The following is a 44,485-nucleotide window of genomic DNA, read 5'->3' as shown; positions in this document are numbered from 1 at the left end:
CGCCAGCGTTCGTCCTGAGCCAGGATCAAACTCTCCAAGAAAGTTGATTAGCTCATTTTGTTACGTTGGCTTAGTTTCATAAGAAACTAATAATTTTTGTTTGTTGACGTTTTTGTTTGTTTAGTTTTCAAAGAACAAGGCTACTACATTTGACCGCTCGTAAGCGACTCAATAAATATATCATGTACAATATTTAAAGTCAACGTTTTTTTCTAATTTACTATTCGTAAATTAGAAACTCCATGTCGACTTAAAATACTATACCAGCAGGACTGTCTTGTATCAAGATAAAAATAAAAAAAAAGGCCGACTCAATGATCTTTGAGTCGGCCTTTTTTCTATTATTCTTCACTCTCAGAAGAATTCACATCTTGGTTTTCATCCACCACGTTACTTTCAACGTCATTACTGTTATCTTCTTGAGATTCTTCTTCTTTTTCAACCTTTGCTACTGTTGCAACGAATTCGTTATCGCTCTCTTTCATACTAATAAGTTTGACACCTTGCGTGCTTCGACCCATTTTAGAAATACTAGCTACATCCATTCGAATGAGGACACCGCCGGTTGTGATAAGCATAAGGTCTTCTTCACCTGTCACTGCTCTCATTGAGACAAGTTGACCATTTTTCTCCGTCACCTGGCAGGTTTTTATCCCTTTACCGCCTCTTCCCTGAATACGATATTCCGATGCAGGAGTACGTTTACCATAACCATTCTTGGTTACAATAAGAACATCATTGTTCTCTTCTAAAACTTCCATTCCGACAACTTCATCATCAGAATCTAGAGTAATCCCTTTTACTCCTGTTGCTGTACGTCCCATAGATCTAACATCCGTTTCAGGGAAGTGAATTAACATACCTTTTTTCGTTCCAATGATCATATGCTTGTTGCCATCAGTTAGACGAACAGATATTAGTTCATCCCCTTCACGTAGGCTCAAAGCAATGAGTCCGTTATTACGGATATTAGCAAAGGATGTTAACGGGGAACGTTTAGATACTCCCTCTTTTGTTGTAAAGAAAAGGTACCAATCATCGACAAATTCCTCGATAGGAATAATTGCATTTACCCATTCACCTTTTTCGATTCCAAGCAAATTAATGATTGGAATCCCTTTAGCTGTTCGGCTATATTCAGGAATTTCGTACCCTTTTGATCGATATACCTTCCCTTTGTTGGTAAAGAAAAGGATCGTATCATGCGTTGATGTGGTAATTAAATGTTCAACGAAATCATCTTCATTCGTTCCCATCCCTTGTATACCACGACCACCACGTCTTTGGGCTCGATATGTAGATACAGGGAGACGTTTGATATAACCATTGTGGGTTAATGAAATAACAATATTTTCACGAGGGATTAGATCCTCATCCTCAATATTTTCAATTCCACCGGTTACAATCTCCGTACGGCGCGTATCATTGAAGCGCTCTTTAATTTCGGTTAATTCCTCACGGATAATTTCTAGAATCTTTTCCTCATCAGCTAAAATAGCTTTTAATTCTGCAATTAGCTTCACTAAGTTTTGGTACTCTTCTTCAATCTTTTCTCTTTCTAATCCCGTTAAACGTTGTAGACGCATATCTAGGATTGCTTGTGCCTGCTTATCAGAAAGACTAAAGGTTGTCATTAATCCTTCACGTGCAATATCCGTGGTTTGTGAACTTCGAATTAAATTTATAACAGCGTCAAGATTGTCTAAAGCAATTCTTAAGCCATCTAAAATATGGGCCCGTGCTTCTGCTTTTCGCAATTCAAATTCAATTCTTCTGCGGATGACTACTCTTTGATGATCTAGGTAGTGAACCAAACATTGCTTTAGGCTCAGTACCTTCGGCTGTCCACCTACAAGTGCTAGTGTGTTAATTCCGAAGCTGGTTTGAAGTGCCGTTTGTTTATATAAATTATTTAAAAGGACATTTGCATTCGCATCTTTCCGAACTTCAATAACAATTCGCATTCCTCTACGGTCAGATTCATCTCGCAGATCGGTGATACCTTCAATTTTTTTATCACGAGCTAATTCAGCAATTTTTTCGATTAACTTCGCCTTATTTACCTGATATGGAAGCTCATTTACTATGATAACTTCCTTACCGTTAGACTTTTGTTCAATTTCTACTTTTGCTCGGATTGTTATAGAGCCTCTGCCAGTTTCGTAAGCCTTACGAATACCGCTTCTACCAAGAATCATACCGCCTGTTGGGAAATCAGGACCAGGAATAATCTCCATTAATTCTTGAGTAGTTATTTCAGGGTCATGACTGAGTGCTAACACTCCATCAATTACTTCCCCAAGCTGATGTGGTGGTATATTGGTAGCCATACCTACCGCAATACCAGTCGTTCCATTGACTAATAGGTTTGGAAACCTAGCTGGTAAAACAACCGGTTCTTTTTCCTCACCATCATAGTTATCTTGATAATCAATAGTATCTTTGTTTATATCTCTTAATAATTCCATTGATATCTTAGACATTCTTGATTCTGTGTAACGCATAGCTGCAGCAGCGTCACCATCCACAGAACCGAAGTTACCATGCCCATCAACAAGCATATAACGATAGTTGAAATCCTGTGCCATACGTACCATTGTTTCATAAACAGCAGAATCACCATGTGGGTGATACTTACCGATTACATCCCCAACAATACGAGCAGATTTTTTATATGGTTTGTCCGAATGCATTCCTAAATCATGCATAGCATAAAGAATACGGCGATGAACTGGTTTTAACCCATCACGGACATCCGGAAGGGCACGAGAAACAATAACACTCATCGCATAGTCAAGAAAGGAAGATTTCATCTCCTGACTTATATTAATCTCTTTTATTTGAGAACTTGGTGTTTCAGCCATAATTTGTACCTCCTATTGGATCACACTAAGGTCTAGGTAAAAGAAAAAGGAGGATAGTGGTCATCCCTCTACCCCTTAATCTATTTCTAGTTAAATATCTAGATTCTTTACATATTGTGCATTTGCTTCAATGAAGTTACGGCGAGGTTCTACCTTATCGCCCATTAACATTTCAAATGTCTCGTCTGCTTCTATCGCATCTTCAAGGCTTACTTGAAGCATAGTTCTAGTAGATGGATCCATCGTTGTTTCCCATAATTGGTCTGGATTCATCTCTCCCAAACCTTTATAACGTTGAATATTTGGCTTCGGTGTTGCTGGTAACTCCGCAAAAATCTTATCAAGTTCTTTATCATTATAGGCGTACTCTATGCGCTTACCTTGCTGCACCTTATAAAGAGGTGGTTGTGCAATGTAAATATAACCTGCTTCTAAGATTTTTCTCATATAACGATAAAAGAAGGTTAAGATAAGTGTCCGAATATGTGCACCATCTACGTCGGCATCTGTCATAATTACGACTTTATGATAACGGGCCTTTGAAATATCGAAATCTTCGCCAATTCCAGTTCCAATGGCTGTAATCATTGCTCTTACTTCGTTGTTAGAAAGAATCTTGTCGAGACGTGCTTTTTCGACATTAAGAATTTTACCTCTTAGGGGTAGAATTGCTTGGAAGTGCCGGTCCCGTCCTTGCTTCGCTGAACCTCCCGCAGAATCACCCTCAACGATGTATATTTCACTCTCAGAAGGATCTTTTGAAGAACAATCAGCTAGCTTACCTGGTAAACTTGAAACTTCTAACGCACTTTTCCGACGCGTTAACTCCCTGGCTTTCTTAGCTGCAAGTCTTGCTCGTGCCGCCATCAATCCTTTTTCAACGATTTTTTTCGCTACCGTTGGATTTTCTAAGAGGAATTTTTCAAAATGGCCGGCAAAGACCGTATCTGTGATAGCTCTAACCTCTGAATTACCGAGTTTCGTCTTTGTTTGTCCCTCAAATTGTGGATCAGGATGTTTGATGGAAACAATTGCTGTTAACCCTTCACGGACATCTTCCCCTGATAGGTTCGTATCATTCTCTTTGATTAGGCCGTTTTTCCTTGCATAATCATTGATGACTCTTGTTAAGGCTGTTTTAAATCCAGATTCATGTGTTCCACCTTCATAGGTGTGAATATTATTGGCAAAAGAATAAATGCTATCAGTGTAGCCCTCATTATACTGAAGGGCAACTTCCACACTAATACCATCGCGTTCCCCGCCAATATATATCGGTTCTTCATGAATGACTTCTTTTGAACGGTTTAAATGTTCAACATACGATTTAATTCCGCCTTCGTAGTAGTATTCATTCTGTTTATTTTCAACACGCTTATCTTCAATGGTGATTTTAATTCCTTTGTTTAAAAAGGCTAATTCACGAAGACGAGTAGCGAGAATGTCATACTCATATACTAATGTCTCAGTGAAAATGTCCCCATCAGGTTTAAAGTGTGTAGTAGTACCCGTTCGATCAGTTGTACCAATAACCTCTAATTCTTGAACAACTGCGCCTCGCTCAAATTTAATCGAGTGAATTTTCCCATCACGGTGGACATATACCTCAAGTTCAGTAGAGAGGGCGTTAACAACTGAAGCACCAACACCATGAAGTCCCCCAGAAACCTTATAACCCCCACCGCCAAATTTACCGCCGGCATGGAGCACTGTCATAATAACTTCAACTGCGGGTCTGCCCATCTTTTCTTGAATACCAACCGGAATTCCACGGCCATTATCCTTGACAGTAATACTGTTATCTTTTTCAATTAAGACATTAATCTCATCACAGTAACCAGCGAGTGCCTCATCAATACTGTTATCAACAATTTCCCATACTAGATGATGAAGACCCTTTCCACTAGTTGATCCAATATACATACCAGGTCTTTTTCTAACCGCTTCAAGGCCTTCAAGGACTTGGATTTGATCCGCACCGTATGTTTGTTCTTGAACCGCATTTTGTTCGATAGTCATACTAGTTCACCTGCACCTTCTGACAAAAATATATCTATATTTTCGTTGTTTAAAACAATAAAAGAATGTTTATATTAAAATTCATGTATATTCATTTGGTTTGAACGTTTCTTTAAAGTTCCAGAGGCAATCGGGGATAGGTATACTTTTTCATGGGTAATAATGACTGATTTATAAGGGTTTTTAGATAAATTGAGTACCTTTTCCTGATGGTGCTTTAGAAATTCCTCTACAAGTGACGATTGATTGGCACTCTCTTTATCTAAAATAGAAATAATATCCTTAGCCCTAATATTAAGATCTTCCCCGATATGAATATACATGGTTCACCTCAGTTTACTTTCCTTATCATACCAGCCTCAACAACAAAGGTTGAAGCTTCCTTTAATGTTTGGTGGTCAATCCCTTCGACACTTGTTGTTGTCACAAATGTTTGAACCTTCCCTTGGATGGTATTAAGTAAATGGGATTGCCTGTAATCATCTAATTCGGATAACACATCGTCAAGCAGTAAAATAGGGTACTCACCAATTTCAGAATAGATTAGCTCAATTTCTGCAAGCTTTACCGAAAGGGCCGTTGTTCGCTGTTGTCCCTGTGAACCAAAGGTTTGAACATCTCTTCCGTTCACAAAAAACAATAAATCATCACGATGAGGCCCAAAAAGGGTAGTGCCTCGTTCAATTTCTCTCGTTTTGACCTTCGCAAATTTTTCTTCAAAGCATGCTACCATCTTCGACAAATCTTGTTCTTCTAATACCTCTACCGAAGGCTTATAGGTAATTTCCAGGTTCTCTAACCCCCTTGAAATCCCTTGATGGATTGGTTTTGCCCATTTTTCAAGTAAACGGAGAAATTCAAACCGCTTTGTGACAATTTTCACTGCCATTTGGATGAATTGTTCCGTTAAAATTTCAAGCATGGTTTGATCCGTTTGTTTCTTAATTTGCATCATTTTCAAATAATGATTGCGTTGTTGGAGTATTTTTTGATATTGGCTCATATCATGTAAATAAATTGGCGAAACCTGCCCAATCTCCATATCAATAAACCGTCTTCGCACCTGTGGACTGCCTTTAACAATATTAAGGTCTTCTGGTGCAAACATAACCACATTCAAATTGCCCACATATTGACTTAACCTTTGCTGTTCAATATGGTTGCACTTTGCCTTTTTTCCCTTTTTGGAAATAATCAGCTGCATAGGCAAAGAACTGTGTTGTTTTTGAACCCGTCCTTCTATTTTAGCATATTCTTGGTCCCAGAGAATCAGTTCTTTGTCATTAGATGTCCGGTGTGATTTTGCCATAGCGAGGACATAGATGGATTCCATCACGTTTGTTTTCCCTTGGGCATTCTCACCTAAGATTACATTTACTTTATTTTCAAATTCTACAAATAACTCTTCATAGTTTCGATAATTAGTTAAAGCTAATTTTTCAATATACATGGCAACGCATCCTTTAGCTAGTCGGTAACCACAAACTCCCCAAACCCAGCAATTTGGACTTTGTCACCTACTCGAAGCTTTCTACCTCTTCTTTGATCTTGTTCACCATTTATAATTATTTCATGTTCGCTCAAAAACCATTTTGCCATTCCACCCGTCTGAATTACATCAGCTAATTTCAAAAATTGGCCTAATGTAATAAATTCTGTGTCCAGCTTTACTTTTTCAGGCATGTTGTCACCCTCATTTCTAAAATGGTCTCAATACTTTATTTTACTAAAAAAATCATCAGGATACAAAGAAAACCAAAAAAAGAAATCATTTTACTTTTTATAAGTAAAGAAAGCCGCCATTTAATTGGCGGCAATCTGTAGTTTTTTATTGTTTAGTATGTTCTTACAGGTAGGATCAACTGCAAGATACTTTCGTCATGTAGTGGACGAATTAAGAAGGGACGCATTGCTCCTGTGAAACTTACTTTGATATCAGTTCCTTCAAGTGCTTTTAATGCATCCATCATATATTTTGCGCTAAAGGAGATTTTTAGATCTTCTCCCTCAATTGATGAACTTTGAATTTCTTCTACAACTTTTCCTATTTCAGGAGTATTGGAAGAAATCTCAATGATTCCATCCTCAATGGTAGAGAACTTAACGACATTATTCCTTCCTTCTCGCGCTAATAGGGAAGCACGGTCAATCGCTTGAAGGAATTCCTTTGTATTCACTGTTACGTCAGTCTTACTCTCATTTGGAATTAATCTAGACGTATCAGGATAATTTCCTTCTAACAATCTTGAGAAAAATAGTAAGTGCTTTGCTTTAAATAATATTTGATTTTCTGTAATAACAATATCAATTAGTTCATTGGAATCATCAATAATTTTACTTAATTCATTTAAGCTTTTACCTGGAATAACAACATTATAGCTTTCGTTATTCTCAGTTTCGATTTTTGCTTTTCTTAATGCCAGACGATGACTATCTGTTGCAATACAGATTAGTTCCTCATTTTCGATCTTCCAGTTTACACCTGTCAAGATGGGGCGTGTTTCTGAGGTGGACACTGCAAAATGAGTTTGTCTAATCATTGCTTTTAGAAGGTCGGTAGCAATATGAAACTTATTATTTTCCTCAATTTGTGGAAGATGAGGGTATTCCTCTGCATCTAAACCGTTTAAGTTAAACTCAGATTTACCAGATCGAATAACGGTTTGAAGAGACCCCAGAACTTCAATTTCCACTGAGTCTGTAGGCAGCTTTTTAACAATTTCACTAAAAAATTTGGCTTGTAAGACAATCGATCCTGATTGTTTGATTTCAACAATCTCATCCCCAGCATCCTCTTTTGGAATAAATGATTCAATGGAAATATCAGAATCACTTCCTGTTAACGTTACTCCTTCAGCAGTCGCAGTAATCTTTATCCCGGTTAAGATTGGAATGGTTGTCCTTGATGTGACAGCCTTCATAACATCTTGAACACTTTGAACAAGGCGGTCTCGTTGGATTATAAATTTCATATCAAAATCCTCCGTTTAGGCATATTTTTTTTAGCTGTAACATATAATATTATTTTTTAAAAAAATAGTAGAAGTACTAGTAGGGCCTGTTAGTATGTGGATAACTGGTATTTTTCAACGGAAACACAGCCTATCCACATGTGGACAGACTGTGTACAACAGGTAAGAAGTTATTCACATTATTAAATAGAAAATGCAAAAAAAAAATAATTACACTTTCAATAAATCATTTAATTCCTTCATTTGCTTTTGAAGTTGTGCATCTGTCTGAAGGAGCTTCGAGATTTTTTCATGTGCATGAATAACAGTTGTGTGATCACGTCCACCAAACTCTTCTCCTATTTTAGGCAACGAGTAGTCTGTTAATTCGCGTGATAAATACATGGCAATCTGCCTAGGAAATGCAACAGACTTGGTCCGTTTCTTCGCTTTAAAGTCCTCTAGTTTAATACTATAGTGCTCACCGACGACCCGTTGAATTTCAAGAATCGTAATCACTTTAGGTTTAGAGCTTGGAATGATATCCTTTAACGCCTCTGCAGCTAAATCTGCATTTATATCCTTGTTAATTAAGGATGAATAGGCAACTACTCGAATCAATGCTCCCTCTAATTCACGAATGTTTGAATCAATTTGGTTGGCAATATAGAGCATGACCTCGTTGGGAATATCTAATCCTTCCGCCTTTGCTTTTTTACGAAGTATCGCAATCCTTGTTTCTAGATCAGGCGGAGTAATATCTGTAATTAAACCCCATTCAAAACGGGACCGTAAACGATCCTCTAATGTCGGAATCTCTCTTGGCGGCCGGTCACTAGAGATAATAATTTGCTTACTTTCCTCATGCAAAGCATTAAATGTATGGAAAAACTCTTCTTGGGTTGATTCTTTTCCGGCTAAAAACTGAATATCATCTATAAGTAAAATATCTACATTTCGATATTTATTGCGAAAGTTCTCTGCTTTATTGTCACGAATCGAGTTGATGAATTCATTTGTAAATTTTTCTGATGATAAATAAACGACCTTCGCCGAAGGGTTATGATCTAAAACATAATGGCCAATTGCGTGCATTAAATGAGTCTTTCCTAATCCTACGCCCCCATAAATAAATAGAGGATTATAGGCTTTTGCTGGCGCTTCAGCAACCGCAAGTGATGCTGCATGGGCAAAACGGTTACCAGAACCGATAACGAATGTATCAAATGTATATTTTTGATTTAGAATACCTTGAGGAAAATCACCGTGATCATCCTCTTTTTTCACCTTTTTTGGCGGTAATTGTACATCGGTGTCTGCTTCATTCTGGTTTTGCGGAATTATAAACTTTACTGATAGCTCTTCTCCGGTAATTTCATAGAGAATACCAGAGATTAACTGAGAATAACGCTCTTCCAGCCAATCACGCGCAAATTCATTGGGGGCTGTTATGATAAGCAAATAGCCTTGAAGGGAATGGGCTTTTGTTGACTTAAGCCAGGTATCAAAGCTAGGCTTGCTTATCTTTTTCTCAATATTGGCTAGGGCAGCATTCCAAAGATCCGCAATATTTTCCAACTAGTATCCCTCCTTAATCTCTTTTTTTCTTTATTGTCCATCTCCAGCGGCTCACCTTTAGTAAACGGCCGCTTATACTTGTGTAATCTACTTGACTAAAGTTCCGTTAAAAAATACAGGTTATACAAGCTGTACAACCTATTAATTTATAAATATACGAAACACTGGTTGTGGAAAACATATAATAAGGAATAAATGTGGAGTTTCGACAATATCCACCCCTTGTGGACAAGTTTTTACATAGTGCTTGGATAAACTATCCACATGTTATCCACAAATTGTGGATAATGTATTTTGGGGATAAAGTTATTCAGAGTGAAAACACAAATATAATATCAAATAATTGCCTATGGCGCAATGCCTTTTCGCAGTTTATCCACAACCGGTACATCGTGTGCATAAAAATTGTCCACAAGTAGATAATTTGTGCAAAACCTGTCAATATGTTGTGTGGATAATGAAAAAAATGTCGAAATAATATCCACAACTAAATTTGAGGGTTAGAACAATTCATTTTGTCTAGTGTGCGTTACTTGTCTTACTTTTAGTTTCTGGAAAATAGATAATTCATATTCGAAAAAAATTGGAAATGGGAAACAATAGTTGGAGAGTAGTTGACAATTTTGTGTAGACCTCTTTATAATAAGTTAGACTGTCGTTTAAAATTGTCAGCTATTCCTCAGGGAGGTGTCATATAATGAAAAGAACATATCAACCAAATAGTCGTAAACATAGTAAAGTTCACGGTTTCCGTAGTCGTATGAGCTCAGCTAATGGACGTAAGGTTCTAGCTCGCCGTCGTCAAAAAGGAAGAAAAGTATTATCAGCATAGACCACTGAAGAGTCAGTGGTCTTTTTTCTAATTAAGGGGGAAGAGATCTTCCTCCTTAATAGAAAATTCGCCGATTACAAAAAAAGTCCTTTTCGGCTTAGAAAATAGAGCATATTTGAATACTACGAATGGTTATAGTAGAAATTGAACTATCTTACCTGAGCCAATCAGAGACTGAAGGTGTTTATTGATGAAAAAAGAGTTTCGAGTGAAGAAAAATAAAGAGTTTCAAGCTGCATTTCAAAAAGGACATTCATTTGCCAATAGGCAATTTGTTGTCTACTCTCTACAAAAAGCAGATCAGGACTACTTCCGCATCGGGTTATCTGTCAGTAAAAAAATTGGAAATGCTGTTACTAGAAATAGAATTAAACGGTATGTAAGACAATCCATCTTTGAACTGAATGAGCAGCTCGCAACTGGAAATGATTATGTCATAATTGCGAGAAAGCCTACTGCTGATATGGACTTTTTTGAAGTGAAAAAAAGCTTAACCCATGTCCTTAAGGTGGGAAAAGTACTTAAAAAATGATAAAATACCCATAAAATATACATAAAAAAATTTATATATATGCAAGGAGGAAAATTTGGTTGAAAAAACGAATATTACTTTTGTTCGGTATGCTTTCTGTCTTTGTATTTTTAACCGGATGTAGTGAAATCAAAAAGCCGATTACTTCTGAAAGTACTGGTTTTTGGAATGAATACATTGTTTATCCACTATCCTGGTTAATTAAAGAAGGAGCTCATTTACTAGGAGGCAGCTATGGTCTTTCGCTAATTGTCGTAACCATTGTTATTCGACTAGCTATTCTACCATTAATGATCAAGCAGACGAAAAGCTCAAAAGCGATGCAGGCTCTCCAGCCAGAAATGAAGGCCCTTCGTGAGAAATATAGTTCGAAAGATCAAAAGACACAGCAAAAATTACAGCAAGAAACAATGGCGCTATTTTCAAAACACGGTGTCAATCCAATGGCGGGTTGTTTTCCATTAATTGTTCAAATGCCAATTTTAATTGGTTTTTATCATGCTATTTCAAGAACAAGAGAAATTGCTTCAGATAATTTCTTATGGTTTGATCTTGGAGAAAAGGATCCTTATTATATTTTGCCGATCATTGCAGGTATTACCACCTTTATTCAGCAAAAATTGATGATGGCTGGCCAAGAACACAATCCACAAATGGCGATGATGCTTTGGATGATGCCAATCATGATTGTTTTCTTTGCATTTAGTTTCCCAGCAGCACTTTCATTGTATTGGGTTGTTGGTAACATTTTTATGATTGTTCAAACCTATTTTATTAAAGGACCGGATTTAAGGGCAAACGCCACCGGTAATGTGGGAGGAGCAAAAAAGTGAAACAGGTAACTGCTACAGGACAAACTGTCGAAGAAGCAGTAGAATCAGCTTTAGCTCAATTAAATACCACCAAAGACCGCACAGATGTTGACATTATTGACCAAGGTAAAAAAGGGATTTTCGGTATTTTTGGTTCACGTCCAGCAATAGTGAAAGTAACGGTAATCATTGATCCAATCGAAGAAGCAACGAAATTTCTGTCTCAAGTGAGTGAACAAATGGGGGCACCTGCTAAAATAGAAATCAAACGTGAGGGAAAACAGGTTACTTTTGTGATGACTGGAGAAAAGATTGCATTATTAATTGGAAAAAGAGGTCAAACTTTAAATTCATTGCAATATTTGACTCAGCTTGTGATTAATCGCTTTTCCAACCAATACTTAAATGTAATCCTCGATGCTGAAGATTACCGAAATAGAAGAAGTGAAACACTGATTCAATTATCCCATCGTCTAGCACAAAAGGCAGTGAAAACAGGAAAAGAAGTTTCCTTAGAACCCATGCCTTCCTATGAGCGTAAAGTCATTCATACCGCTTTGTCGGAAAACAAACGTGTAAAAACCTCTTCTGATGGATCTGAGCCACATCGTTTTGTGGTGATTACGCCGGTTAGAAGGTAATTGTCGTTTGGTAAAGACATCCTATTATTAGGGTGTCTTTTTTTGTGCGACTTTTTAATTGTCCAGCTCCAGCGCCTAGCCAGTTTTCACCCTGAATAATCTCCCTTGAATAACTTGTAACAATCATGGCTTGATAAAGCGATGATTGTTACAGCTCGGGTCAAATAACCTTCTGCAAGAAAAGTCAAAGAGCGACTTTTCTTGCAGAAGAACATTTGCCTGTTGGGGCTGATCAAGGCGCTTGCAATTTTCTTAGTGTTGATAACTAACTTTGAGTTTTCGTTTTATTGTTATTCACATGTGGATAAGTTAAAATAATAAATAGACATTTTACGGTTGTGGATAATTTGATTGCTTTGTTAACGAGGATTCATGTGGTATTCTAATAATTTGAGAAAAAATTTCCGATTGTTATATAGATAAATTTTTTTATGTGAGGTGAAGATCATGGAGTTTGATACGATTGCGGCAATATCAACGCCAATGGGAGAGGGTGCCATTGCGATTGTCCGACTGAGCGGTGATGATGCCATTCAAATAGCAGATAAGCTGTTTAGCGGTATTGGTGGGAAAAGACTTGTTGAGATGCCATCCCATACTATTCACTATGGACATCTGCTTGACCCTAAAGACGGCCAAGTTGTAGAAGAGGTAATGGTCTCAGTGATGAAGGGACCGAAAACTTTTACTAAAGAGAATGTTGTTGAAATTAACTGTCATGGCGGAATTGTATCCGTCAATCGAGTACTGCAGCATGTGTTGAATCATGGGGCTAGATTAGCTGAACCAGGTGAATTTACAAAGAGAGCCTTTTTAAATGGACGGATTGATTTATCACAGGCAGAAGCCGTAATGGATTTAATTAGGGCGAAAACGGACCGGGCCATGAATGTAGCTCTTGGTCAAATGGAAGGGCGCCTTTCAAACCTTATTCGGAGACTACGGCAGGAAATTTTAGAAATTCTTGCTCATGTCGAAGTGAATATTGATTATCCTGAATATGATGATGTGGAGGAAATGACCCACCAAATGCTGTTAGAAAAGGCGGCCTTTGTGCGGGAGGAAATAAAAAAAATTCTACAAACATCACAGCAAGGGAAAATTTTACGAGAAGGTTTATCTACAGTTATTGTAGGACGACCTAACGTTGGGAAGTCCTCCTTACTTAATAGCCTAGTACACGAAAATAAAGCCATTGTTACAGATATTCCCGGAACCACTCGTGATGTGATTGAGGAATATGTGAATGTTCGAGGCGTACCGTTAAGACTGCTAGATACAGCAGGAATTAGGGAAACAGAGGATATCGTTGAACGAATTGGTGTGGAGCGGTCCCGTCAGGTTTTAAAAGAAGCTGATTTGATTTTGCTTGTCTTGAATTACTCTGACAAACTGAGCGTAGAGGATGAAAACCTTTTTGAGGTTGTAAAGGGAATGGATGTCATTGTTATTATTAATAAAACAGACCTTCCACAACAAATCGATATGGAAAGAGTAGCTCAGCTAGCGGAAGGTCATAAAATGGTGACGACCTCCTTACTTGAAGACCATGGTGTCGATGAATTGGAGGAAGCAATAGCTTCATTGTTCTTTGCAGGTTCCATTGAAGCAGGTGACATGACGTATGTTTCAAACAGCCGTCACATTGCACTATTAAACCAAAGTCTACATGCGATTGAAGAAGCAATTGAAGGAGTAGAAACAGGTACTCCGATTGATATCGTTCAAATTGATTTAACAAGATCATGGGAATTACTTGGAGAAATTACTGGTGAAAGTGTACATGAAAGTCTCATTGATCAATTATTTTCACAGTTCTGTTTAGGAAAATAGATACAGTTAGGTTCAAAGCAAGTTCCGTTTTTTACGGAAAAGGAGGAACAAGATGCAGTACGAAGCAGGAAAGTATGACGTCATTGTCGTAGGTGCGGGACATGCTGGCTGTGAAGCCGGACTTGCCTCTGCAAGACTTGGCGCAAAAACATTAATGATTACAATTAATTTAGATATGGTTGCCTTTATGCCATGTAATCCTTCTGTTGGAGGTCCGGCAAAGGGGATTGTTGTGCGTGAAATTGACGCCTTAGGCGGTGAAATGGCCAAGAATATTGATAAAACCTATATCCAAATGAGGATGTTAAACACGGGAAAAGGGCCAGCTGTTCGTGCACTAAGAGCGCAAGCTGATAAATTTGATTACCAGCATGAAATGAAAAAAACACTCGAAGAAGAACCGAACTTAACGTTACTACAAGGTATGGTTGAAAAATTAATTGTGGAAGATGGAATGGTTAAAGGGGTCATCACAAAAACAGGGGCCACTTATTCTGCGAAAACAGTTGTTATCACAACTGGAACTTATCTGCGCGGGGAAATTATTCTTGGTGAATTAAAGTATTCGAGCGGTCCGAATAATCAACAGCCATCCATTAAGCTTTCAGAGCATTTAGAAGAGCTTGGTTTTGAGCTTGTCCGTTTTAAGACAGGTACACCACCTCGTGTAGATGGTAATACGATTGATTACAGCAAAACAGAAATACAGCCAGGTGATGAAGTACCAAGAGCGTTTTCGTACGAGACGACAAAATTCATTACTGATCAGCTGCCATGCTGGTTGACCTATACAAATGACAGAACTCATCAATTAATTGATGATAACCTACACCGTTCACCCATGTTCTCTGGAATGATTAAAGGCACGGGTCCAAGATACTGTCCTTCCATTGAAGATAAGGTTGTTCGATTTAATGACAAGCCTCGTCATCAGATCTTCCTTGAACCAGAAGGAAGAAATACGAAGGAAGTCTATGTCCAAGGTTTATCGACCTCCCTTCCTGAAGATGTACAACATAGAATTCTTAAAACTATTCCAGGATTAGAAGAGTCTCAAATGATGAGGGCGGGTTATGCCATAGAGTATGATGCCATTGTTCCTACACAATTATGGCCGACATTAGAAACAAAAGTTGTTAAAAATTTATATACGGCTGGACAAATCAATGGAACATCCGGTTATGAAGAAGCGGCTGGCCAAGGGTTAATGGCCGGTATTAATGCGGGTCTTAAAGCATTAGAGCGAGAAGAATTGGTTTTGAGCCGATCAGATGCGTATATTGGTGTGTTAATTGACGATTTGATTACAAAGGGAACCAACGAGCCATATCGTTTATTAACTTCTAGAGCAGAATACCGCTTATTATTACGTCATGATAATGCGGATCTAAGATTGACTGAATTTGGTCATAAAATCGGTCTCATTCGTGATGAGCGCTTTGAAGCATTTTTAACGAAGAAAGCAGCAATCGAAGCGGAAAAGGAACGATTACAGTCCATCATTCTTAAACCATCTACAGAAGTACAGGCAGTCATTCGAAGTGTAGGTGGCAGTGAACTTAAAGATGGAATTCATGCTGCGGATCTGCTAAAAAGACCAGAAATGACGTATGAGTTAGTCGAACAGCTGACGAAGAGTGAGATTGAATTAGATAATGAAATCAAAGAGCAAGTAGAGATTCAAATTAAGTATGAAGGCTATATTGAAAAATCACTACAGCAGGTAGAACGCTTAAAGAAAATGGAAAACAAGAAAATTCCTGAAAATATTGATTATGATGCAATTAATAGTTTAGCAACAGAAGCCAAGCAAAAGCTTAAGCAAATCAAACCGTTATCGATTGCTCAGGCATCCCGTATTTCTGGTGTTAATCCAGCTGATATTTCGATCCTCCTTGTTTATTTGGAGCAAGGCCGGATTGCAAAAGTACATGAATAATTTAGAAAGGCTCCCAGCATATGATGCTGGAGCTGAACAGTTAGTGAGGAAGATGGTCTATGGATATTGAACAATTTAAGGCAAGCCTGGAGGAAAAGGGAATTACCCTTACAGATAAGCAGCTTGACCAGTTTCAGATCTATTTTGAAACCCTTGTCGAGTGGAATGAAAAAATGAATTTAACGGCAATAACGGAAAAACATGAAGTGTATCTCAAACACTTTTATGATTCCATTGCTGCATCCTTTTATTTTGATTTTACCAAGCCCTTTCATCTATGTGATGTTGGAGCAGGTGCAGGATTTCCAAGTATCCCGTTAAAAATTGTGTATCCTCATATTGAGGTGACCATCGTTGATTCCTTAAATAAACGAATTTCATTTTTAAATCATCTTGCTACCGTTCTAAAATTAGATAACGTTCACTTTGTTCATGATCGTGCGGAAACCTTCGGGGTAAATCCAAGTTATCGGGAAGCCTTTGATGTGGTTACAGCTAGAGCGGTTGCCAGAATGTCTGTTTTAAGTGAACTTTGCCTGCCGCTTGCAAAAGTCGGAGGAACATTTATTGCTATGAAGGCAGCCCATGCCCAGGATGAATTAGGAGTTGGCCAAAAGGCCATCACTATTCTTGGTGGAAAGGTGGAAAAGGTGTTTACCTTTACGCTTCCACTCGAAGAGAGTGAACGAAATATTTTAGTCATTAAAAAGGAAAAACAAACGCCAAAGAAATATCCTCGAAAGCCAGGAACACCAGGAAAATCGCCAATAGAATAGGTTGATTGAATGTTGAATGGAGCGAAATGCGCGAGGTAAAGTTATTTTGTTAAGCTAACAATTTTTCTATAAAAATGGTATCCTAGGCAGGAAGAAATTATTTGTATAGAGAATAAGTAATAGGGAGTTTCGTAAAGGTGGTGTTGGGGATGAAGCATTCGTTTACACGCTTTTTTGGCCTCGGCGATAAGGGAGAACAAGAGGTTGAGCTTGAGCAGGAAATAGATATCGAACGAAACGAGGAAATAAGGAAAATACCGATTGATCAGATCGTAGCAAATCGGTTCCAGCCTCGAACGGTGTTTGATGAAGACAAAATTGAAGAGCTATCAAGAACCATTCATATACATGGTATCATTCAACCTATTGTCGTCAGGGAGTTTGATGTCGATAAATTCGAAATTATTGCCGGGGAACGCCGTTGGCGTGCAATGAAAAAGCTTGGCTGGGCTGAAGCCCCTGCAATTGTAAAAAATCTATCGGATACGGAAACGGCTTCTGTTGCACTGATAGAGAATTTACAACGTGAAGAATTATCGCCTATTGAAGAAGCTATTGCATATGGAAAGCTGCTTGAGCTTCATAATTTGACACAAGAGGCATTAGCACAACGACTGGGTAAAGGACAATCAACAGTCGCTAATAAGCTGCGTCTTCTTAAATTGCCACAGCCTGTTCAAGAGGCGTTATTAAATAAAGTGATTACCGAACGGCATGCTCGTGCACTTATTCCATTAAAAGATCCGGAAAAACAAGTTATGCTATTAGCTGAAGTGATTGAAAAGAATTTTAATGTGAAGCAAACAGAAGAACGCGTTGTCAGAATGCTGGAACAAAAAAATGAAAAGCCGAAGCCGAAGCGCAAGGCTTTTAGTAAAGATATGAGAATAGCGGTCAATACGATTCGCCAATCGTTAACAATGGTAACAGATAGTGGAATCAACTTGGATGCAGAAGAAGAAGAATTTGACGAATTCTACCAATTCACCATCCGCATTCCAAAGAAAAAATAGTAGAAAAAGTATTAGAACCATACTGAAAAGTTTGGTTCTTTTTGTTGGGGAGTTATATTTGAATATTAAAAATCCAATGATAAAATGGCATCCTGTTGATTGGAGCGGAAGGCGCGAAGACTCCTGCTGGAGTATGGTTCAGAGGAGACCCCGCAGGCGCTAGCGCCGAGGAGGCTCGCCGAAACACCCACGAACCGCTCGCGCCTGGAGCGGAAATCAACAGACTAATATATATATCACTTTATATTTGTTTATCCTGATCATAGTTGTAAAAAATATCCATATTATACATTGGAATATTTTTTGAAAATAAATAACAACGAAATCATTTCATGATAAAATAAAGGAATGGAATTTTACATTCCTAAACATATGTTAGATAATTAATAATAATTAACTTTTGATAGAATGTGAGTTTAAAATTTTTTAAGAATTAAGGTAGGTGACAACGTGGGCAAAATCCTTGCAATCGCAAATCAAAAAGGCGGAGTCGGTAAAACGACAACAAGCGTCAACCTAGGAGCCTGCTTAGCATACATAGGGAAACGTGTCTTATTGGTAGACATAGACCCGCAAGGCAATGCAACAAGTGGGGTTGGAATTGAAAAGGCAGAAGTAGAACAGTGTATATATGATGTGTTAGTAGATGACGTAGAAGCAAAGGATGTTATTAAGCCAACATCCGTTGATAATTTATATGCTATACCAGCAACTATTCAACTAGCAGGGGCTGAAATTGAATTGGTTCCTACTATTTCAAGAGAAGTGCGCTTAAAACGTGCTCTTGGAGAAGTGAAAGATCAGTTCGATTATATTATTATTGATTGTCCTCCATCCTTAGGATTATTAACTCTTAATGCTTTAACAGCATCTGATGCGGTGATCATTCCTGTTCAATGTGAGTATTATGCGTTAGAAGGACTGAGTCAATTATTAAATACTGTTCGACTAGTGCAAAAGCATTTAAATCAGGATTTAAAAATTGAAGGTGTATTATTAACCATGCTTGACGCGAGAACGAATCTAGGGATTCAAGTCATTGAAGAAGTCAAAAAATACTTTCAAGATAAAGTTTATAAAACCATTATTCCGAGAAATGTGCGTCTAAGTGAAGCTCCAAGTCACGGGGAACCAATCATTACTTATGATTCAAAATCCCGTGGAGCGGAAGTGTATTTAGATTTAGCAAAGGAAGTGGTATCGAATGGCTAAAGGTTTAGGAAAAGGCCTGAATGCGTTTTTTGCGAATGTTGAACCTGGGAAGGAAGAGGCAGTCCAAGAAATTAAGCTGAAAGAACTGCGTCCCAACCCTTACCAGCCCCGAAAAACCTTCCACCAAGAAGCCATCGATGAGTTAAGAGATTCGATCATCGAGCATGGAATCTTACAGCCTCTAGTCGTTAGAAAGAGTATCAGAGGCTATGAAATTGTTGTAGGGGAGCGGCGTTTTCGTGCAGCAAAGGAAGCGAAGCTGGAAACTGTTCCAGCTGTTGTTCGTGAATTATCTGAGCAACAAATGATGGAATTAGCTGTACTGGAGAATTTACAGAGGGAAGATTTAAACCCAATTGAAGAAGGCCAAGCCTACCAAACGTTAATGGAAAAGTTAAAACTGACCCAGGAAGAAGTAGCCAAGCGTTTAGGAAAAAGCCGTCCACATATTGCGAACCATATCCGTCTCCTTTCTCTTCCACAAAAGATTCAGGAATTAATTTCAGCTGAGAAAATAACGATGGGACATGGACGTGCCTTGTTAGGTCTTAGACAAAAGGCAAAATTACCTGCTGTCGTTGAAAAGACCATCCAGGAAGGATTAAATGTCCGGCAGTTAGAAAAATTAATCCAACAATTAAATGAAAATGTTTCACGTGAAACAAAAAAGCCAGAAAAGAAAAAAGATGTCTTTTTACAGGAACGTGAGCATGTTCTTCGTGAACGCTTTGGAACCACAGTAAACATTAAACAGAACAAGAATAAAGGAAAAATTGAAATTGAATTTTTCTCACAAGAGGACCTCGAGCGAATCCTAGAAATGCTAGATCGCGAAGAAACCTTGTAAGCCATCTCCTAGATGGTTTATTTTTTTATAGGTATGATAAAGCCTTCGCGGAAAGCGAAGAGCCTGGAATGGAAAGCAACAGACAAGTATAAAAGAACTTTATTGAGAAATTTCTTTTCAATCTAGCAGAAACATGATAGTTTAATACTATTATTATTTCGAGTGGCGAAAAAAAGGGGAAACAATCATGTTTTTATTAGGCACATTGGTAAATGGACTGTTGATTATTATCGGTACTCTAATTGGAAAAGCATTAAATCGAATCCCTGAAGGAATGAAAGTAACGGTCATGTATGCAATCGGAATGTCCGTTATGGTGCTTGGCCTTCAGATGGGCTTAAAGAGTGAAAACTTCTTGATCGTTATTATCAGCTTAGTCGTTGGAGCTGTAACCGGAGAACTTTTAAAACTAGAAGATAAATTAAATGATCTGGGACAATGGCTTGAATCAAAGGTTGGGTCAAACGGAAAAGGAAGTATTTCCGAAGGGTTTGTTACTGCAACTCTCATCTTTGTCATTGGAGCAATGGCGATTCTTGGCGCACTTGATAGCGGAATTCGGGGTGATCATGATGTATTATATATGAAATCATTGATTGATGGATTTACCGCACTAATCCTAACGACAACTTTAGGGATTGGCGTTATCTTCTCTGCTGTTCCTGTCATGCTGTATGAAGGATCGATTGCCTTATTTGCAACCCAAATTGACCGTTTCGTTCCACAGGCACTAATGGATCAATTTATTGTTGAAATGACTGCTACAGGCGGAATCATGATCTTTGCCATCGGCTTAAATCTAACAGGCATGACAAAGATAAAAGTGGCTAATTTGTTGCCGGGGATTGTCATAGTTGGGATCATTGTGACGATTATGTATACTTTTCATCATTTTTTCCATTAAATGTAAATTAAAAGAGCGACCGATACGTGCCGGTTGCTCTTTTAATTTGTTTTCTCTTCTTCAACCCAACTTAATTCCGTCCAGTTTTGCTTTGGGTAAAGCAGGCTTGCCTGATAAATGCCATTTGCAATCGTTTTAGCCATCCTCATGACTAAATTTAATCGAGTATTCTGTAATACAAAAAACTCCATAAATCCGCTGACATTCACAATACCCGTGATATGTATATCCCCCACAGCCGGAAGATCCTTATTCACACCTGCACCGGGCTTGACGGGTCCTGTACCAATTTGAATCACGCCGACATTCTTCATTCGACCTAAACAAGCATCTATACCAATAATATAAGGATCAACATATTTTGCTTGAATCTCTTTCAACTTTTCTGCCAAATTTACCGCATGAATTGGTTCATCTAGAGTGCCATACGCATGGAAGGATTTGAGGTTCTTCTCTTCCAGAAGTGTTCCGACAAGTGGTCCTAACGAATCCCCTGTGGAGCGGTCTGTTCCGATACAAATAAAGACAATTGGGCGGTTGGTTACTTTTGGGATATGAGCTAATAAATCTTCAGCTAAATGTTCCGCAGCATGAACTTCGTCGTGACTAATGCGTGTATTGGCCCGCCTGTCAAAAAGGCTTGGTTTCAGATTCACTTCGCCCACTCCTTAAATTTTGAATAGTTTTACTATTATACGGAAAAATCAGGAATTCTATACATAACAAGGAAGAAAAAGAAAAATCACAATGCTATTATCTAACTAGAAAAATTGCTAAAATAGATGAAGTATCAAAGGTTAAGGATGGTGTTGAATGAGTATCACTGAAAAGGGAATTCAAAAAATAATCGATAAGTTTCAAAATGAAGACACATGGCTGACCATGGGTGAAGGCCTATTAAAAATTGTTGCTATCATCGTTATCTCTAATATCTTAATTCGGATTGGAAAAGTAACCATTCATAATATTTTTAAAATCAGAAATCTCTCACCTCTTACAACTTCCGTCAGACGGGAAGAGACCCTTTCCAAACTTCTCGATAATATCCTGTCATATGTCATTTATTTTATTGCTCTGATGATGGTTCTTTCTGTACTAGGAATTGATGTGAAAGCTTTAATTGCTGGAGCTGGGGTAGTGGGCTTAGCCGTAGGTTTCGGTGCTCAGAACTTGGTGAAAGATGTTATTTCTGGCTTTTTTATTATTTTCGAAGACCAGTTTTCAGTTGGTGATCATGTCCGTCTTGGACAGTTTGAAGGAAACGTTCAAACCATAGGTTTACGAACAACAAAAATAAAAAGCTGGACAGGAGAGGTCCATATTTTACCTAATGGTAGTATAATGGAGGTAACAAATTTCTCCCTTAATAACAGTCTTGCGATTATAGATGTCGGAATTGCTTATGAAGAAGATATAGATAAGGCCGAGAAGGTTATTCGAGAATTACTTGAAACGATGCCGGAAAAATATGAGGAGTTAGTGAAAACTCCAGATTATTTAGGGATTCAAAACTTTGGACCTTCAGAGGTAATCGTCAGGATTGTGGCTGAAACATTGCCGATGCAGCATACAGCTGTTTCTAGGAAAATTCGTAAAGATATTAAATTGACCCTAGACGAACACGGAATTGAAATACCATATCCTCGTATGGTCATGTATGCTAAGGATTCTGGAGTGACGAAAGAACCTGGAGTTTAAAGGAGGGGAATCTCGATGGAAGAAAAAGAATTTGCCTTAAATGATGTCGTTGAAATGAAAAAGCAACATCCTTGTGGAACAAATCGCTGGAAGATCATCCGCCTCGGAATGGACATCAGGATTAAATGTGAAGGCTGTGGACATAGCGTATTGATCCCAAGAAAAGAGTTTGGAAGGAAAATGAAAAAGATTTTAGTGAAGCATGAGGGTTAAGCCCGTGCTTCTTTTTTTAGATACAGAAGTGAAGGTTGGGGGTGGAGAGGTTGAAGGAGATTCGAAAGGCCGCGTGTCCTTTAAATTGTTGGGATAGCTGCGGTTTTAACGTAACTGTAGAAAATGACAAGGTTGTAAAAGTAGAAGGTGATCCATCCCATCCAATTACAAAGGGAAAAATTTGTGGACGTGGCAGGATGCTTGAAACAAGAACGAACTCAAGCCAAAGGCTAATGCACCCCTTAAAGAAGATTAATGAACAATTTGTGCAGATATCCTGGGAGCAGGCCCTTGATGAAATTGCAGAAAAATTAAAGGGAATAAAGGAACAATTCGGTACGACTGCTGTTTTGCATAGTCATGATTACGCGAATAATGGGATTTTAAAAAACCTGGACCAACGCTTTTTTAATTGCTACGGCGGGGTAACCGAACTATACGGTTCTCTTTGTTGGGGGGCAGGTATTGAGGCGCAAAAGTGGGATTTTGGAAGTGCGTATAGCCATGGACCGGAAGACATTACTAACAGCAAACATATCATTATTTGGGGAAGAAATGTCGCTAGAACAAACATGCACTTTTATGAAAGGCTTTTAGAAGTGAAGAAAAAAGGGGCTAAAATCTATGTTATCGATCCCCTCTATAATGCAACTGCAAAAATAGCTGATCAGTATATTTCAATAAAACCAGGAATGGACGGATTATTAGCAGCTGCAATTATTAGAGAAATGCTCCGCTTAGGATTGGAAGACAGAAAATTTATCGAACAATATACACATGGGTTCCCAGAATTAGCTGTACTCCTTGAAGAAATCTCAACGGAACAATTGAGTGAAATGACGGAAGTACCTTATGAAGTAATCACGCAGTTAGCCCAAATATACGCTGATAAGCCAACTGCTACGTATATGGGATTAGGTTTGCAAAGATATACAAATGGCGGAAATACCATTCGTTTCATCGATGCACTTGTGGCCATCAGTGGGAATATAGGGATTATGGGCGGCGGTGCCAATTATGCGAATCTGCAGGTAGGTCAAAGCTTTGCATATGATGAGTTAACCCTTCCCGATCGAAAACAAAACCATCGGCAATTTTCAATTATGAAACAAGCGGAAGAGGTACTAGCGGCAGTTGACCCGGAAATTAAGATGATTATCGTAACATGCGGGAACCCCATTACCCAGGTTCCAGACACCAATGTGGTGGAGAAGGCATTTTCTTCAGTTGACACTCTTGTAGTAATTGAACAGTTTATGACGGACACTGCTAGACTAGCTGATTATATATTACCAACCACCACTGCATTTGAGGAAGAGGATTTCTATTATTCCTCCATGTATCATCAATATGTAAATTATGGCCCTAAGCTTGTCTCTGCTCCAGGTGAGGCAAAGCCTGACTTATGGATTTGGACGGAATTAGCAGAACGATTGGGATTTGGAGAAGAGTTTCATTTTTCAAGGGAAGAATGGATGAGAATGACCTTCCAATCACTAGTGAAAAAAGGACTCACACTTGAGCAATTGAAAGAACAGCAAACGTTAGAATTGCCTGTTGATAAAATTCCTTGGCAAGACTATCGCTTTCAAACACCAACAGGAAAGTTTGAATTTACTTCGTTGCTAGGTGGCTCTTTAAAGCTAGCTGTACCAGAGGAATCGAAATGGAAAAATCCTAAGCTTGCAGAAAACTATCCATATAGTTTGTTAACCATTCATCCTTTACGCTCGAATCATTCGCAAAACTACCACCTCTTCCCTTCTGAGCCCAAGGTGAAAGTAGAGATTGCCTCCAATATTGCTGAAGAGAGAAACTTACAAACTGGCGATTTAGTCAGGGTCTGGAATGATCGCGGAGAAGTAAAAGGCTTTATTTCCGTATTAGTAACCGCTCATCCCAATACAGTAAATATCGATGAAGGAATTTGGAAAAAGTTTGGCGGTTCGGTTAATAATCTAACATCCAGCCGGGAATCAGATAATGGACTGGGAAGCACATTATATGATTGTCTTGTAAACCTTGAAAAGATAACGTAGGCTGCTACCCTTTGGGCAGCAGTTTTTTCTTTCTTGTCTTTTTTTCTCCAAATGCCTATAATTGTGAAAGGCTTGACTATTGATTTGATGGACTCAATTTTATTTAAATAGATCGATTTTAATATGAGGAGTGAAGGAAATGGCTTTGACAGCTGGTATCGTAGGTTTACCGAACGTTGGTAAGTCTACTTTATTTAATGCAATCACACAGGCAGGAGCGGAATCAGCGAACTATCCCTTCTGTACGATTGATCCGAACGTAGGAATTGTAGAAGTACCTGACCACCGTTTACAAAAATTAACTGAGCTTGTTCAACCTAAGAAAACTGTTCCAACAGCATTTGAATTTACCGATATTGCTGGGATTGTTAAGGGAGCAAGTAAAGGTGAAGGGCTAGGAAACAAGTTCCTTTCTCATATCCGCCAAGTAGATGCGATTTGCCAAGTAGTCCGCTGCTTTGCTGATGAGAATATCACACATGTTTCTGGAAAAGTGGACCCAATTGATGATATCGAAGTCATTAACCTGGAGTTAATTCTTGCAGACATGGAATCTGTGGAAAAGCGTATTAGCCGCGTTGAAAAATTGGCTAAGCAAAAAGATAAGGATGCAGCAGCAGAATTTGAAGTTCTTGCGATGCTTCGTGATGCTTTTGAAGCAGAGAAACCAGCTCGTACTGTTGACTTCACAGAGGAACAAATGAAATTAGTGAAAGGTCTCCACCTTTTAACGATTAAACCTGTTCTGTATGTAGCTAATGTGAGCGAAGATGATATTGCTAATCCTTCTGAAAATGAATACGTACAAAAAGTCCGTGAATATGCGGCCGCTGATAACGCTGAAGTAATCGTGGTTTGTGCGAAAATTGAAGAAGAAATTGCAGAGCTTGATGGTGAAGAAAAAGCTATGTTCCTTTCTGAGCTTGGTATCGAAGAATCAGGCCTAGATCAGTTGATTCGTGCTGCATACAATTTACTTGGCTTAGCAACCTACTTCACAGCTGGAGTTCAGGAAGTTCGTGCATGGACATTCAGAAAAGGAATGAAAGCTCCTCAATGTGCGGGTGTCATTCACTCTGATTTCGAACGCGGATTTATTCGTGCGGAAACAGTATCCTTCGATGACCTTCTAGCAGCAGGAAGCCACAACGCAGCTAAAGAAGCTGGAAAAGTCCGCTTAGAAGGAAAAGACTACGAAGTAAAAGACGGCGACGTTATCCACTTCCGTTTCAACGTTTAGGTTATAGCATATTCTTGAACTGGCATCCTGTTGATTGGAGCGGAAGGCACGAAGACTCCTGTGGGAGTATGGTTCAGGGGAGACCCCGCAGGCGCTTGCGCCGAGGAGGCTCGCCGAAACACCCACGGAAAGCGAAGTGCCTGGAGCGGAAATCAACAGATAAGGTTGTATGTTTAAATCATTGTAAATAGGTAAAAATGGGAACAGGGAAAGAACATTGCTTTTCCTGTTTTTCTATGCTATAATCTTAACTTGTGAGTAATGAATAATTGCTCCTTGCCCATTCGGGCCGTTTAGACCAAAAGGAGGTGACTGTGATGAATAAGTACGAAATCATGTACATCATCCGCCCAAACATTGAAGAGGAAGCGAAAAAGGCTCTAGTTGAGCGTTTTAACACAATTCTTCTTGACAATGGTGCGGAGACTGCTGAAACAAAAGATTGGGGTAAGCGCCGTCTTGCATACGAAATCAACGATTTCCGTGACGGATACTACCAAATCGCTAAAACTACATCTTCAGCTGATGCAGTACAAGAATTTTCTCGTCTTGCAAAAATCAGTGAAGATATCATTCGCCATATCGTAATTAAAGAAGAAGCTTAATATTAATATAAAATTTTTTCTGGTGCAGAATGTTTCATGTGAAACATTAGCTGGAAGAAAAGGAGTTGATTCTGATGATGAATCGTGTCGTGCTTGTTGGCCGTTTAACGAAAGATCCTGATTTGCGCTATACGCCAAATGGGGTTCCTGTTGCTACCTTTACTCTAGCAGTTAATCGACCATTTTCTAGTCAAGCAGGTGAGCGTGAAGCAGACTTTATTAACTGTGTTGTTTGGCGTAAACCGGCTGAAAATGTGGCGAACTTTTTGAAAAAGGGAAGTCTTGCAGGTGTTGATGGTCGTATTCAAACCCGCAACTATGAAGGACAAGATGGTAAACGTGTTTACGTTACAGAGGTTCAAGCAGAGAGCGTTCAGTTCTTAGAACCTAAAAGTTCGTCTGGTGGCGGCGGTGGAAGAAGCGACAATGATTTCGGTGCACCACCACGGGAACCGCAAGGAAACCAATACGGAGGCGGCAATCAGAATCAACGCCCGTACCAAAATCAAAATCAAAACCAAAATAAAGGTTTTACTCGTATGGATGAAGATCCATTTGCGGGAAATGGACAAATTGACATTTCTGATGATGATCTACCATTCTAAACAACCTTTACTGAACGTGAATAAATAAAAAATCATAAAGGAGGGAATTTTCATGGCAGGAGGACGTAAAGGCGGTCGCGCAAAGCGTCGTAAGGTTTGCTATTTTACAGCAAATGGCATCTCTCGCATCGATTATAAAGATGTAGATTTACTTAAAAAATTCATCTCTGAGCGTGGAAAAATTTTACCACGTCGTGTAACTGGTACTAGCGCTAAATACCAACGTAAACTAACAGTTGCAATCAAACGTGCACGTCAAATGGCATTATTACCATTCGTGGCTGGAGAATAATAAGCTTTCTAAGGCAGTAAGGGTCACCCTTACTGCCTTTTTCCTTTTTATAAAGTTGAATCATAACTCTTATGTAGTCTAAAATAAGAGGATAGCTTTCATAATTAGAGGTGAAGAAGTGAAAAATGTACATAAATTAACAGAGGGTGCCATTCTTTTAGCTTTGATGGCAGCTCTAATCTTAATAAGTATCTATGTTCCTATTTTGGGTCCTATTGTAAACATTGCTATTCCGTTGCCGTTTATTTTATTTTCCGTGAAAAATAACGTCAAAATGATTACGGCATTTTTTGTGGCAGCCATATTTATATCATTTATGGTTACCTCCTTAAGAGGTCTCGCGGTAATGTTGATTTATGGAGCAGCCGGTGTAGTTATAGGGTACATGATACAGAAAAAAAAGAGCCGAAATGTCATTTTAATTGCGAGCTCGCTTACCTTTTTGGTTGGAATCATTATATTTTATATTGCTTCAGATGCATTTTTTCAACTGAATATCATTCATGAACTCCAAACTTCCATAAATGAATCAGTCAAACATTCCGAAGAGTTGCTAAAGGCTCAAGGACAGGAGGATCAAATTAAGCTTATAAAAGAGCAAGGTGCACTTATGTTTAAACAAATTACGGTCATTGCTCCTACTGCTCTTGTTTTTGCTGCTGTATTCTCCTCTTTTGTTACCCAATGGATTAGTTTTCCGATATTAAAGCGGTTTGGAATAGAAGTCCAGCCATGGGGCAGTTTTCGGAACCTTTCCCTGCCAAAAAGTATTTTATGGTATTATTTAATTGCTTTAGGTGTAATGTTGTTGTTTCATCCTCATGAAGGAACATACCTATATACCGTATTAATTAATGTTAGAGCCATTTTAGAGTCATTAATTATTTTGCAAGGTCTAGCTTTTTTATTCTATATTTTCCACCAAAGGTCGGTTGCAAAGGGACTTGGGGTGCTTGTTGTAATTCTTACTTTCATGATTCCAATAGTCCGTTATATAATAATGATATTGGGCATTACTGATTTAGGCTTTGATTTTCGAAAGCAATTTGAAAAGAAAGAGTAAGATTCACGACTAGGAGCTGAAAACTTTGCCTGCATTTCTAGAAAAGCGGTCAATCCGATATCCCTTTTATGGGTTAATTGGCGTTACAGTGGTACTGCTCATTGTCCTGTTATTATATAACTGGATATTAAGTGTGGCCGGGTTATTATTAATGTTTTTCCCTCTCTACTATATGTTTGTCATTGAACGGCGCCAGAGAAAGGAAATGGAAGAATACATCTCAACCCTTTCCTACCGAGTCAAAAAGGTTGGCGAAGAGGCGCTTATGGAAATGCCGATTGGAATTATGCTCATTAATGAAGAGTATTTCGTTGAGTGGACCAACCCTTTCCTGGCCTCATACTTTGATGAAGAAACATTAGTTGGAAGATCGCTTTATGATGTGGCAGATTCACTGATTCCATTGATTAAACAGGAAGTGGAAACGGAAATTATTACTCTTCATGAACGGAAGTTTCGTGTCATCCACAAACGTGAAGAGCGGCTATTATACTTTTTTGATGTTACCGAACAAAAAGAAATTGAAAAAAAGTACCAGGATGATCGGACGGTTATTGGCACCATTTTCTTAGATAATTACGATGATCTGACACAGGGTATGGATGACCAAATGCGTGGGAGTATTAACAATCTCGTGACTTCTATACTAAATAAGTGGGCTCAGGATAATGGAATTTTCCTCAAACGGGTTTCCTCTGAGCGATTTATTGCCGTGTTTAGTGAAGGAATTCTCCATGCTCTTGAAAAGGGGAAATTTACTATTCTTGATGATGTAAGAGAAATGACCTCCAAGCAAAATGTCTCCTTTACCTTAAGTATTGGGGTTGGAACAGGTGTTACTTCTTTACCTGAATTGGGAGCATTAGCACAATCAAGCCTTGACTTAGCTCTCGGCAGAGGCGGCGATCAGGTAGCCATTAAACTACCAAATGGGAAAGTGAAATTCTTTGGTGGAAAAACAAATCCTGTTGAAAAACGGACAAGGGTAAGAGCACGTGTCATTTCTCATGCCTTGAGGGATTTAATTACGGCAAGTGATAAAGTGATTGTCATGGGTCATAAAAACCCTGATATGGATTCTATTGGTTCAAGTATTGGCATTTATAAAGTAGCGCAAATGAATCAAAAAGAAGCATATATTGTGGTCAATACGACGGAACTGGACAATGGTGGCAAAAGGCTAATGGAAGAAATACGCCAGAGTGAGCAGTTATATTCACATTTTATTGGTCCAGAGCAAGCATTAGAAATATCTACAGACAAAACCCTTCTAGTGATTGTGGATACACATAAGCCTGCCTTAGTCATGGAAGAGCGACTATTAAATAAAATAGACCATGTGGTGGTCATTGACCATCATCGTCGCGGTGAAGATTTTATTGCCAATCCATTGCTTGTGTATATGGAGCCTTATGCATCTTCTACGGCCGAGCTAGTAACGGAGTTTTTGGAATATCAGCCTAAACGAGGTAAAATTGAGATGATCGAAGCCACTGCTCTATTAGCAGGGATTATTGTCGACACAAAGAGTTTCTCCCTACGTACAGGGTCCAGGACGTTTGATGCAGCCTCGTACTTACGGGCACATGGTGCAGATACAGTTTTAGTCCAAAAGCTTTTAAAAGAAGATGTAGATACATATATCAAACGGGCCAAGCTGATTGAATCTGTTTCTTTTTATCGTGATGGAGTTGCTATAGCAAAAGGAAATGAAAATGAACTGAATGATCAAGTCATTATTGCACAGGCAGCAGATACTTTGTTAACGATGGATGGGGTCCTCGCTTCTTTTGTCATTTCCAAACGGAGCGAAGGTGTTATAGGAATTAGTGCACGTTCACTAGGAAACATCAATGTCCAAGTGATTATGGAAAGCCTTAAAGGCGGCGGTCACCTTACGAATGCAGCGACCCAGCTTAGTGGCTTAACGATAAATGAAACGGAAGCAAAGTTAATGCTGGCAATTGATGAATACTTTGAAGGAGTGAAAAAAGAATGAAGGTAATTTTTCTTAAAGATGTAAAAGGAAAAGGTAAAAAAGGTGAAGTGAAAAATGTAGCTGATGGCTATGCACATAATTTTTTAATTAAACAAGGTTTAGCTGTTGAAGCGAATAATTCCAATATCAGCTCTTTAGATGCTCAAAAGAAGAAGCAAGAAAAAGAAGCAGCAGAAGAATTGGCTGAAGCAAAAAAGTTAAAAGAAGTATTAGATAAGATTACAGTGGAGTTAACGGCTAAAGCTGGTGAAGGTGGAAGACTCTTTGGTTCCATTACAACAAAGCAAATCGCAGAAGAATTGCAAAAGAAACATGGAATTAAAATTGATAAGCGTAAAATGGAACTAGCTGATGCCATTCGTACACTTGGCCACACAAAGGTTCCAGTAAAGCTTTACCATGAAGTAACGGCTACTCTAACTGTCTCTGTTAAAGAAATAAAATAATACGGGGATAAAATTTGCCAGTGTGAATTGGTATGAAACCATGTTAGAATATAAAAGTTATCAATGATGTGATCGGTCCTAGCTGGTCACTTTTTTCTTTTTAGGATATGATATAATACTTTTAGACTATTAATTAAAATCATCCTACTAGAATAGGAGGTTTTTTATAAATGAACGATTTATTCGCGGATCGCATGCCGCCACAAAATATAGAGGCCGAACAGGCTGTTTTAGGGGCTATCTTTTTAGAGCCTTCTTCTTTAACTTTGGCATCGGAAATCTTGATTCCTGAGGATTTTTACCGTGCTGCGCATCAAAAAATATTCAATGTGATGCTCAACTTAAATGACCAAGGGAAAGCCGTTGACTTGATTACCGTGACGGAGGAGCTGGCTGCAGCCAAGCTTTTAGAAGATACCGGTGGTGTGAGTTATTTAAGTGAGCTTGCTGGTTCTGTACCTACAGCTGCTAATATTGAGTATTATGCGAGAATTGTAGAAGAAAAATCGTTGCTTAGACGATTGATTCGTACGGCAACGAATATCGCAACCGATGGATATTCACGTGAGGATGAGGTTGAAGCGCTCTTAAGTGAAGCGGAAAAAAGCATTATGGAAGTTGCCCAGAGAAAGAATGCAGGAGCATTCCATAATATTAAAGATGTCCTTGTCCGTACGTATGACAATATTGAAGAAATGCATAATCGTGTGGGAGAGATTACGGGGATTTCTACCGGATTTGCTGAGCTAGATAGAATGACTGCCGGGTTCCAGCGTAATGACTTAATTATTGTGGGGGCCCGTCCTTCCGTAGGTAAAACGGCTTTTGCTTTGAATATTGCTTCCAATGTAGCGACGAAGACAGGGGAAAATGTAGCTATTTTCAGTCTTGAGATGGGTGCAGAACAGCTGGTTATGCGTATGCTTTGTTCCGAAGGTAATATTGATGCGCAAAGGCTACGTACCGGCTCCTTAACGGATGATGACTGGGGCAAGTTGACTATGGCAATGGGTAGTCTTTCAAATTCTGGGATTTTTATCGATGACACGCCTGGCGTCAGAATTAGTGATATCCGTTCGAAATGCCGTCGCTTGCAGCAAGAGCATGGGTTAGGCATGATTTTAATCGATTACTTGCAGTTGATTTTGGGAAGCGGCCGATCAGGTGAGAACCGTCAGCAGGAAGTTTCAGAAATTTCCCGTTCCCTTAAGCAGTTAGCTCGTGAGCTGAAGGTTCCTGTTATTGCTCTTTCTCAGCTTTCCCGTGGTGTGGAACAGCGTCAAGATAAGCGTCCGATGATGTCTGATATCCGTGAATCAGGAAGTATTGAGCAGGATGCGGATATTGTTGCCTTCTTATATCGTGATGATTACTATGATAAGGAATCAGAGAATAAGAATATCATTGAAATTATCATTGCTAAGCAGCGTAATGGTCCAACTGGTACTGTTGCGTTAGCCTTTGTTAAGGAATATAATAAGTTCGTCAATCTCGAGACGCGGTATGAACCGCCTGGTGCATAGATTATTTAAGGTTAGCCTTTTTGTGGCTAGCCTTTTTTGTTTACAAGTTGGAAGATTAATAGAATGGTAAATTGATATATTACGAACATAATATAAACTTTGTTGTAAAATGTTCGTGTTTTGTTGATTTTTGTGTGGTAAATTGGTAAACTGTCTGAGGGAATAATATTTATTTACTTGAAAGCAAAAATTTCGGAGGTGCCTTTTATGTCATCAGTAGTGGTTGTTGGTACGCAATGGGGAGACGAAGGAAAAGGAAAAATTACAGATTTCCTATCTGAAAATGCAGAAGTTATTGCACGTTATCAAGGTGGAAACAATGCAGGCCACACCATCAAATTTAATGGAGAAACCTACAAATTACACCTCATTCCATCAGGGATTTTCTATAAAGAAAAAGCATGTGTAATTGGAAATGGTATGGTTGTCGATCCGAAGGCACTGGTTAAAGAACTTGCTTATTTACATGAAAAAGGAATTACAACGGATAATCTTCGCATCAGTAACCGTGCCCATGTCATTCTTCCTTACCATCTCAAATTGGATGAAGTGGAAGAAGAACGCAAAGGTGCAAATAAAATCGGTACAACTAAAAAAGGAATCGGTCCTGCTTACATGGATAAAGCTGCTCGTGTTGGTATTCGTATGGCAGATTTATTAGACCGTGAAATTTTTGAAGAAAAGCTGGAACAAAACCTGGCAGAAAAAAATCGTTTATTCGAACGTATATATGAAACAACAGGTTTTACCAAGGAAGAAATCCTTGATGAGTACTATGAATACGGCCAACAAGTGAAGCATTATGTTTGTGATACATCTGTTGTGTTAAATGATGCTTTGGATGACGGCAAACGTGTTCTTTTTGAAGGTGCGCAAGGTGTTATGCTTGATATTGACCAAGGCACATACCCATTCGTTACATCTTCGAATCCCGTTGCTGGCGGAGTAACGATTGGTTCTGGTGTTGGTCCATCTAAAATTACGCATGTAGTCGGAGTATGTAAAGCCTATACTTCCCGTGTGGGTGATGGTCCGTTCCCAACTGAATTACATGATGAAATTGGCCACCAAATCCGTGAAGTGGGTCGTGAATACGGTACAACAACAGGGCGCCCTCGTCGTGTTGGCTGGTTTGATAGTGTAGTTGTCCGTCATGCTCGCCGTGTCAGTGGATTAACAGACCTTTCACTTAACTCCATCGATGTATTAACTGGCATCGAAACATTGAAAATTTGTACGGCATATCGTTATAAGGATGAGTTAATTACTGAATACCCTGCAAATTTACGAATTTTAGCAGAGTGTGTGCCAGTTTATGAGGAATTACCAGGCTGGACAGAGGATATTACAGGAGTGAAATCATTAGATGAGCTTCCTGTTAATGCCCGCCACTATGTAGAGCGTGTAACGCAGCTAACAGGAGTGCCATTAACAACCTTCTCTGTAGGACCTGACCGTAATCAAACAAACGTAGTAAGAAGCCCTTGGAGACAAGTTTAAAACATAATGAGAAGCCCCCAAATTTGGGGGCTTCAATTATTTAAAGGCTCTGTTATAACTGAATGTTTCACTGTGTTTAAAAATAAGCGGAAAAATTCCGTTTAAATTGGGAAATACCCATATTTCCTTAAAAATAAGGGAAGTTTTTCCGCTTATTTTATCCAAATCCTTGGATTTTGTCTTATTTAGAGCAGATAGGCGGAATATCTCCGCTTATATCTTCTTCTTAAGCTTCCTCTTTATACAATAGGCGGAAATTCTCCGCTTATTAATTCTCATCTTATAATAATAGAGAGTCTATTTGAAAAAAACTTTTAAAAAAGTATTGCCTAAGTAGTATTAACCATGCTATTATAAAAAGCGTCGCCACGATACGACAAGAAACACACAAATATCTCAATTCGAGAGCCATTAGCTCAGTTGGTAGAGCAGATTGCGAACATCATCGAATCAGCTTCTGCGGGCAATCTGCGAAAAAGAACGGAAGTTCTTTTGAGCATCTGACTTACCACAATAAAAGATTAGTGAAACATCTAAGTACGAGCCATTAGCTCAGTTGGTAGAGCATCTGACTTTTAATCAGAGGGTCGAAGGTTCGAGTCCTTCATGGCTCACCATTTAAATATTTTTAGTACGGCCCCTTGGTCAAGCGGTTAAGACACCGCCCTTTCACGGCGGTAACACGGGTTCGAATCCCGTAGGGGTCATCGGCATTTGATTGTCAGTAAGTGACTGGCAAGGACGGTTTCCTTGCTGACGATCAATTTATAATGGTCCGGTAGTTCAGTTGGTTAGAATGCCTGCCTGTCACGCAGGAGGTCGCGGGTTCGAGTCCCGTCCGGACCGCCATTTTTAAAAATATGGCTCAGTAGCTCAGTCGGTAGAGCAGATTGCTCACATCCTGATTTCGCTTCTGCGGCAATCTGCGAAAAAGAACGGAAGTTCTTTTGAGCAAAGGTCTTTATCTCAATAAAAGATTAGTGAAATATCTTATTATGGCTCAGTAGCTCAGCCGGTAGAGCACGAATGAATAAGCTTCTGAGAATCAGCATCAGCGTACCCATCGAGCTGCTGCTTGAATAAGCTTTCTGAGATGGGGACGAAGGTTTGACCGCAATCAATGTTTAGGAAATTTTATAATATGGCTCAGTAGCTCAGTCGGTAGAGCAAAGGACTGAAAATCCTTGTGTCGGCGGTTCGATTCCGTCCTGAGCCATCCAAAAAGAAGTTTGCTTAGGCAGGCTTCTTTTTTTCTCGTAAAACACCTTTTGTAACCTTTTTGTAATAAACCCCCCTCTTATTTTACAAAACAGGAATAATTCGCTTATCCTATTTTATAAAAAGAAATCTATTACTCTAGAACTATTGTAATCCTTGATAGAATAGGGATTCTAACCTACTCCATATTTTAAAATCCAAAGAAAAGTCGAGCTAATTTGACAGAAATATTTCAAATAAAAGTAGAAAAATGTCAGCAATTATACATTTTTGTTACATTATATCAACTATTAATCTTTTTAAATCAAACTATGATAAAGTAAAGAAGGTCTAAAATTCTGGAAAATTCTTTATTAGTCAAAAGTACTAGAGTAAGAGGGTTTTACCGTGGTTTAGGAGGATAAGATGTTATTTTTTAATAAAATAGCGAAAACAAAAAAGTTTTTACTACTTAAAACGACCGTTATTACTGTTCTGGCTGCATCTGTCGTTGCTTTTAGCAATGGGCCGGTTGCACTTGCTACTTCATCGAAATTAACCACCATTTATCATGTTTATCTGAATGGCACATATATCGGCAATGTTACTGATAAAAAAATAGTCGATCAATTAGTGGACGAGGAAGTAATAACAGCCAAGAAATCCCTCAAGGATGTCACACTAAAATTTGGTCCACAGGTCAAGTACATACCTGAACAGGTTTTCCGTGCTTCTGGAGATAATCAAGAAACACTACAAAATGTTAAAAAGTCATTCCAGCTGCAAGCGGAGGCATCAGCCATCGTCATTGATGGAGAACCAATTGCCTATTTAGAAAGTAAAGAAGCAGCCGAGGATGTCATTAAGAAACTAAAGCTTCAATATGTAACTGATGAGCAATTAAACGAACTGGAGTCTAGAAAAGCGTCAGCTACTCCTTCTTTACCCGCATTAAAGGAAAATGAAACTCGTTTATTAGATGTTCGATTATCTAAAGATGTTTCAATTAAAACGGAGAACATTGCTCCGGAAAAAATATTGTCTAGTGAGGAAGCCTTCACTTTTTTACAAAAAGGAACGTTAGAAGAAAAGAAATATATCGTCCAAGAGGGCGATGTTCTCGAAACAATTGCTGCGAACCATGGCTTAAGTCAAGCTGAACTCCTAGCATTAAATCCGGGTCTGACCGCTGAAACACTCTTGAAGATTGGTCAGGAATTAAATGTTACGGTTCTACAGCCGTATGTTGCTGTCATTGTTGATAAAGAAGCCAATCTAAAGGAAGAAATAGCATTTACCAATGAAGTAGTTGAGGATTCATCTATGCCTAAAGGTGAGACCAAGGAAAAGCAAGCAGGGCAAAATGGATCACGCTTAGTAAGTTATTTAATATCAGAACAAAATGGCGTTACCATTAAAAAAGATCAAACAAATGAACAAATTATACAGCAGCCAATCAATCATATTGTTATTAAAGGAACGAAAGCAATCCCGTCTCGTGGGGAGGGTTCCTTTGCCTGGCCAACAGTAGGTGGATATATATCCAGTAAGCTTGGCTATCGCTGGGGAAAAATGCATAAAGGAATTGATATTGCGAGACCAAGTAATAAGACTATAAAAGCTGCGGATAATGGTGTTGTTGTTTCTGCCGGATGGGATTCAGGTGGATATGGAAATAAAGTCATTATCGACCATAAAAATGGGTTCCGAACGCTATATGCCCACATGTCATCGATTAACGTAAAAGTAGGACAAACCGTTTCTAAAGGCACAGCAATTGGAATCATGGGTGCAACTGGAAACGTAACGGGTGTCCACCTCCATTTCGAAGTATATAAAAATGGAAGCTTAGTTAACCCACTTTCTTATTTAAAATAATGGATGTGTTAAAGAACAGTGTTGATTTTTACACCCTGTTGATTGGAGCGGAAGGCACGAAGACTCCTGTGGGAGTATGGTTCAGGGGAGACCCCGCAGGCGCATGCGCCGAGGAGGCTCGCCGAAACACCCACGGAAAGCGAAGTGCCTGGAGCGGAAATCAACAGGCAAGTTTAACAGAGCCAAAATAATATAAATGAAAGGTCTCTAGTCGTTACTAGAGACTTTTGCTTTTTATAAAAAATAACATAAGTAGAGAAATATAACATGCCAATCTTGGCAAATGCTAGTTAAAGATGAATTTATGCTTATAAAATGGTAAAGTAAAATAGTATAGTTATGACTTTTAACAGCTTATGATTGAATAGATAATTGATAAAAAAAGGAGCAATGGTATGGAAAAGAAAATTCTTGTTGTGGATGATGAAAAGCCAATTGCAGATATTTTGCAGTTCAACCTGAAAAAAGAAGGATATGTTGTCTATTGCGCCTATGATGGAAACGAAGCACTCGAATTAGTGGAAGAGATACAGCCAGATCTAATTCTCCTAGATATTATGCTCCCATTAAGAGATGGTATGGAGGTATGTCGGGAAATTCGCAAAAAATACGAAATGCCGATTATTATGCTGACAGCGAAGGATTCTGAAATCGATAAAGTATTAGGTTTAGAACTAGGCGCGGATGATTACGTAACAAAACCGTTTAGCACAAGGGAATTAATTGCCCGTGTGAAAGCAAACTTACGTAGACACCAACAAGTATTAGCTCAGCCGGATGCTGAAAATGAGTCAAATGAAATTGAAATTGGTTCCCTCGTGATTCATCCAGATGCATATGTAGTTTCCAAACGCGGTGAGACAATTGAATTAACACACCGTGAGTTTGAGTTGCTTTATTATTTAGCAAAGCATATTGGGCAAGTCATGACGAGAGAACATCTCCTGCAAACCGTTTGGGGTTATGATTATTACGGAGATGTGAGAACGGTAGATGTAACGGTTAGACGTTTGCGTGAAAAAATTGAGGATAGCCCAAGCCATCCAACATGGATTGTTACCCGCCGTGGAGTTGGATACTATTTACGGAATCCTGAACAGGAGTAATATTTTAGATGAAAAAGGTTGGTTTTTTTCGGTCAATACACGTAAAATTTGTCATCATCTATGTATTGCTTATATTAGTTGCCATGCAAATTATCGGCGTGTATTTTGTTAAGCAGCTGGAAGAAACGCTTAGAACAAACTTCCAGACATCATTAAAAGAGCGCGTGAATTTGCTTGCCTATAATATCGTTGAGGAAATGAAAAAGGAACGGACCCCAGAGGATCCGACAGTCGAAGAGGATATTAAGAAAATCCTCCGAGACTTTGATGCGGGGGATATTTCCGAAGTGCAGGTAATTGAAAACAGGTCACTTAAAATCCTTGGAACATCTAATACCAACAATCAGGGGCTCGTGGGGCAACGCACAACAATGCTTCGAATCAAACAATCAATGGTGATGGAAGAAGATCAAAGTGTTATCCAAATTGACCCGCATACTGGGGACCGAATTTGGGTTCTTGCTACCCCTATTAAATCAGGGAAAAAAGTCATTGGCGCCATCTATCTTGTCGCAAAAATAGAAAATGTGTTTGAGCAAATGAAAACCATTAATGGTATTTTTGCCACAGGAACAGCGATCGCATTATCAATTACAGCCGTTTTAGGAATTTTATTAGCCCAGACTATCACCCGGCCGATTGCCGATATGAAGAAGCAGGCATTAGCCATGGCGAAAGGGAATTTTTCACGGAAAGTAAAGGTGTATGGGTATGATGAGATCGGCACACTGGCGATTACTTTTAACAACCTGACAAAAAAATTGCAAGAAGCACAGGCCATGACCGAGGGGGAACGGAGAAAGCTTTCGTCGGTTCTTTCTTATATGACAGACGGGGTGATTGCCACCGATCGGAAGGGGCGAGTGATATTAATCAACGAACCAGCAGCTAAATTGCTGAATGTTTCACGTGAAACAGTTCTATCCCAACCGATTGTGTCCTTGTTGAATTTAGATGAAACGAATACGTTTGAAGACTTACTTGAGGAGAACGATTCTTTAATCCTAGATTACAGTACGAAATCGGAGCGCTATTTCCTTCGTGCGAATTTTTCCGTTATTCAAAAGGAAACCGGCTTCGTTAATGGACTGATTGCCGTTCTACATGATATAACGGAACAGGAAAAAATTGATGTTGAGAGACGAGAATTTGTAGCCAATGTATCACACGAACTAAGAACACCTTTAACCACAATGAGGAGTTACTTAGAAGCCTTAGCTGATGGTGCTTGGCAGGACGAGGAGATTGCACCGAATTTCCTAGAGGTAACACGGACCGAGACGGAGAGAATGATCCGGCTCGTTAATGACCTTTTACAGCTTTCAAAAATGGATAGCACAGATTATCGGCTTACGATAGAATGGGTCAACTTTGTTGACTTCTATCACCGAATCATCGACAGGTTTGAGATGACCAAGGAACAAAATGTTACCTTTAAAAGAAAGCTTCCTAACCATGCCATATTTATCGAAATTGATGAGGATAAGATGACACAGGTCTTATATAATATCATTTCGAATGCCTTAAAGTATTCTCCAGAAGGCGGCCAAGTGACCTTCTCTATTAAAGAAGAAGAAAGTAGAATTATTGTCAGTGTCAAGGACCAAGGCGTGGGAATTCCAAAGGAAAACATCGGGAAGATTTTTGACCGCTTTTATCGTGTCGATAAAGCAAGGACCCGTAAATTGGGTGGGACAGGCCTGGGTCTAGCCATTGCGAAGGAAATGGTCAATGCTCATGGGGGTTCGATTTGGGCTACTAGTGAGGAAGGAAAAGGAACGACTATTGCGTTTTCCCTTCCATATGAGCGTTCAGAAGAGGATGAATGGTCATGAGATACGAAAATATTAAATCATGGATTTTAACCATATTAGTCTTGGTTAGCATTTTGTTAACCTGGAACCTTTGGACTTACCAACCTAACTATGACACGATGGAAAATGGGAATACCGTGAAAGAAGTTACGGTAAGTGAAAAACAAGAGGTTCAAAGTATTGTCAGTCCTAAACAGGTTTTATTCCATCTTAAGAGCAAGCACTATGGAACGAACAATCCAGTGGAATTAGACAAGATGGTGAAGGAACTAAGAAAATGGTCCTTTTTTGATGTGAAAAATGTAACTGACAAAGTTGGGAATATTAATGATCTATCTCGTAAGGATGGAAATGCTGAAATTATTTATCCAGGAGAAATTCCAATTGAGCTGTATCGCAGCGTGTTAAATATTGAAGGAAAAAAGGTCCCATCCTTCAACTTTAACCGTATTATTATCGATGTTGATAATTCGGAGAAGGACACGGGAAGTGTATATTTTGTTTCCTCCGAAAATCAACAGGTGTATTTGAGTCGGATTTCTTCCGTTAATCTGAGCGAATTTAATCATGACTTTTACAAAAATGCAACTCGGTATCCCGAATTTTTTGCCTTTGAAGCATCTGAAAGGCGAACGATTTACCTTCCTGAAGGAAAAACAGAAATGACAACTTATAAATATTTACCGGTAGCTGTCAACTCAGAGGAATTCAAGGACGCGCTTTTCAATGATCCAAGTTATGTGCAAAAAAGCTTTATCTCAAATGGCGAAGAGTACGCAAATGATTCTAGTAAGATGACGATTAATTATGATACGAGTATGCTTCAATATGTAAATCCTATTCCGGAAGATACTTATATTGATAGCTCATATGATTTAGTCAAGCGCAGCATTGATTTCGTTAATGAACATGGCGGGTGGACGGGCCCTTATCGATATGTTTCTAAAAGTGAATATAATCGTTCTGTTACGTTCCGATTGTACAGTACTGACGGTTACCCTGTTTATAATGACAGAGGGTTGTCAGAGATCTATGAAGAATGGGGACGCGATGAAATAGAAAAATATGTTCGCTCATTCATATCCCTTAATCTACCGTTAACAACTGAAATGAAAAAGGTTACGCAGCCTTCAGGTCATGAAATATTGGAGTTTTTACAAAGAAAGCAAAACTTTAAACCAGAGCTTCTTGAGGAATTGATTTTAGGCTATCGAATGGAAAGGGATTCGGAGGAGAATAAATTGATCCTCTTAGAACCTACCTGGTTTTATCGATATGATAAGACATGGGGGCAAATTACGATGGACGATCTAGGAGGCTCAAAGCATGGATTGGAGTAAAATAAAAACCATTTTTATCTTAACCTTCTTGATTTTAGATGTGTATTTGTTATTTCAATTCATGAAGATTCGTGATGCCAATAAGTATGAAATCAAAACGGAAGCATCCTTTGAAGAACGATTAAAAACCGACGAGATAAAGTATGTAGAGCTTCCAAAGGAACCAGTAAAGAGTCAGTATCTAAGTGCTAAGCCGAAGACTTTTACGAAAGGTGATTTGGCCAAGCTAAAGGGACAAACGCCTTCTTTAAAGGGGCCTGGGACGACCCTTGAAGCTACACTTGAAAAGCCCGTGCAGCTAAGTTCCAAGTTTGAACCAGCAGAGCTAGCCAACTTTTTAAAGGAAAATATCCTCTACGGTGAGCATTATCAATTTTGGGAGAAAAACGACAAAAAAAATACGGTTACTTACTTTCAACAATATGATAATTTCCCCTTATTTAAGAATAGGAACGGGATGATTACCTTTTCGATTAATACAGATAATCAAATTGTCTCTTATCAACAGACCTATCTTGAAGGAATTGAAAAGCTTATGGGGAAGGAAGAGATTCTTACTCCATTAAAAGCAATTGAAACCCTTCATTCTAAAGGGAATCTAAAACCAAAGAGTAAAATTACCAAAGTTGAGCTTGGTTATTCAACACTCGTTCAATTGGCGGCATCCCAAGTGTTAGCGCCAACCTGGCGTTTTGTTGTCGATGATAAGGAAAGCCTATTTGTGAATGCCTTTGAAGGCCAGATTATTGAATTTAACAGCGATGAAAATAGTAAAGTGGAGTGAAGTAGCATGTCTTTACGATATAGCATTCTGGCAAGTGGAAGTACAGGGAACGCTCTCTATGTGGAATCAGATGAGCATTCCTTCCTTGTAGACGCTGGATTCAGTGGGAAGCAAATGGAGTCTTTATTTGCGCAAATTGACCGCGATATTAGTAAGCTTTCCGGCATTTTTGTCACCCATGAGCACAGTGATCATATTAAAGGCATTGGTATTCTTGCACGTAAGTATCATTTACCTGTTTTCGCAAATGAAAAAACCTGGCGTGCAATGGAAAGCTCTGTTGGAGCGATCCCAACGGAGCAAAAGTTTGTTTTTGATATGGAAACAGTAAAGAGCTTTGGCGGGACGGATATAGAATCATTTGGCGTCTCACATGACGCAGCTGAACCGATGTTTTATGTGTTTCATCATTCAGGAAAAAAACTGGTTCTGATTACGGATACAGGGTATGTAAGTGACCGAATGAAGGGAATCATATCTAACGCAGATGTGTATATTTTTGAATCCAACCACGATGTGCAGATGCTCAGGATGGGAAGATATCCTTGGAACATTAAGCGTAGAATTTTAAGCGATGTGGGGCACGTGTCTAATGAAGATGCAGCTCTGGCGATGAGTGATGTGGTGGGTGACCAAACGAAACGTGTGTATCTCGCCCATTTAAGTCTTGATAATAACATGAAAGATCTGGCAAAGATGGCCGTGTCTCAAACGTTGGAAAGCCGCGGACTGATTGTAGGAGAACAATTTGACCTCTACGACACAGATCCAAAAACACCAACCATTCTAACAGCGGTATAGTTTTCTCAGAAGTTGCTAATTTAGCAGCTTCTTTTTTATAAGGATGTGTTAAGGAACATTGTTGATTTTTATACTCTGTTGATTGGAGCGGAAATCAACAGACAAATTTAACAACGCCTTTTATGAAAAAATTATGAACAAAGTCGTAAGTTTTTCTTAAATTTAGGCCTTTTTTTAGAAATTAAAGGAAGAACGAGTATAATTGTTATTATAAGCCAAAATAGTAATTAGCAATCTTTTCGAAAGAGAGGAATGGTGTAAATTGGGTTATTATGATGATCATTCACAAGGACGCTATCGGGAACAAAAAGGAAAAAAAAGCGGGATCTTTCTCGCTAGCTTAGTTGGTGCTATACTTGGAGCAATTTTAGTTATCATTGCCATTCCAGCCTTGTCTAATCAAGGTGTTCTGCCGTATGAGATTAATCCAGCTCAAAATGCAGGGACAGAAAATAACAACACGAATACAAATCAGCAAAATATTGTCCAAAGGCAAGTTGCCTATGACGTCAATACAAATACCACAAAAGCAGTTGATAAAGCAGCAGATGCAGTAGTTGGAATTAACAACATTCAGTCCACCAGCTTTTGGTCAGACAATGGGAATGGGGATAATTCAGAGGAAGCTGCCGGAACCGGATCAGGTGTTATTTATAAAAAAGAAGGCAACCAAGCCTTTGTTGTGACGAACCATCACGTAGTAGAAGGGGCCACAAAGCTCGAAGTAAGTATGGCAGACGGAACAAAAATCCCTGCTAAGTTGCTTGGAAGTGATGTTTGGACAGACTTAGCGGTGCTTGAAATTGATGCCAGCAAAATAAAAAAGGTTGCTGAATTCGGAGATTCAGATAGCTTAAAAATGGGTGAACCTGTTATTGCTATTGGAAATCCGTTAGGGGCTACGTTTTCTGGGTCCGTTACACAAGGGATTATTTCAGGGATTAAACGAACAATTCCGGTAGATATCAATCAAGATGGCATTATCGATTGGCAGTCAGAGGTTCTGCAAACAGATGCAGCGATTAACCCTGGAAATAGCGGTGGGGCGTTAATTAATATTGCCGGCCAAGTCATTGGTATTAATTCAATGAAAATATCTCAAGAAGCCGTTGAAGGAATTGGTTTGTCGATTCCAATAAACTCAGCTAAGCCGATTATTAATGATCTTGAGAAATTTGGTTCGGTTAAACGTCCATATATGGGCGTGGATTTAAAGTCCGTATCTGAGATTCCTGCTTATTATCAGGAGGAGGCGTTGAAGCTTCCACGAGATGTAAATTACGGAGTAGCTCTTCGTCAGGTAGTACCGAATTCTCCTGCATCCTTAGCTGGTTTAAAAGAACTGGATGTAATTGTGGAAATGGATGGGCAGAAAATAAATGACGTGATCGATCTTCGTAAACATTTGTATCAGAAAAAGAAGATTGGCGAGAAAATGAAGATTAAATATTATCGAGATGGTCAGTTAAAGGAGACAACATTAACGCTATCTGGAGAGAAACTACAATAATAGGAGCAGGCAGGTGGTTGATTCACCTGTCTGTTTTTACATTATAAGAAGGTATAAAGTTCGACTTCGAGAATTGTCC

38 protein-coding genes and 4 tRNA genes are annotated in these 44,485 nt (G+C 38.9%); 34 read left to right on the top strand and 8 right to left on the bottom strand.

From position 1 onward, the window contains the following. Window positions 1-341: 341 nt before the first annotated feature. From gyrA to dnaA, 7 genes are all read right to left on the bottom strand, one after another. Entirely contained in the window at window positions 342-2,864 is a 2,523-nt protein-coding gene (gene gyrA, locus ABES03_RS08150) for a DNA gyrase subunit A (protein WP_430116712.1), read from the bottom strand. A 90-nt stretch (window positions 2,865-2,954) separates the two neighbouring features. Then, window positions 2,955-4,883 carry a DNA topoisomerase (ATP-hydrolyzing) subunit B gene (gyrB, locus tag ABES03_RS08145; RefSeq protein WP_430116710.1) on the bottom strand — a complete coding sequence of 643 codons (1,929 nt, stop codon included), beginning with the start codon at window positions 4,881-4,883 and terminating at the stop codon, window positions 2,955-2,957. Window positions 4,884-4,957: 74 nt separating this feature from the next. Continuing rightward, complete coding sequence (gene remB, locus ABES03_RS08140; RefSeq protein ID WP_430116709.1) at window positions 4,958-5,206, bottom strand: extracellular matrix regulator RemB; 249 nt, start codon at window positions 5,204-5,206, stop codon at window positions 4,958-4,960. 8 nt (window positions 5,207-5,214) lie between these two features. Beyond that, window positions 5,215-6,333: a DNA replication/repair protein RecF gene (recF, locus tag ABES03_RS08135; protein WP_430116707.1), complete on the bottom strand. Its 1,119-nt coding sequence runs from the start codon at window positions 6,331-6,333 to the stop codon at window positions 5,215-5,217. A gap of 17 nt (window positions 6,334-6,350) precedes the next feature. Next, the gene (gene yaaA / locus ABES03_RS08130) at window positions 6,351-6,566 is read right to left on the bottom strand and encodes a S4 domain-containing protein YaaA (RefSeq protein WP_430116704.1); all 216 of its coding nucleotides are present in this window, start codon (window positions 6,564-6,566) and stop codon (window positions 6,351-6,353) included. A gap of 152 nt (window positions 6,567-6,718) precedes the next feature. Continuing rightward, window positions 6,719-7,855, bottom strand: coding sequence for a DNA polymerase III subunit beta (dnaN, locus tag ABES03_RS08125; RefSeq protein ID WP_430116702.1), 1,137 nt, complete (start codon window positions 7,853-7,855; stop codon window positions 6,719-6,721). 210 nt (window positions 7,856-8,065) lie between these two features. Continuing rightward, window positions 8,066-9,412, bottom strand: a complete 1,347-nt coding sequence (dnaA, locus tag ABES03_RS08120) for a chromosomal replication initiator protein DnaA (RefSeq protein ID WP_430116700.1) — start codon at window positions 9,410-9,412, stop codon at window positions 8,066-8,068. Between the two features lie 697 nt (window positions 9,413-10,109). On the opposite strand from dnaA, the gene rpmH reads away from it, so the two are divergent. The 11 genes from rpmH to ABES03_RS08065 all read left to right on the top strand — a co-directional run bounded on the left by rpmH (window position 10,110) and on the right by ABES03_RS08065 (window position 20,753). Then, window positions 10,110-10,244, top strand: a complete 135-nt coding sequence (gene rpmH / locus ABES03_RS08115) for a 50S ribosomal protein L34 (RefSeq protein ID WP_024031040.1) — start codon at window positions 10,110-10,112, stop codon at window positions 10,242-10,244. A gap of 190 nt (window positions 10,245-10,434) precedes the next feature. Then, complete coding sequence (gene rnpA, locus ABES03_RS08110) at window positions 10,435-10,776, top strand: ribonuclease P protein component (RefSeq protein WP_430116698.1); 342 nt, start codon at window positions 10,435-10,437, stop codon at window positions 10,774-10,776. A gap of 59 nt (window positions 10,777-10,835) precedes the next feature. Next, window positions 10,836-11,609, top strand: a complete 774-nt coding sequence (gene spoIIIJ, locus ABES03_RS08105) for a YidC family membrane integrase SpoIIIJ (protein ID WP_430116697.1) — start codon at window positions 10,836-10,838, stop codon at window positions 11,607-11,609. Then, window positions 11,606-12,229 (top strand): RNA-binding cell elongation regulator Jag/EloR, encoded by a 624-nt coding sequence (jag, locus tag ABES03_RS08100; RefSeq protein ID WP_430116696.1) that lies wholly within the window; start codon window positions 11,606-11,608, stop codon window positions 12,227-12,229. The genes spoIIIJ and jag overlap by 4 nt, the downstream gene beginning before the upstream one ends. A 447-nt stretch (window positions 12,230-12,676) precedes the next feature. Next, the gene (gene mnmE, locus ABES03_RS08095) at window positions 12,677-14,062 is read left to right on the top strand and encodes a tRNA uridine-5-carboxymethylaminomethyl(34) synthesis GTPase MnmE (protein WP_430116695.1); all 1,386 of its coding nucleotides are present in this window, start codon (window positions 12,677-12,679) and stop codon (window positions 14,060-14,062) included. A gap of 52 nt (window positions 14,063-14,114) precedes the next feature. Continuing rightward, window positions 14,115-16,001 (top strand): tRNA uridine-5-carboxymethylaminomethyl(34) synthesis enzyme MnmG, encoded by a 1,887-nt coding sequence (mnmG, locus tag ABES03_RS08090; RefSeq protein WP_430116694.1) that lies wholly within the window; start codon window positions 14,115-14,117, stop codon window positions 15,999-16,001. A 59-nt stretch (window positions 16,002-16,060) separates the two neighbouring features. Continuing rightward, window positions 16,061-16,777, top strand: a complete 717-nt coding sequence (gene rsmG, locus ABES03_RS08085; protein ID WP_430116692.1) for a 16S rRNA (guanine(527)-N(7))-methyltransferase RsmG — start codon at window positions 16,061-16,063, stop codon at window positions 16,775-16,777. Window positions 16,778-16,926: 149 nt separating this feature from the next. After that, window positions 16,927-17,790, top strand: coding sequence for a nucleoid occlusion protein (gene noc / locus ABES03_RS08080; RefSeq protein ID WP_430116690.1), 864 nt, complete (start codon window positions 16,927-16,929; stop codon window positions 17,788-17,790). Window positions 17,791-18,240: 450 nt separating this feature from the next. After that, on the top strand, window positions 18,241-19,002 hold the full coding sequence (locus tag ABES03_RS08075; protein ID WP_308081673.1) for a ParA family protein: 762 nt from the start codon (window positions 18,241-18,243) through the stop codon (window positions 19,000-19,002). Then, window positions 18,995-19,849, top strand: a complete 855-nt coding sequence (locus tag ABES03_RS08070) for a ParB/RepB/Spo0J family partition protein (protein ID WP_430116687.1) — start codon at window positions 18,995-18,997, stop codon at window positions 19,847-19,849. The genes ABES03_RS08075 and ABES03_RS08070 overlap by 8 nt, the downstream gene beginning before the upstream one ends. A 187-nt stretch (window positions 19,850-20,036) precedes the next feature. After that, window positions 20,037-20,753, top strand: coding sequence for a DUF554 domain-containing protein (locus ABES03_RS08065; protein ID WP_430116686.1), 717 nt, complete (start codon window positions 20,037-20,039; stop codon window positions 20,751-20,753). A 41-nt stretch (window positions 20,754-20,794) separates the two neighbouring features. Here the strand turns inward: ABES03_RS08065 and yyaC are convergent, their stop codons facing one another. Further along, complete coding sequence (yyaC, locus tag ABES03_RS08060) at window positions 20,795-21,409, bottom strand: spore protease YyaC (RefSeq protein WP_430116685.1); 615 nt, start codon at window positions 21,407-21,409, stop codon at window positions 20,795-20,797. Between the two features lie 157 nt (window positions 21,410-21,566). Here yyaC and ABES03_RS08055 point away from each other — a divergent pair, with 157 nt between their 5' ends. The 23 genes from ABES03_RS08055 to ABES03_RS07945 all read left to right on the top strand — a co-directional run bounded on the left by ABES03_RS08055 (window position 21,567) and on the right by ABES03_RS07945 (window position 44,406). Further along, window positions 21,567-22,451: a mechanosensitive ion channel family protein gene (locus ABES03_RS08055; protein ID WP_430116683.1), complete on the top strand. Its 885-nt coding sequence runs from the start codon at window positions 21,567-21,569 to the stop codon at window positions 22,449-22,451. 15 nt (window positions 22,452-22,466) lie between these two features. After that, complete coding sequence (locus ABES03_RS08050; protein ID WP_309857234.1) at window positions 22,467-22,664, top strand: DUF951 domain-containing protein; 198 nt, start codon at window positions 22,467-22,469, stop codon at window positions 22,662-22,664. A gap of 50 nt (window positions 22,665-22,714) precedes the next feature. Beyond that, a complete protein-coding gene (locus ABES03_RS08045; protein WP_430116680.1) occupies window positions 22,715-24,703 on the top strand; it encodes a molybdopterin-dependent oxidoreductase in 1,989 nt (662 codons plus the stop codon). 139 nt (window positions 24,704-24,842) lie between these two features. Beyond that, complete coding sequence (ychF, locus tag ABES03_RS08040) at window positions 24,843-25,943, top strand: redox-regulated ATPase YchF (RefSeq protein WP_430116678.1); 1,101 nt, start codon at window positions 24,843-24,845, stop codon at window positions 25,941-25,943. Between the two features lie 317 nt (window positions 25,944-26,260). Then, entirely contained in the window at window positions 26,261-26,548 is a 288-nt protein-coding gene (gene rpsF, locus ABES03_RS08035) for a 30S ribosomal protein S6 (RefSeq protein WP_307283115.1), read from the top strand. Between the two features lie 74 nt (window positions 26,549-26,622). Then, on the top strand, window positions 26,623-27,153 hold the full coding sequence (ssb, locus tag ABES03_RS08030; RefSeq protein ID WP_430116676.1) for a single-stranded DNA-binding protein: 531 nt from the start codon (window positions 26,623-26,625) through the stop codon (window positions 27,151-27,153). Window positions 27,154-27,205: 52 nt separating this feature from the next. After that, a complete protein-coding gene (gene rpsR / locus ABES03_RS08025; protein ID WP_024030263.1) occupies window positions 27,206-27,445 on the top strand; it encodes a 30S ribosomal protein S18 in 240 nt (79 codons plus the stop codon). 118 nt (window positions 27,446-27,563) lie between these two features. Continuing rightward, window positions 27,564-28,508, top strand: coding sequence for a YybS family protein (locus ABES03_RS08020; protein ID WP_430116674.1), 945 nt, complete (start codon window positions 27,564-27,566; stop codon window positions 28,506-28,508). 25 nt (window positions 28,509-28,533) lie between these two features. Further along, complete coding sequence (locus ABES03_RS08015) at window positions 28,534-30,507, top strand: DHH family phosphoesterase (RefSeq protein WP_430116672.1); 1,974 nt, start codon at window positions 28,534-28,536, stop codon at window positions 30,505-30,507. Next, the gene (gene rplI / locus ABES03_RS08010; protein ID WP_309857255.1) at window positions 30,504-30,953 is read left to right on the top strand and encodes a 50S ribosomal protein L9; all 450 of its coding nucleotides are present in this window, start codon (window positions 30,504-30,506) and stop codon (window positions 30,951-30,953) included. Before ABES03_RS08015 ends, rplI begins: the two co-directional genes overlap by 4 nt. Before the next feature lie 170 nt (window positions 30,954-31,123). After that, on the top strand, window positions 31,124-32,476 hold the full coding sequence (gene dnaB, locus ABES03_RS08005) for a replicative DNA helicase (RefSeq protein ID WP_308081688.1): 1,353 nt from the start codon (window positions 31,124-31,126) through the stop codon (window positions 32,474-32,476). 207 nt (window positions 32,477-32,683) lie between these two features. Continuing rightward, on the top strand, window positions 32,684-33,976 hold the full coding sequence (locus tag ABES03_RS08000) for an adenylosuccinate synthase (RefSeq protein WP_309857260.1): 1,293 nt from the start codon (window positions 32,684-32,686) through the stop codon (window positions 33,974-33,976). Between the two features lie 541 nt (window positions 33,977-34,517). Next, a tRNA-Lys gene (locus ABES03_RS07995) sits at window positions 34,518-34,593 on the top strand. Window positions 34,594-34,611: 18 nt separating this feature from the next. Further along, window positions 34,612-34,683: transfer RNA gene (locus tag ABES03_RS07990), tRNA-Glu, on the top strand. 65 nt (window positions 34,684-34,748) lie between these two features. Continuing rightward, window positions 34,749-34,825, top strand: a tRNA-Asp gene (locus tag ABES03_RS07985). A 294-nt stretch (window positions 34,826-35,119) separates the two neighbouring features. Beyond that, window positions 35,120-35,192 (top strand) — tRNA-Phe (locus ABES03_RS07980). A gap of 407 nt (window positions 35,193-35,599) precedes the next feature. After that, window positions 35,600-37,051, top strand: a complete 1,452-nt coding sequence (locus ABES03_RS07975) for a peptidoglycan DD-metalloendopeptidase family protein (RefSeq protein ID WP_430116668.1) — start codon at window positions 35,600-35,602, stop codon at window positions 37,049-37,051. Window positions 37,052-37,446: 395 nt separating this feature from the next. After that, entirely contained in the window at window positions 37,447-38,157 is a 711-nt protein-coding gene (gene yycF, locus ABES03_RS07970; protein ID WP_430116666.1) for a response regulator YycF, read from the top strand. 8 nt (window positions 38,158-38,165) lie between these two features. After that, the gene (gene walK / locus ABES03_RS07965) at window positions 38,166-39,992 is read left to right on the top strand and encodes a cell wall metabolism sensor histidine kinase WalK (RefSeq protein WP_430116665.1); all 1,827 of its coding nucleotides are present in this window, start codon (window positions 38,166-38,168) and stop codon (window positions 39,990-39,992) included. Further along, the gene (locus ABES03_RS07960) at window positions 39,989-41,311 is read left to right on the top strand and encodes a YycH family regulatory protein (RefSeq protein WP_430116662.1); all 1,323 of its coding nucleotides are present in this window, start codon (window positions 39,989-39,991) and stop codon (window positions 41,309-41,311) included. Before walK ends, ABES03_RS07960 begins: the two co-directional genes overlap by 4 nt. After that, window positions 41,298-42,095: a two-component system regulatory protein YycI gene (locus ABES03_RS07955; protein WP_430116660.1), complete on the top strand. Its 798-nt coding sequence runs from the start codon at window positions 41,298-41,300 to the stop codon at window positions 42,093-42,095. The genes ABES03_RS07960 and ABES03_RS07955 overlap by 14 nt, the downstream gene beginning before the upstream one ends. A 6-nt stretch (window positions 42,096-42,101) precedes the next feature. Continuing rightward, a complete protein-coding gene (locus ABES03_RS07950) occupies window positions 42,102-42,896 on the top strand; it encodes an MBL fold metallo-hydrolase (RefSeq protein WP_413304979.1) in 795 nt (264 codons plus the stop codon). Between the two features lie 262 nt (window positions 42,897-43,158). Further along, on the top strand, window positions 43,159-44,406 hold the full coding sequence (locus ABES03_RS07945) for a S1C family serine protease (RefSeq protein ID WP_430116658.1): 1,248 nt from the start codon (window positions 43,159-43,161) through the stop codon (window positions 44,404-44,406). Window positions 44,407-44,485: the final 79 nt, after the last annotated feature.

Origin of the sequence: Neobacillus rhizosphaerae, from assembly GCF_050477885.1 — a bacterium.
Classification (GTDB): domain Bacteria; phylum Bacillota; class Bacilli; order Bacillales; family Cytobacillaceae; genus Neobacillus; species Neobacillus rhizosphaerae_A.
This window is presented reverse-complemented; position numbering and strand designations above follow the sequence as displayed.

Bases quoted from the DNA above. Each gene is read 5' to 3' on its own strand.
- ABES03_RS08050 (WP_309857234.1), top strand. From the start codon at position 22,467: ATGGAAGAAAAAGAATTTGCCTTAAATGATGTCGTTGAAATGAAAAAG.
- ABES03_RS08055 (WP_430116683.1), top strand. From the start codon at position 21,567: ATGAGTATCACTGAAAAGGGAATTCAAAAAATAATCGATAAGTTTCAA.
- ABES03_RS07950 (WP_413304979.1), top strand. From the start codon at position 42,102: ATGTCTTTACGATATAGCATTCTGGCAAGTGGAAGTACAGGGAACGCT.
- ABES03_RS08065 (WP_430116686.1), top strand. From the start codon at position 20,037: ATGTTTTTATTAGGCACATTGGTAAATGGACTGTTGATTATTATCGGT.
- ABES03_RS08000 (WP_309857260.1), top strand. From the start codon at position 32,684: ATGTCATCAGTAGTGGTTGTTGGTACGCAATGGGGAGACGAAGGAAAA.
- rplI (WP_309857255.1), top strand. From the start codon at position 30,504: ATGAAGGTAATTTTTCTTAAAGATGTAAAAGGAAAAGGTAAAAAAGGT.
- rpsF (WP_307283115.1), top strand. From the start codon at position 26,261: ATGAATAAGTACGAAATCATGTACATCATCCGCCCAAACATTGAAGAG.
- mnmE (WP_430116695.1), top strand. From the start codon at position 12,677: ATGGAGTTTGATACGATTGCGGCAATATCAACGCCAATGGGAGAGGGT.
- rsmG (WP_430116692.1), top strand. From the start codon at position 16,061: ATGGATATTGAACAATTTAAGGCAAGCCTGGAGGAAAAGGGAATTACC.
- rpsR (WP_024030263.1), top strand. From the start codon at position 27,206: ATGGCAGGAGGACGTAAAGGCGGTCGCGCAAAGCGTCGTAAGGTTTGC.
- ABES03_RS07960 (WP_430116662.1), top strand. From the start codon at position 39,989: ATGAGATACGAAAATATTAAATCATGGATTTTAACCATATTAGTCTTG.
- dnaB (WP_308081688.1), top strand. From the start codon at position 31,124: ATGAACGATTTATTCGCGGATCGCATGCCGCCACAAAATATAGAGGCC.
- walK (WP_430116665.1), top strand. From the start codon at position 38,166: ATGAAAAAGGTTGGTTTTTTTCGGTCAATACACGTAAAATTTGTCATC.
- gyrB (WP_430116710.1), bottom strand. From the start codon at position 4,883: ATGACTATCGAACAAAATGCGGTTCAAGAACAAACATACGGTGCGGAT.
- mnmG (WP_430116694.1), top strand. From the start codon at position 14,115: ATGCAGTACGAAGCAGGAAAGTATGACGTCATTGTCGTAGGTGCGGGA.
- noc (WP_430116690.1), top strand. From the start codon at position 16,927: ATGAAGCATTCGTTTACACGCTTTTTTGGCCTCGGCGATAAGGGAGAA.
- gyrA (WP_430116712.1), bottom strand. From the start codon at position 2,864: ATGGCTGAAACACCAAGTTCTCAAATAAAAGAGATTAATATAAGTCAG.
- ABES03_RS08070 (WP_430116687.1), top strand. From the start codon at position 18,995: ATGGCTAAAGGTTTAGGAAAAGGCCTGAATGCGTTTTTTGCGAATGTT.
- rpmH (WP_024031040.1), top strand. From the start codon at position 10,110: ATGAAAAGAACATATCAACCAAATAGTCGTAAACATAGTAAAGTTCAC.
- yycF (WP_430116666.1), top strand. From the start codon at position 37,447: ATGGAAAAGAAAATTCTTGTTGTGGATGATGAAAAGCCAATTGCAGAT.
- ABES03_RS07975 (WP_430116668.1), top strand. From the start codon at position 35,600: ATGTTATTTTTTAATAAAATAGCGAAAACAAAAAAGTTTTTACTACTT.
- rnpA (WP_430116698.1), top strand. From the start codon at position 10,435: ATGAAAAAAGAGTTTCGAGTGAAGAAAAATAAAGAGTTTCAAGCTGCA.
- yaaA (WP_430116704.1), bottom strand. From the start codon at position 6,566: ATGCCTGAAAAAGTAAAGCTGGACACAGAATTTATTACATTAGGCCAA.
- remB (WP_430116709.1), bottom strand. From the start codon at position 5,206: ATGTATATTCATATCGGGGAAGATCTTAATATTAGGGCTAAGGATATT.
- ABES03_RS07955 (WP_430116660.1), top strand. From the start codon at position 41,298: ATGGATTGGAGTAAAATAAAAACCATTTTTATCTTAACCTTCTTGATT.
- ssb (WP_430116676.1), top strand. From the start codon at position 26,623: ATGATGAATCGTGTCGTGCTTGTTGGCCGTTTAACGAAAGATCCTGAT.
- dnaN (WP_430116702.1), bottom strand. From the start codon at position 7,855: ATGAAATTTATAATCCAACGAGACCGCCTTGTTCAAAGTGTTCAAGAT.
- recF (WP_430116707.1), bottom strand. From the start codon at position 6,333: ATGTATATTGAAAAATTAGCTTTAACTAATTATCGAAACTATGAAGAG.
- ychF (WP_430116678.1), top strand. From the start codon at position 24,843: ATGGCTTTGACAGCTGGTATCGTAGGTTTACCGAACGTTGGTAAGTCT.